Raw genomic sequence first — 56,922 nt, forward strand, 5'->3', positions numbered from 1 at the left:
AAGCCCTTGTAGCGGGTGAAAGGTCCAGTGTCCAACTTGCGCTCCCCTATTGATGGTGGATGGGTGGATGCGGCCTGCCGGCGCCGCGCTTCCACGATTTCGCCCCGCCCTGTTGCCGGGCGGTGTCGGCAATGACTTCAAACCGGTCAGCCAGCGTCAGTCCGCCTCGTCCGCGGGCTGCATCGACCAGCCTGGTCCCTTGCCGTTCTTGTCGCTCTCGTGGCGCCAGCGGCAGCCGCAGTCGGCACAGGTGTAAGTGGCAAAGGTGATCGCGGGCTGGCCGCGCGGCTTGATGCGCTGCGTATCGGTCAGCAGCAGCCGGGGATGCCCCGTGCCGCCAGTCGAGCCGGGCCGTATCTGCGCACAGGCCTCGCACATGCTCATCATCGCTCCCGCGCCTCGCGCATGCAGCCACCGCGTGGGCCGCTGCGCGCCGGCTGTGTCAATGCCGCGCGGCCCATGCCGCGCGTAGCGGCTATTTATCCGCCGCCATTGCCTTGAGCTGCGCGTCGCCAGCCACGCGCGCCGCGTCCGACGTGGTGAAGGTATCGTCCGAAACAATGGTGCGCTTGACCAGCTGCGCGGCGAAGTCGACCAGGGTGATCACCCATACGTAGCGCCCGGCCTGCGGCGCTGTCTGGACAATTGCCTGAAGATGCGGCGTGGAATCCTTAGCCATGATGCTCCTCCGGAGAATCGGATCGGGCCACTGTAGCACGAGTTGCGCAGGAGGCGGTCGCAACGCCGGTGCCCCGCGCGGGTCAGACCACCTGCAGCTCGCGCAGCGTTTCCAGGTCGGCCGGCGTCAGGCCAAGTTCGCCATAGAACGCCGCGTTGTGCTCGCCCACCGCGGGGCCGCTGCGGGGCGCAGGCGGCGCATGGCCGGAAAACCTCGGCACCATGCAGGGCGCGGGAATCGAGCCGAGATCGGGGTCAGGCAAGCGGACGACCGCGCCGCGCGCCAGAAAATGTGGATCCTCCAGGATATCGACAATGGTGAAGATCTTGCTGAACGGGATCTCGTGCACGCCCAGCGCCTGCGCCACGGCCGCATAGTCATGCGTGGCAAACCAGGCCTTGACGGCAGCGTCGAGCGCATCGAGATGGCGTACTCGCTCCGGGTTGCTGGCATAGCGCGGATCGTCGGCCATGGCCGGATCGCCGATGGCATGGCAAAGCCGGCGGAAGATCGGGTCCGACGAGGCCACCAGCGATACCCAGTGCCCGTCCGCCGTGGCGTACATATTGGACGGCGCAGTGTAGGTGGCACGATTGCCCGCGCGATTGCGCACCTGCCCCAGTTGCTCGTACTCCACCGCCAGCGGCTCCAGCAGGCGGAACAGTGCTTCGGTGGCCGACAAGTCGATCTCGCGCCCGCGCGCCTCGTTGCCATGCGCCTGCGCGCGGCGGCTGTCGGCCACCGCCGCCGCGATCGAGAACGCGCCGAACAGGCCGGCCACCATGTCGCCCATCGGATAGTTCATGTGCATGGGGGAACCCGACGGGTCGCCCGCCAGGTTGGTGAACCCGCTCATCGCCTCGAACACGCGTGCAAAGCCGGCGCGCCCGGCATACGGCCCGGTCTGGCCAAAACCGGTCAGGCGCAGGATCGTCAGGCGCGGATTGGCCGCGCGCAGGGTCTCGGCGTCGAGGCCCCAGCGGTCCAGCGTGCCGGTGCGGAAATTCTCCACCAGCACATCGAACTGCGGCAGCATCTTGAGGAACAGCGCGCGCCCTTGCGGCTTGCGCACGTCCAGCGTGATGCCGCGCTTGCCGCGGTTGGTGACCTTCCAGTACAGCGGCAACTTGCCCTTCACCGGCGCGAGCCCGCGCAGCGGATCGGTACCATTGGGCAACTCGAGCTTGACGACGTCCGCGCCCATGTCCGCGCACAGCGTGCTGGCAAATGGCGCGGCTACCACCGTAGCCATGTCGAGGATGCGCACACCGGCAAGCGGTCCGTTCTGCCGCGCGGCGGGCGCGTCTTGATTTGTGTGGTTCATGATGGTGCCGAGGAGATATTGTTGTGTGGTGGAAGATGGCTCAGGGCCGCATGCCGCTCTTGAAAATGCGCCGCGCCAGCGTGGCGCGATGCAGCTCCGATGCGCCGTCGTAAATGCGGAATGGCCGCAGCTCGCGCTGGATCATCGAGACCGGCGTATCGTCGGAAATCCCTTGCGCGCCCATGATTTGCACAGCACGGTCCGCCACGCGCCACACGGCTTCCGACACAAAGACCTTGGTCATGGCCGACTCGTGCTTGACCGATTCGCCTGCGTCCATGCGCATGGCGCAATCGCGCACCATCAGCCGGCTGGCGTGCAGGTCGATATGCGAATCCGCCACCATGGCCTGGATCTGCTGGAGCTCGCACAAACGCTGCCCGAACGAATCGCGCTGCGCGGCATAGCGCTGGGCGATTTCCATGGCGCGCGAGGCCCGGCCGATAAAGCGCATGCAGTGCGACAGCCTGGCGGGCTCCAGGCGCGCCTGCGCATAGTCGAAGCCCTTGCCCGGCTCGCCCAGCACGGCGTCGTCCGGCACCACGCATTGCGCCAGCAAGATCTCGCCGTGCCCACCGATCTGGTAGCCGTCCATGCCAGCGATATTGCGCACCAGCCGGTAACCCGGGTTATCGGCATCCACCAGGAACATCGTGGCGCCGTCTTCCGTGCGTGCGAGCACGATGGCGAAGGCCGCGCCCACCGCGCCGCTGATAAACCACTTGTGCCCGTTCAGCACCCAGTTGCCTTTCGCGCGCTCGGCAATGGTGCGCAGCATGCCGGGATCGGAGCCCGCGCCGGGCGCCGGCTCGGTCATGGCAAAGCAGGAACGGATCTCGCCGCCGATCAGCGGCATCAGGTACTTGCGCTGCTGCGCCGGCGTGCCTTGCTGCAGCAGGTTGATCATGTTGGGCTGGTCGGGCGGCGCGCAATTGAGCGCGGGCGCGCCGAGAAAGCTGCGCCCCGCTTCCTCCAGCACTTGCGCACGCTCGCTCCAGTTCAAGCCGAGGCCGCCGTATTCGCGCGGCAAGTGCGGGGCGTAGATGCCGGCCTCGCGTGCGCGCGCCTGCAAGCCGCGCGTGACCGCGTCAAGCCGCACTACGTCGTGGGCCAGCGCTGGGTCCTCGCTGGGGATGGCATGCGCCTCGACGAAGCGGCGCACCGCCTCGCGTAGTTCGGTGAGGCGCGTATCCGGGCTGTCCGGGTGCGATGGCATGGTCGGCATCGCGCTTAGTCCAGTGTGGTGCCGGTCGACTTCACCAGCGCGGCCCACCATGCCGTATCGCTGCGGATCAGCGCGGCGAACTGCTCGGGCGTGTTGCCGACCGGCTCCGCGCCGAGGTCCACCAGGCGCTTGCGAATCTGCGGCTTGGCCAGGATCTTCACGGTCGCGTCATGCAGCTTGGCGATGATCGGGCGCGGCGTGCCGGCCGGCGCCATCAGCCCCTTCCACGCCGTCACCACATAGCCCTTGAGCCCGGCCTCCTCGACCGTCGGCACATCGGGCAAGGCGCTGGCGCGCTTGTCGCTGGCTACCGCCAGGGCACGCAGGCGCCCCGATTGCACATACGGCAGCAACGCCGGCATGTTGTCGATCATCAGCGTGATATGCCCGGCGATGAGGTCGGCTACCGCGGGGCCGCTGCCCTTGTACGGTACGTGCTGCAGCTTGATGCCGGCGGACTGGTTCAGCAACTCGCCCGCGAGTTGCGCCGGGGAGCCGTTGCCCGGCGAGCCAAAGCTGAGCTGCTCGGGCTTGCTCTTGGCATAGGCGATGAACTCCTTGAGGTTGCGCGCCGGCACCGAAGGGTTGATCACCATCAGGTTGTGCTCGCGCGCCAGCATCGTGATCGGCGCGAGGTCGCGCAGCGGGTCATAGGACATGCGCGCGTAAAGGCTGGGATTGATCACGGTGGGACCGGCCGCGGCCAACAGCAGCGTATAGCCGTCCGGCGCCGCCTTGGCCACCGCATCGCCGCCGATATTGCCACCCGCGCCAGCCTTGTTCTCAACGACCACGGTCTGGCCGAGTTCGTCCTTCAATTGCTCGGCCAGCAAGCGCGCCAGCGTATCGGTGGACCCACCCGGCGGGAACGGCACGACCAGGCGGATCACTTTGGCGGGATAGGCTGCCTCGGCAAGCGCAGGTTGCGCAAGCCCGAGCAGAGTCAGCAGGACGGAGCCCGCGGCAAGCATGGTTTTCAACATGGTGTCTCCTTGACGGAATGACGCCACCTGGCATGATGGCCGGCGGCTGTTCTGTGTCGTTCTGATAGCCCGCTGGCCTCTACGCATTGCCGGCCGCGGCCTGCGCCAGCGTGCGCTTGGCGATGTTGAGCTGGTGGATCTGGCTGGTGCCTTCGTACAGGCGGAACAAGCGCACATCGCGATAGAAGCGCTCGATGCCGAAGTCCGCGATATAGCCGTAGCCGCCAAACATCTGCACGCAGCGATCCGCCACGCGCCCGCACATCTCGGAGGCGAAGTACTTGCACATCGAGGCCTGCATGGTCACGTCCTCACCGCGATCGCGCTGGCGCGCCGTCTCCATGATCAGCGCGCGCGCAGCAAAGATCTCGGTCTGGCAATCGGCGATCATCGCCTGCACCAGCTGGAATTCCGCCAGCGGCTGGCCGAACTGCTTGCGCTCGGTGACGAAGCGGATCGCTTCATCCAGCATGCGGATGGCCGGCCCGGTGCACAGCGCGGCCAAGTGGATGCGCTGCTTGTTGAGCACCTTCATCGCGGTGCGAAAGCCCTGCCCTTCCTCGCCCCCGATCAGGTTGGCGGCGGGCACGCGGCAATCGTTGAAGTGCACCTCCGAGACCGGCGAGCCCTCTTGCCCCATCTTGCGATACGGCTGCCCGGTGGTCAGGCCCGGCGTGCCGCGCTCCACGATAAATGCCGAGATGCCGGCGGCCCCGCTGCGCGCGGGATCGGTGCGCGCCATGACCGTGAACAAACCAGCGATGGGGGCGTTGGTGATGAAGCACTTGGTGCCGTTGAGCACGTAGTGGTCGCCGTCGCGCCGCGCGCAAGTCGTCAACGCCGTGGCATCCGAGCCGGCCTCCGGCTCGGTCAGCGCGAACGAGCCGGTCAGCTCGCCACTGGCGAGCAAGGGCAGGTAGCGGCGCTTCTGCTCGGGCGTGCCATCCGCCACCAGCGCTTCCGAGCCAATGCCGGTATTGGTGCCCACCCGCGCGCGGAAGGCTACCGAGCACTGGGACAACTCCAGCGCCGCCAACACGAGTTCCTCGGTTGTCATGCCGGCGCCGCCGTACGCCTCGGGAATCGAAAAACCGAACAAGCCCAGCTCGGCCATTTCCTTTACCAGCGCTTCGGGTATTGCATCGAGCGCGGCCACCTCGGCCTCGCGCGGCACCAGCCGCTCGCGCACGAAACGCCGCAATTCGGCCAGGAAGGCCTGAAAGGCGTCCGGTTCCCTGATCATCTGTCTTGCTCCATCCGGTAAGTGCCGCCGGGATCGGCTGCGTGGAAACCAGCGTAGCAAGCAGGGCCTGAAAAGCGGATCGATGTTTCGCTATCTTGAACGCGAGGCGTGCCCGGAATGCCCGGCAATGGCTATGATGGATGCGTATCCCGGCCCTGCGGTGCAGCCCATGCTTCGCCTTTGAACTGTCTTCCTCTCACGCCCGATGCCGCCCCGCCCCCATCATCCGGACCCCGCCTTCGCCACCACGCTGGCGCACGGCCTGGCGCTGCTGCAGTGCTTTCGCGTGGGCGAGCCCGTCATGAGCAACAAGCAGCTGGTTGCGCGCACCGGGCTGTCCAAGGCCACCATCAGCCGCCTGACGTACACGCTGGCGGCGCGCGGGCTGTTGCTCTACGACACCGAGCTGCGCCGCTACCGGCTGGGCTCCACCGCGCTCTCGCTTGGCTACCCGCTGTTGGCCAGCCTCAAGGTCAGGCAGCTCGCGCGCCCGCTGATGAAGCAGCTCGCCGACGAAGTGGGCGGCTCGGTCTCGCTGGGCCTGCGCGACCGGCTGCAGATGGTCTACGTGGAAACCAGCCGCGGGCACGACGCCATCGCCTTCCGGCCCGATATCGGCGCCTCGCTGCCCATGCTCCCCACCGCCATTGGACGCGCCTGGCTCTGCCAGGCGCCGCCCGGCGAGCGCGAGCCGGTGCTGGCTGCGCTGCGCGCCAGCGATGCCGGGCAATGGCACGCGCACGCCGCCGCGCTGGAAGCCGCGGCGCACGATTTCGCCACGCTCGGCTTCTGCCTGTCGCGCGGGGAATGGCAGCGCGACGTGCATGCCGTGGCCGTGCCGATGCGTGCCGAGATCGACGGCGAGATACTGGTCTTCAATTGCGGGGCGCCAAGCGCCCGGATGACGCCGCGAAAGCTCGAACGCGAAATGGGTCCCAGGCTGCTGCGGATGGTGCGGCGCGTGGAGACCGCGTTGGGGATCGCGTGATGGCATCGACGCCTTCGCGCGGCACGCCCGTGGCCGACGAGCGCGACACCGGCGACCGCCAGTTCGCCACCACGCTCGCGCACGGCATCGATATCCTGCTGGCCTACCGTCCTGGCGAGTCCCTGCTTGGCAACAAGGAATTTGCACAACGCACCGGCCAGTCCCGGTCGGCCGTGGCCAGGCTCACGCACACGCTGACCGTGCTCGGCTACCTGCGCCGCGACGCCACACAGGCCAAGTACCGGCTTGGCGCGCCCGTACTCTCGCTCGGCTATCCGCTGCTGGCCAGCATGCATATCCGCCAGATTGCCCGGCCATTGATGAAAGAACTCGCCGATCGCGTCGGCGGCGCGGTGTCGCTAGGCATGCGCGACCGCACGCAGATGATCTATGTGGAGACCGCCCGCTCCACCGACAGCCTCGTGGTCACACCGGACATCGGCGCCGCGCTGCCCATGCTCACCACCGCCATCGGCAAGGCCTGGCTATGCAAGGCGCCCGCCGAAGAACGCGACAGCGTGCTCAATCGCCTGCGCCTGCAGGACCCGGATGCCTTCCTGCGCTTCCAGCCGCAGTTCCCCCGCCTGCGGCAGGATTTCGAGGCCAAGGGCTACTGCGTGAACCGTGGCGAATGGCGCAGCGATGTCTATGGCTTTGCCGTGCCGCTGTTCCGGCCAGTGGACTCGCAATGGATGATATTCAACTGCGGGGTATCGGCACCGGCCGGGCCATTCGCCGCGCGCGAGCGGGAAGTCGCCCCGCAGTTGCTGGACCTGGCGCGGAACGTGGAAAGACTGCTGGGGATGCGGTGAAAACGCCGGAACGGCTCAATGCTCGAAATCCAGCCCGCCAAGCAGCACGGTAGGGTCCGCCTGCGAGCGCGTCCCGAAATCGATCTGCCGGGGCGTTTGCCACGCGCGCATCTTGCCCGGAAGGGCAGCGAGATAGTGCTCGAATTTTTCCGCGCCACCGGCAGCAAACAGCCCTTCCACCTCAAGCCCGTCCCACGACAGGTAGACGTTCAACTGCTGCGCGAACCGCCGCGGCTCATCGAACGGTTCGCCGCAAAGGTGGACGCGCGCCGCCCGGCCAGGCCTCTCGTCCGGCACCACCGCGACCTGAATGCGGCCCCTGAACAAATCCGTGATCGTCTGGGCGATGCGCGGGGCCAACTCCGCATTGAAGCGCGCTGCAATGTCTTGGCTCACTGAATGTCTCATCCCGATTTTTTATCGATCGTAGCACGGCGCGTTCGCCGCGACGGCCTCGGGAATGCTCGCGGATCGCCACGTGCGCCAGAACTCACAAGCACGATGGCCCGCCATCAAACTCAGGTTGACCCCGCCGTGCGCCGACCTATACTGAAGATCTGCCGACTGAGACACGCAGTAGCAAAGCGAAGGTAAGCGGCAGATGATCCTCTGGCCAACATGGCAGTGAGATCAAGCAAGCCGATTAGGCTTGCAAGTCCGAACCGGATCCCAATGAGTTTGCCGACCCGGTTCGGTCCCCTCCCCTCTTCAACTGCGGGAGATTAAAAAAGCACCTGCTACAGGTGCTTTTTCTATGATGGGGAGCCCACCTGATGCCAGGACTCCAGATGCACGTGGTGCCCCTGAAACCTGCCCCGGAAATAGAAAAAGCCCTTGAGTATCAAGGGCTTTTTCCGTTGTTCTGGCGGAGAGACGGGGATTCGAACCCCGGATAGGCTATTAACCTATACACGCTTTCCAGGCGTGCGACTTAAACCGCTCATCCATCTCTCCAGCAAGTCCGCGAGTATATCAGAGTGTTGTTTCGCAAATCTAGTGTTTCGTGCTCGAAGGCCCTATCCGCGTCGCAAGTACGTCACGAGACGGTCGATCACCGGCGCGTTGCGTGGCGTCAGCAGGCTGGCCAGGATGGCCACGGCAAAGCCGGCGGGCACGCCGAATGCACCGGAAGCGATCGGGTCCACGCCGAACCAGCGATTGCCGAAAATGCCGGTCATGCGGGTAAAGAACGGGTAGTTGACGAAGATATAGTAGACCGCCACCCCGAGTCCGGCCACCATGCCCGCCACCGCGCCTGCGGCTGTAGTGCGGCGCCAGAAGATCGCCAGCACCAGCACCGGGAAGAAACTGGACGCGGCCAGCGAGAACGCCGCGCCGACCAGGAAGAGAATATTGCCGGGACGCAGCGAGGTGACGTAAGAGGCAAACAGCGCCACGCCAAGCAGCACGATCTTGGCGGTGGTGACGCGCCGCTGGTGGCTCGCGGTGCGGTCGACCATGTGATAGAAAACGTCGTGCGACAGCGCGTTGGCAATGGTGAGCAGCAGGCCGTCGGCGGTGGATAGCGCGGCCGCCAGCGCGCCCGCGGCAACCAGGCCCGAGATCACGTAGGGCAAGCCGGCGATTTCCGGCGCGGCGAGCACGATCATGTCGGGCTGGATGAGGATCTCCGCCCATTGCACGATGCCGTCGCCGTTCACATCGCGAATGCCGAACACCGGCGGGTCGACCTTGCGCCATTGCACCACCCATTGCGGCAGTTCCGCGTATGGCGTGCCGACCAGGTGCTGGAGGAATTCGTACTTGACCAGCGCCGCGAGTGCGGGCGCGGAGACGTAGAGCAGCGCGATGAAGAACACCGCCCACGCCACCGAGTTGCGCGACTCCTTCACCGACGGCGTGGTGTAGAGCCGCGTCAGGATGTGCGGCAGGCTGGCGGTGCCCAGCATCAGGCAGAACACCAGCAACACAAAGTTCAGGCGCTTGGTCTTTCGCTCCTCCTCGGAGGGCGACGGATAGGGTTCGGTCGACGGCGTGGAGGGCTGGCTGCGCGCCAGGGCATCTTCACGCTGCTGGTTCCATTGCTGCTGGGCCGCGGCTACGTCGCGCGGAAACTCCACCCGCTCGCGCTCCACCGTCTTGATCTCGCGCAGCGGCGCGTTGCGCAAGCGCAGCTCCTGCAAGCGCGCGGCCAGCGCATTGCGCTCCTCGTCGAACGACCGCGGCAGCCGCGAGATGCGATCCTGCATCTGGATGGCCTGCTGGCGGTAGAACTCGCGCACTGCCTGTTCGGCCGGGTCACGCTCGATGCTGCGCTCGCGCGTGTCGATCTGCTGCAGCAGCGTGCCGTAGCTCAGTTGCGGCAGCGCTTCATGGTGATGCTTCCACGCGATCATCGAGACCGTAACCAGGAAGGCCACGATCAGCATGATGTATTGCGCGACCTGGGTCCACGTCACCGCGCGCATGCCGCCGAGGAACGAGCACACCAGGATGCCGGCCAGGCCGAAGAACACGCCGACGGCGAACTCCACGCCGATAAAGCGGGTGACGATCAGCCCTACCCCTGGATCTGCGCCACCAGGTAGACGAAGGAACATAGCGAAGCCGCCAGCACGGCAATGGCGCGCACCGGCATGTTGCCGCCGGGCTTGCCATTGCCATAGCGCGCGGCGAGGAAGTCGGGGATGGTGTAGCCGCCGTACTTGCGCAGGTAGGGCGCGAGCAGGAACGCGACCAGGCAATAGCCGCCGGTCCAGCCCATCACGTAGGCAAGGCCTTCGTAGCCCGACGCGAACAGGATGCCGGCCAGGCCAATGAAGGATGCCGCGCTCATCCAGTCGGCGGCGATTGCCATGCCGTTGAACAGCGCGGGCACGCGCCGGCCGGCTACATAGTATTCATTGAGGTCGGAGGTGCGGCAGATCAGCCCGATGCAGGCATAGATGGCGATGGTGACGAACAGGAAGACGTAGCCAAGCCAGAGGGCATCGCCGCTGGAATGCTCCAGCAGGCCCATCATGCCGATGAAGACAAACAGGCCTATCGTGAACAAGCCGTAGTACAGCAGCAGCCGTCGGCGAAAGCGCGACTGTTCGTCAGGCATGGGAGCAGTGGTTGGACAGGCGGGGTGGGCGAGCAAGGAAACCGCCGGCACGCGCAAGGCGCGCCGGCAGAGGCGGATGACCGCGTTATTGTGCCTGCTTCAACTGGTCCAGGATGGCGGGGTTTTCCAGGGTGGACGTATCCTGGGTGATTTCTTCGTTCTTGGCCAGCGAGCGCAACAGGCGCCGCATGATCTTGCCTGAACGCGTCTTGGGCAGGTTGTCGCCAAAGCGGATGTCCTTTGGCTTGGCGATCGGGCCGATCTCCTTGCCCACCCAGTTGCGCAGCTCGGCGGCGATTTTCTTGGCCTCTTCCTCGTCCGGGCGGGAGCGCTTGAGCACCACGAATGCGCAGATGGCCTCGCCGGTCATGTCGTCAGGGCGGCCTACCACCGCGGCTTCGGCCACCATCGGGTTGGAGACCAGCGCGGACTCGATTTCCATCGTGCCCATGCGGTGTCCCGAGACGTTGAGCACGTCGTCGATGCGGCCCATGATGGTGAAGTAGCCGGTGTCCTTGTCGCGGATCGAGCCGTCGCCGGCGAGATACAGCTTGCCGCCGAGTTCTTCCGGGAAGTAGCTCTTCTTGAAGCGCTCCGGGTCGCCCCAGATGGTGCGGATCATCGACGGCCACGGACGCTTGACCACCAGGATGCCACCGCTGCCGTTCGGCACGTCCTGCCCCGTCTCGTCGACGATGGCCGCGATGATGCCCGGCAGCGGCAAGGTGCACGAGCCCGGCACCAGCGGCGTGGCGCCAGGCAGCGGCGTGATCATGTGGCCGCCGGTCTCGGTCTGCCAGAAGGTGTCCACCACCGGGCAGCGCTCGCCGCCGATATTGCGGTGGTACCACATCCACGCTTCAGGGTTGATCGGCTCGCCCACCGTGCCCAGCAGGCGCAGGCTGGACAGGTCGTATTGCTTGGGATGGATCTTCTCGTCGGCCTCGGCCGCCTTGATCAGCGAGCGGATCGCGGTCGGCGCGGTGTAGAAGATGCTGACCTTGTGGCGCGCGATCATGTCCCAGAAGCGGCCGGCGTTGGGATAGGTGGGCACGCCCTCGAACACCACCTGCGTGGCGCCGGCGGCCAGCGGGCCGTAGGCGATGTAGGTGTGCCCGGTGACCCAGCCGATGTCGGCGGTGCACCAGAACATGTCGTCGGGCTTGATGTCGAAGCTCCACTTCATCGTCATCAGCGCCCACAGCAGGTAGCCGCCGGTGCTGTGCTGCACGCCCTTGGGCTTGCCGGTGGAGCCCGACGTATAGAGCACGAACAGCGGATGCTCGGCGCTGACAGGTTCGGCTTCGCACGTCGGCGGCTGGCCGGCGGCGACGTCGTCCATCCAGCGGTCGCGGCCTTCGGCCCAGTTAACCTTGCCGCCGGTGCGGCGGTACACGATCACGCTCTTCACGGCTTCGCAGCCGCCCAGCGCCAGCGCTTCATCGGCGATGGCCTTGAGCGGCAGCGCCTTGCCGCCGCGCATCTGTTCGTCGGCGGTGATCAGCGCCACCGCGCCCACGTCGACCAGCCGCTCCTGCAGCGACTTGGCGGAGAAGCCGCCGAACACCACCGAGTGCGTGGCGCCAAGGCGCGCGCAGGCTTGCATCGCCACGACGCCCTCGACGGACATGGGCATGTAGATGACGACGCGGTCGCCCTTCTTGATGCCCAGTGCCTTGAGGCCGTTGGCGAACTGGCAGACCTTGGCATGCAGCTGGCGATAGGTGACCTTGGTGACGGTGCCGTCGTCGGCCTCGAAGACAATGGCCACCTTCTCGGCATTGCCGTTGTCCAGGTTGCGGTCCAGGCAGTTATAGGAGGCATTGAGCTCGCCGTCCTCGAACCACTTGTAGAACGGGGCATTGCTCTCGTCCAGCACCTTGGTGAAGGGCTTGGTCCAGTGCAGTTGCTCGCGGGCGTGGCGTGCCCAGAAACCCTCGTAGTCGCGCTCGGCTTCGTCGCACAAGGCCTGGTAAGCCTCCATGCTGGGAATCGCAGCTTGCTTGGCGAACGACTCCGGGGGATTGAAAATGCGATGCTCCTGCATCACGGACTCGATGGCGGACATTTGCTTGTCTCCTGATATAGCGTGGCTGCCTGGCTGCGAACTTACGCTCGACGGCTTACTTAAACCTGACGCTGCCAAACCCAACCCGCACGCATGCCGGCACCCGTGCGCCGCCTGCTGCAGCGCACCATGAATAACGGCCGGGCGCGGGTAAGGATGTGCAGCCTTCTCCATTAGGCTAGCACAGCTATAATGCCGCGAGCCCTATCCCGAACGCGGCGCTGCGGCATTGCGGGACTTCGCGGGCAGATATGGTCAGCGCCACGCGCCACCGCGACCCACCGGCCGGCGCTCGCCAGATCCCGGCCAGATCCCCGCCAGATCCCGACCAAACAGCGCCGCCACCCAGACCCCGTGCCCATCCACGCCCTCTTCGTGATTGCCGCAATGGCCCTTGTCGGCAGCAATGTCGGGCTGGGCAAGGCCATCGTCGCCTACGTACCGATCCTGCTGTTCGCGCTGCTGCGCTTCGCCATCGCCATTGCGTGCCTGGCGCCCTGGTACCGCCCCGCGCGCATGCGCGCCGTCTCGCGCGGCGAATGGCTCAACCTCTTCCTGCAGGCCTTCTTCGGCACGTTCCTGTTTACGCTGCTGATGCTGGGCGGCGTGCGGCTGACCAGCGCCATGGCCGCAGGCGTGATCACCAGCACCATCCCGGCCACGGTGGCCCTGCTCTCGTGGCTGATCCTGCGCGAACGGCTGTCCCGGCGCACGGTGTTCTCGGTCTTGCTGGCGGTGGCGGGCATCGCGGTGCTGAACGTGGCGCGGGGCACGGAACATGGCGGCGGCAGCGCCGGTGACAGCGGCGGCGAGCATGCGCTGCTCGGCAACCTGATGATCATGGGCGCGGTGATCTGCGAATCGATCTACGTGATCCTCTCGCGGCGCCTGGCGCAGACCCTGGCGGCTATCGAGATCTGCGCCTATACGCACTTGATCGGCGGGCTGCTGATGCTGCCGCTGGGCCTGATGCCGCTGCTGAGTTTCGACATGGCATCGGTTCCCGTGAGCATATGGTGGATGCTGCTCTGGTATGCGCTGTCGGCCAGCATCTTCTCGTTCTGGCTGTGGATGAAAGGCGTGCGCCATGTGCCGGCACAGATGGCGGGCGTGTTCACGGCGGTGCTGCCGATCGCGGCCGCCACCTACGGCATCGTGTTCCTCGGGGAGACGCCAGGCTGGCCGCACGGCGTGGCACTGGGCTGCGTGCTGGCCGGCATCGCACTGGCGAGCTGGCCCGGGCCGCTGGCCCGCCGGGCATGGCGCGCCAGCAGGGAAGAGGCGCGCAACGCCGACTAGCCGCGCACTGACAATGCCTCAGATTTGTCAGCAGTCTGACCGCAGCCAAGGCTGCGGCTTTTCTTAGCCAGCGGCCAGCACCTCATGCCACCGGATGCTCTGGTGGTTGCGCCACGGGCAGCACAAGGCAGACTTGAAAACCGCCCCCGGGCGCATTGCGAGCAAGGCATTTGCCACCCATGCGCTCCACCAGGCGGCTGACGATCGCCAGCCCCAGGCCACAATGGCCATCACCGCCGCGCGATGTGTCTAGCCGCACGAAAGGACGCATCGCCACCTCGACCTGCGCGTCCGGCATGCCCTCGCCATGGTCGCGTATCACGACATGCCAGTGATCGCCTTCCAGCCTGGTCTCGATCTGGATCGGCGGCATGCCGTACTCCAGCGCGTTGTCCACCAGGTTGGTGACCATCCGGTCCACCAGCGTGCGCGGCAGGACGAACCGTGGCCCCGCATCCAGGCGCAACTGGAACAACGCACCGGAAAACTGCTGGCGCAGGAAGGCATCGACTTCGATGGCCGGGCCGGGATCGGGATTCTCGTTCGCGTATTCCAGGAACTGGTTGACGATATGCGTGATCGAGTCGATGTCCTGCACAAAGCCACCGCGCTCCGCGGTGTCCGCCAGCACGTCGGCGCGCAGGCGCAGCCGGGTCAGCGGCGACTTCAGGTCATGCGCCACGCCGGCGAGCATCACCGCCTGGTTCTCCCGGCTCTCTGCCTGCCTGCGCATCATGTCATTGAAGGACTCGGCCAGATAGCGCAACTCGGACGGGCCCGTCACCGGAATCAGCGCCGCGCTCCCGCCATTGCCGAGCTCGCGCGCGGCACCGGCCACGCGGGCGATGGGACGCTGCATCTGCCATGCCACGAACAAGGACAGCAGGATCGCCGCGACCAGCATGCCAGTGGTTTCAAAGACGAACGGCGGCAATGGCGGCGGCCGCATGTCCAGCGCCATGACCGCCCAGTGAGACTGCCCGGGAAGCCGCGCCCACAGGTGTGGCGGCCACGCCTGGTCCACACGCAGCTCCGCCCCCGCGGGGAGCCCTTGCCGAAGGTCGCGCAGCAGATGGCGCAACGGCCCATGCTCCGGCAGCGGGCCGGCGGCGGGCTCGGTGCCAAGCGCGGCAAGCCGGATGGCAGCGCCCGGCTTCTGCCCCGCGCCGGCGCCTGGCCGCCCGTCGAGCGTGCCCAGCGCAAGCACGATGCCCCGTGCCATGCTGTCCGCCTGGCCATGCGGGCGCAGGTGAAACATGAGCGCGGTCCAGCCCAGATGGACAATGACGAGCACGGAGACGGATAGCACCGCCATGCGCCCAAACAGCGTATTGAACGGATTCTTCATGCGTCCGGCGCTTCGTCGACGTCATCGGCTTCGTCGGCGCAGAACGCGTCGAGCCCGGGAACAAAGACGTAGCCGCGGCCCCGCACGGTCTGGATATAACGGGGTACCGATGGATCATCCTCGATCACGCGGCGCAAGCGCCAGACCGGCACGTCCAGGCTGCGGTCGCGGAAATGCATGTCCGAGCCATAGAGACGGTCGTGCGGCCGGGCGCGCGAAAGCACCTTCATGGGGTGGCCGGTGAAGACCTTGAGCATGGCGAATTCGGTATCGCGCAATGCCAGGCGCTCTCCGTCCCGCGTCAGGATGCGGGCGGAAAAATCGACGTCGAACGGACCAAAGCGGTAAGACAGACGCCGCTCCGGCGCACTCCCCGGGGCTTGCGGGCGGCGGCGCAGCACCGCGTGGATCCGCGCCAGCAGTTCGCGCGAGCAGAATGGCTTGGGCAGGTAGTCGTCGGCACCAAGCTCCAGGCCCGCGGCGCGGTCGGCGGCCTCGCCGCGCGCCGACAGGAAAATCATGGGCACATCGTCACCGGCCGCGCGCACCTCCTGCAACGCGCTCAGCCCGTCCTTGCGCGGCATCATGATATCGAGCAGCACCACCGATGGCCTCTCTTGCGTGAGGCGGCGCGACAAGTCGTAGCCGTCATGCAGCACCGACACCGTCATGCCGCTGGACAGCAGGAGGCGTGACAGCAGGTCACAGGCGACGGGGTCGTCGTCGACGAGAAGCACGTGAGGAGTCATGTACATGGTTTGGCGAGCCAGGTGCCTGCACGAAATGAAACGGCTGGCCTGCCTGTCCATCGCCATAGGGGTCCGCATGTGAAGGCGCGTGCACGCCGCCCGGGAGCGGCGTGCACGGCGCGGTGGCCGGCAATGCACCGGCCTTCCAAGCGTTTTTTATGCCTGCGTGGTGACGAAGTTACCGACGATGCTCATCGTACCCTTGCCGCTGCTCAGGTTGGCCGACAGCGTCTGCAGGAACGACTGCAAGGATACATTCGATCCCGAGCTACCGGATTGCAGTAGCGCGGAAAAATCCGTCTCGAGTGTCGACAAGGCCGAGCTGCCGGCGCTGTCCGTGCTGGTCCCGGTGGACGAAGTGGTGCTGGCGCCAGCCTCTTGCGCGAGGCTGGACAGATCCGAGCTGAGGCTCTGGTACTGGTGGTGATGGTGGTGATGCCCGGTTGCGGCAGCCGGCGCCTGGGTGGTCTGCGTAGCGTCGGTCCCGCTCGCGCTGGCCACGGTGCTGGCCGTCGTGCTGGCGGCGCTGGTCGCAGCGCTCGTGCCCTGGCTCGCGGAGGTGCTGGCAGCCTGGGCAGCGAGTGCCTGGAACAGCGCGCCGACAAAAGCCTGTACCGCGTTGCCGGACGCATCGGCGCTAGACGCGGTGCTGCTGGCGCTGCTGGTGCTGCTAGTGGTGCTGGCGGCAGCGTCAGAAGCGGTGCTGGCGGAGGTTGAGGTAGTGGCGGACGCGGCAGTCGTCGAGCCGTCCGTGCTGGATGACGAGGTCGTGATGCCCAACTGCGCCAGCGTTTGCTGAAGTGCCTGGATCAGCGCATCGGCAGGATTGCTTACCGAATTGCTGGTGTCGCTGCTACTGGACGCATCCTGGCCACCGCAGCTTTTGTGGGTCGACTGCGTCTGGAAAAGGCTGGACAGCGACGTGTTGCTGCCGATTGCGCTCAAGGTCATGGTCACATCTCCGTTATTGAGGAGATGCCAAGATAACCGCCGGCCCACGGGGAACATTCTCCAAGGAGAAAACGGAATCGGGGTCATTTCGCCGCCCCGTAAGGCCCTGTAAGGCAAGCGTGCCGGGGAGGGGGAGGAACTTCGCGGCAGGGGATGCGCATCGGCCAGCCATGCGTAGCGAAGGGCACCCGCAGCACTGTCGACAGGCGCATGCAATCCGGCATCCCCCTCGCTAGGTGTATGATTTCGGGCTGAATTTCCCCTCGACTGTCCTCCCCACAAAAATGACTGTCATCAAACAAGAAGACCTCATCCAGAGCGTCGCCGACTCCCTGCAATACATCAGCTATTACCACCCGACGGACTACATCACCAGCCTGGGCCGTGCCTATGAGCTGGAGCAGAGTCCCGCGGCCAAGGATGCGATCGCGCAAATCCTGACCAACAGCCGTATGTGCGCTGAAGGCAAGCGCCCGATCTGCCAGGACACCGGCATCGTCACGATCTTCGTCAAGGTCGGCATGGATGTGCGCTGGGATGGCGCCACCATGGGCCTGTCGGACATGATCAACGAAGGCGTGCGCCGCGGCTACACCAACCCGGACAACGTGCTGCGCGCGTCCATCGTGAACCCGCCCGAAGGCGGCCGCAAGAATACCAAGGACAACACCCCTGCCGTGATCCACTATGAAGTGGTGCCGGGCAATACGGTGGACATCCAGGTGGCAGCCAAGGGCGGCGGCTCGGAGAACAAGTCGAAGTTCGTCATGCTTAACCCTTCCGACTCCATCGTCGACTGGGTGCTCAAGACCGTGCCGACCATGGGCGCTGGCTGGTGCCCGCCGGGCATGCTGGGCATCGGCATCGGCGGCACCGCCGAGAAGGCCATGGTCATGGCCAAGGAATCGCTGATGGACCCGATCGACATCCAGGACGTGATCGCTCGCGGCCCGCAGGACTGGATCGAGGAAATGCGCGTCGAGCTGTACGAGAAGGTCAATGCGCTGGGCATCGGCGCGCAAGGCCTGGGCGGCCTGGCCACCGTGCTGGACGTCAAGATCATGGGCTATCCGACCCACGCGGCCTCCAAGCCGGTGGCGATGATCCCGAACTGCGCGGCCACCCGCCACGTGCACTTCACGCTGGACGGCAGCGGCCCGGCCAAGCTCGAAGCGCCTGACCTGTCGGCCTGGCCGAAGGTCGAGTGGGCACCGAACACCGAGACCTCCAAGCGCGTCGACCTGAACACGCTGACGCCGGCAGAAGTCGCCTCGTGGAAGCCGGGCCAGACCCTGCTGCTCAACGGCAAGATGCTGACCGGCCGCGACGCCGCGCACAAGCGCATCGCCGACATGCTGGCCAAGGGCGAGAAGCTGCCGGTGGACTTCACCAACCGCGTGATCTACTACGTGGGCCCGGTCGATCCGGTGCGCGACGAAGCCGTCGGCCCGGCAGGCCCCACCACGGCTACCCGCATGGACAAGTTCACCGAGATGATGCTGGCCCAGACCGGCCTGATCTCGATGATCGGCAAGGCCGAGCGCGGCCCGGTGGCGATCGAGGCCATCAAGAAGCACAAGTCGGCCTACCTGATGGCGGTCGGCGGCGCGGCTTACCTGGTGGCCAAGGCCATCAAGCACGCCAAGGTGGTCGGCTTCGAAGACCTCGGCATGGAAGCCATCTACGAGTTCGACGTCAAGGACATGCCCGTGACGGTGGCCGTGGACAGCGAAGGCACCTCGGTGCACAAGACCGGACCCGCAGAATGGCAAGCCAGGATCGGCAAGATCCCGGTCGCTGCGCTGTAACGCGAGCCACGCCGTGACAGCGATGCTGTCTGCAGAAGCCGGGTCCTCCGACCCGGCTTTTGCTACCTAACCTCTTGATTGCCTCGATCCTCCCTGTGAACAACGCTCCCATCGGCATCTTCGATTCCGGCCTCGGCGGCCTGTCCGTATTGCGCGAGATCCGTGCCCTGCTGCCGCAGGAATCGTTGATCTACGTGGCCGACTCGAAGTACGCGCCCTATGGCGAGAAGCCCGAGCACTTTGTCGAGGCGCGCACGCTGCAGGTCTGCGAATGGCTGGTGGCGCAGGGCTGCAAGGCCCTGGTGATCGCCTGCAACACCGCGACCATGCATGCGATCCACACGCTGCGTGAACGCCTGGCGCTGCCGATCATCGGCGTCGAGCCCGGCCTGAAACCCGCCGCCGCCGCCAGCCGCAGCAAGGTGGTAGGCGTGCTGGCCACGGGCAACACGCTCAAGAGCGCAAAGTTCGGCCGCCTGCTTGCCTCGCTGGAAGGCGAGAGCCACTTCCTCTGCGAGGCTGGCGTCGGGCTGGTCCCGTTGATCGAGCAAGGCGATGTGGACGGCCCGGCCGTGCGCGAGAAACTCACCGCCTACCTGTCGCCCATGCTCGAGGCCGGCGCCGATACGCTGGTGCTTGGTTGCACCCACTACCCCTTCCTCTCCGGCACCGTGCGTGAACTGGTCGGCGACCGCCTCACGCTGGTCGATACCGGCGACGCCATTGCGCGGCAACTGCGGCGCAAGCTGGCCGAGCACGGCATGGCCGCCGGCGCCGATGCGGTGCCCAACGACCGCTACGCCTCGACCAAGGACGCCGCCCACCTGCGCGCCATGGCCGCGGCGCTGCTGCATGTGGATGCGCCCGCGCAAACCCTGGTGATCGAGCCGGCGCCGGCATTCGACTGAGGCATCGGCATTCCCGCTTCCGGCTATTGCAGGAACCCCAGCGGCCGGTGCTGCCGCACATCTGGCTTGACGGCATGCTCCTGGCGCAACTGCGCCAGGAATTCGTCTGGCGTCAGCGTTTCGCCGAGCAGCACGCACTGACGCTTGACCGTGGCAAAGTCGCCCGGCGTCAGGCAATCCATCTTCGCCAGTTCGTCGCGCATGGCAGCGTCCATGCGCTGCGGATCGGCATCCAGCGCTTCCTCGATGAACATCGCCATACGTTGCTCTGCCTTGAGCGGCAGGAAACGGATCTTGAACGAGAATCGGCGCAGCGCAGCCTCGTCGATCCGCTCGAACAGGTTGGTGGTGCAGACGAAGATGCCGTTGAAGCGCTCCATGCCCTGCAGCATCTCGTTGACCTCGGACACCTCGTAATTGCGCACGGCGTTCTGCCGGCTTTGCATGAAGCTGTCGGCTTCGTCGAGCAGCAGGATGGCGCCGTCTTCCTCCGCGCGCGCGAACATCGCGGCGATCTGCTGCTCGGTTTCCCCACGTACTTGCTCATCAGGTCGGAGGCGCGCCGGATCATCAGCGGCTGCTCCAGCGCCGCCGCGATGTGCTCGGCCAGCGCGGTTTTGCCGGTGCCCGGCGGCCCGTAGAAGCATAAGGTGCCGCGCTGCCGCGCCTTGAGCGCCTGCACGATCTTGCCGACTTCGTAGCGCGTTTCCAGGTTGAGGTAGTCAAGCCGGTAGTGCGTCACCACCGGGCGCCCCTCCACTTCCGGGCGCAATCCCATGGCGCGGTCGGCATGGTCAAGCTGCCGCACGATCAGCGCCTCCACCGGCTCCGCCACGCCCGGGCCCGCCAGTTGCACGAAGCGCGCGGCCGATTGCACCTGTGCCGGCGTCAACGTCTTGCGCGCGGCCAGCGACGCGATAAAGGCGTCGCTCACGTCCAGCGCGCCCAGGTGCTTGCGGATGATGTTCTCGCGCACCAGCGGCGGCGGGATCTTCAGCTCCAGGTGAAACTGGAATCGGCGCAGGTAGGCGGGGTCGATCTGGCGAATCGAGTTGGAAATCCAGATCACGGGCACCGGGTTCTGTTCCAGCGTCTGGTTGACCCAGGCCTTGCCGTTCACCGAGCCACGCGGGTCTTCCTGGCCGAACAGGCTGGTGAGCTCGCGCGCGCTGCCCGGGAACACATCCTCGACTTCATCGAACAGCAGGGCCGTGCGCGGACGGCCGCGCAGGAACGCCTGCGACACCTGCAGCGAGCGATAGCGATCCTTGCCCGACAAGCTGTTGCCGTCGCGGTCCAGACAGTCCACTTCGTACAGCTCGCAGCCGGCCTCACGCGCCAGCAGCCGCGCGAACTCGGTCTTGCCGGTACCGGGCGGCCCGTAGATCAGCACATTGACGCCGCAGGCATGCTGCTGCGTGGCGTTGGCCAGCAACGCCGACAGGTAGCGCGCATCGGTCTCGACGTGCGGATAGTCGCCGGTGCCAAGCGTGGGTGCCGCCGCCGGACGCGTGAACACCGCCATCATCTCGGCTTCGTTCGCATAGTTGCCAAGCAGGACATGCAGCAGCCGATCCGACAGGCGCATCAGGTCGCCCAGATCGGTCACGCTGTTCTCGGGCAGGGGCTGCTCGATCAGGTTGAGCGTCTCCAGGCGCGAGCCCGGCCGCAGCGAGGCCGCCACGGCGGCCGGACTCGCGCCGGTCAAGCCGGCCAGGATCTGGAAGGCTTCCTGGCTGTGCGCCACCTTGCAATCCACCATCACCGCGCGCAGGTCGCGCTTGTATTTGGCGAGCGCCGCGTACAGCAGCAGCTTGCGCTCATGCTCGGGCAAGTCCAGCACATGGCTGAGCATGTCGATGTTGCGTACCAGCAGCACGCGCTCGCCGTCGAGACGCGCTGCCAGCGCAGCCGCCGACGCGTCGAACACGGCAAACATATCCTTGGCGTGATGCTTGACGTACTCATCCAGGTAGTAGAACAGCGCGCTCTCATCGAACGCGCTGTTCCATTGCCCATGCCGCTCCAGGAATTCTTCGGGCGTGAGGCGCGCGGCGCCCTTCCAGGCCGGCATATCGGCGCAGCGCGCGGCAAGGAAGCGCTGGACGCGCAGCACCACGCCGTACGGCCACACCATTTCCTGGGCGCTGACCGTCAGGATGTCGTTAATATTGCTGCGCAGGTTGAACCTGGGCCCCAGCGAGCACACGACCCGCAGGGCGAACTGGGCGCACATCCAGTCAAGCGCGGAGGTGCATGGCGCGCCGGTAGCGGCGCGCAGGAGGGTCGAGCGGTCGTCTTCGGCGAAACGGGTGAAGTCCATGGCCTGGTCCTCTCGCACGGGGGAGCGCCGTGGCCGGCGCGGCGAAATGCTCGAATGGCTCGTCTTTTTCCTATGCTAGCGCGCTTTGTGGCAGATCGGGCATTGCCGGCAACCCTGTGCCGTGCGAGAGCGCGCATTTTGTCTCAGTCGCGGGAAGACATCGCCAAATCGACGTATAAAGACGGCTGCGCGGCAGCGATTCAATGCATTGCACAAAATTCCACCAAATAAGAATCATTATCGTTTATACTGGGCACCTGACACGCTGCCTCGAGAGCGGCGCTCCCACCGGCATCACTGTTGAAGGAGCGTTTATCATGGAATTGTTGCTTAGCTTGCTGGTCGGTTGTGGCATCTCGCTGATCCTGTTCTATCGCAAATAGGCCCTATCGCTAATAAAGCCGGCGCCGCGCCAATTCGCCGACATCTGCTGTTTTCTCATGTTCGATCAACGTTTTTTCAAGATCACGCTCGCCGTCCTGCTGTTCCACGCCGGCCTGCTTTACCTGATCCAGAGCGGGCTGGGGCGCAAGATCACGGAGGCCGTGATCTCCCCTGAAATCGTCGCCCGCATCATCCCGCTCGAGCCGCCTCAAAAGCCCGCCGTCGAGACGCCCAAGCCAAAACCGGAAGCCCCGCCCAAGCAGGTGAAGGTAACCACACCAAAGCCTGCCCCGCCGCAACCGCGCCCCACGCCGACGCCGGTGGCATCGCTGCCGCCTACGCCCAATGCCGTGGAAGCGCCGCCCGCGCCGCCTGCACCACCGGCGCCGCCTGCGCCCGCCCCCGAGCCGCCCGCCGCTGTATCGGCAGCGCCACGCGCGGTTGGCATCGGCGAGATCCAGTGCAGCCCGCCGCAACCTGCCTATCCGTCGCAATCGCGCCGCATGGGTGAAACTGGCAAGGCCGTGGTGCGTCTGACTACAGACGAGACCGGCAAGGTAGTCAAAACCGCGGTCGTGACCTCAAGCGGGTCCTCCAGGCTGGACCAGGCTGCCGTGGACGCGGTGCAACGCATGCGCTGCAAGCCCTATCTGGACAACGGTCGTGCCGTGGCGGTTACCGCCCAGCAGCCGATCGGGTTCGAACTCAACTGATTTCAATACCGACCTTACCAGGAACCCAACATGCAGGACCTCGGACTTTCTCACCTCTGGACGCAAGGCGATTTCGTCATGCGCACCACCGCCATCATTCTGCTCATCATGTCGCTGGCTTCGTGGATCGTGATTCTCACGAAGGCGTGGGATCTCTTCCGGCTCAAGAAGATGGCGAATGGCGCTGAAAAGCAGTTCTGGCACTCCGACGATTTCGACCACGCCCTCGAAACCCTCGGCAGCAGCGAAGCCAACCCGTTCCGCACGCTCGCCATGACCGGCAAGGAAGCCGCGCAGCACCATCGCGCCAGCCAGCCGCAACTGCACGACGTGATGGACATCTCTGACTGGATCACCCGCTCGCTCAAGAGCGCCATCGACGAGGCCGTTGCACGCATGCAATCGGGCCTGGCCGTGCTGGCTTCCGTCGGTTCCACGGCGCCGTTCGTTGGCCTGTTCGGCACCGTGTGGGGCATCTATCACGCGCTGATCAACATTGGCGCCTCCGGCGTGCCAACCATCGACAAGGTGGCAGGCCCGGTGGGCGAGGCACTGATCATGACCGCTTTCGGCCTGGCCGTTGCGATCCCCGCCGTGCTCGGCTATAACGCACTGACCCGCGGCAACAAGGGCGTGATCTCCAAGCTCAATCGCTTCGCCCACGACCTGCACGCCTACTTCGTCACCGGCGCCCGCGTACGCCCGACCAGCGCCGGTGCGCGCGCCGCTGATGACAACAATGTGCGCCTCGCAGTCAAGAATCAGTAAGGCCGCAAGCAAGGCAATAAGGAAGTCATCATGGCATTCGGCACCCTCGACTCGGACGAAAACGAAGTAATGAGCGAAATCAACATGACGCCGCTGGTCGACGTCATGCTGGTGCTGCTGATCATCTTCATCATCACCATCCCCGTGATCAACCACGCGGTCAAGATCGACCTTCCGCGTGCCACCAACACGCCCAACGATCCCAAGCCGCAGAATATCAACCTGTCGATCGACGCCAGCGGCAAGGTCTTCTGGAACCAGGCCGAGATCGATGAGCCCACGCTCGAGGCCAACATCGCGCAGGCCGCGCAGCAGCAGCCGCAACCCGAACTGCACCTGCGGGCCGATCGCGACGTGCGCTATGAGCGGGTGGCAGAAGTCATGGCAGCCGCGCAGCACGGCGGATTGGGCAAGATCGGTTTCATTACGGAACCCAAGCACTAGTCGCGCCGCGCCCTCCGGGCCGGCAGCGAACATCGACAAAAAGGGCACTCCATGGAGTGCCCTTTTTGTTTGCGTCGCCCGCTAGCGCGATTAAAGATCCCTATTGTAATGATAACAATTCTCATTTAAGATTGGACCAACTGAACCCGGTCGTGACAGCACGCAGTCCCGCGTTGCCGCCACAGACCACCGGACCGGAGCCCACCCATGAGCACCCTGACCCTGCCGCTGTCGCAACCGCATGAAGTCACCCGCCGCCGCCTTTCCCTGCGCCGGGTCGAAGTCAATTCCAACAAGGCTGCGCAGGCGCGGCGCGAAAACCCGCCAGCGCGGCTATCGAATCGATGAAATCTGCCGTAGCTGCCCTGCCCGCCCGGCTCGAAGCCCTGGTCCGCGATAGCCTTCCCGCGGCGCCCGCCGGCGATGCAGTGCCCCTGGATTCGTTGATGCGCGGCACCAACCTGCTGCCGATTCTGCATAACGGCGAGGTCTACACGCTGCGCATCACGCGCTATGGCAAGCTGATCCTGACGAAGTAACCGCGCACAGGCGTACGCCCGCGCCAGCGCAAGCCATGCCGCGGGAAACCATGTAACGCTGTACGGATTTCTATGGATGCAGGAAGGGCTACCGGAACCGGCAGCCCGGCGCTAATGCCCCTCGACAGGCTTCGGCATCAGGGAGCAACAGCAATTTGTTCCGCAATAAGCAGGAGGTGCCTGGACAGTGAGCCGCGCTCACTGTCGGCACTACGCCCGCCTCTGCTTGCAGACGAGTATCAGACGCCCAGGGCGGCAATGCCCGCGCGCGCGATCTGTGCGTCTTCGGTCGACTTCACGCCCGACACGCCAACCGCACCCACTACCTGGTCATTGACCACGATAGGCACACCACCCTCCAGCATGCCTTGCAACACCGGCGCGGTCATGAACGAGTGACGGCCGTTGTTGATCATGTCTTCGTAGACCTTGGACTCGCGACGGCCCAGCGACGACGTACGTGCCTTCTCGGTGGCGATATAGCTCGAGATCGGTGCGGCGCCATCCAGGCGTTGCAGTGCCAGCAGGTGACCACCATCGTCAACGATGGCAATCGAAACCGCCCATTGGTGATTCTTGGCTTCCAGCTCGGCTGCGGCCAGTACCTTCTTCACATCATCTGCCGTCAGCACGGTTTTTGCTGCATACCACTCTCCTCGAAGATCATTTCAGTGAGCCGGAAGTATAGCGCCACGGCCCTTGGCATGACCATGCCACCACCGTCCTGGCACCTGCCCGCAAAAGCAAAAGACCCGCTCGACGCGGGTCTTTCGATGATTCACGGCGTTGCTGGATGCGGACTGCCGAAGCCCTCAGGGCTGCGGGCTTGTGTCCTGCAAACTCAGGCTCCGTCGCTGAACTGGTCGCGGCGATCGCCAACCTTGGCGCCGTCGGTGAACGGATCAACCTTGCGTGCGCCGTCGGTGTACGGGTCAACCTTGCCAAGCTTGGCGCCATCGGTGTAGGGATCGACCTTGCCGATCTTGGCGCCATCGGTGTAAGGGTCTGCCTTGGCAATACCGGCTGCGAAGGCGGAGGCGGAGAGTGCGGAGAGGGCGGTCAGGGCTGCGATCGCCACCAGGCTGTTTTTGATCTTCATGGGCGGATCCTCTTGGGAATTAGGTCGTGCTGGAGGGCGCTGGATGATGAAGCATTGCGGAGTCTTGTCATCACGGCGTCACAGCAGCAGTATAGGGGAAACCCTAATAACGATATGAGCGCCGGTTTGACTTGTCTCTTCAAATTTTTTGAACCTGCTGATAACTATGGAACCTTGTCCCGATTGCCGCCTACAGTTTGTCTCCCAGGGCTGCACCTGAAAAACGAAAGGGCCCCGCAGGGCCGCTTTTCACCAGCCTGCGCGAGGCAGGTCGTTCATGCTTATCGCCAGTGGCGTCCATGTCCCGGGCCATAATGGCCCCGGCCGTAGTAGCCCCGCTCGTAATAGCCGCGGCCGTAGTAACGCGGGCCATAGTAGCCCGGGCCGTAGTAGCCCGGGCCCGGACCGTAATAGACCGGAGGCGGACCATAGTAGACAGGAGCAGGCGCCACGATCACGGGCGGCGCGGCAATATAGGCTGGGGGCGGATAGTACGCCGGGCCGCCGACAACAACGCCAGGCACACCAATCGCCACGCCAACGCTCACATGGGCCATTGCCGCACCGGATGCCAGCGCCCCAAGCAAAGCGAGTCCTGCGAGCCCCCAACGTTTCATGATCCTTGCCTCTTGCAATGCGATATTCGATACAAGGTATTGTAGGTTCTTGAAAAAAAGCAGGTGAAACCGAGAACGTTACATTGTTACCAGGAGTAACAATCGACACATAAACACGCTGCCCCCGCCCACTTGGCTGCCTGCGGCGCAAATCCCGCGCGGAGCTTGCATCACCGCGCCCAACCGACCACAATATCGGGCTTGCCGTGCGGCCGTGGAGAAATTGGTAGACTCAGCAGACTTAAAATCTGCCGCCTTTACGGGCTTACGGGTTCGACCCCCGTCGGCCGCACCAGCATCCACCCTTCCCTCGGCTTCGCGTGCTCAGGCCACCGCCGCGCACAACAGCGCGCCACCGCACACCAGGAACACAAACAACAGACCGGCCAGAACCAGGGGCTTGCGCCCGGCGCGCAGCAAGGTGCCAATGCGGGTGTGCAAGCCAATTGCCAGCATCGCGCAGGCAAGCAGCCAGTTATCGAAGTCAAGCAGGGCAGGCTTCCAGTCCTGGGGCACGAGTCCCGCGGAATGCACGGCCATCACCGCCACAAACCCCACCGCGAACCACGGAATCGCCTTCAGGATAGCGCCCCAAGGACGCCCGCCTGCCGCCTTCGCGCCTTTGCCCTCTTCCTCGAGCCCGATGCCGGCCTTCGGCAACAGCGCCAGCACCAGCAACAGGGGGCCCAGCGCCAGCACGCGCACCATCTTGGTCACCACGGCGGCATCCGCGGTGGCATCGCTGACCATCTTGCCCGATGCGATGACCTGTGCCACTTCGTGCAGCGTGGCGCCGGTGTAGATGCCAAACGTGCGCTCGCTGATGGCCAGGTGCCAGTGCTGCGTGGCCAGCTCGAACAGATAGGGATACAGCAGCATGCCGGCCGTGCCGAATAGCACCACCGTAGCCACGGCCACGGCCGTCTGGCGGTCGTCGGTGCGCACTACCGAAGCCACCGCGATGGCTGCCGCGGCGCCACATACCGCGCTGCCCGCGCTGACGAGGATGGCTTCCCGGCGGCTCAGCCCCAGCAGCGAAGAACCGATCCAGATCCCCAGCAGCATGGTCGACACCAGCATGGCCAGCGGCACCAGCACGCCTGCCAGGCCCAGGTCGGCGATAGCGCCAAAGGTGAGGCGCAGGCCATACAGCGCCACGCCGAGGCGCAACAGTTGCTGGCGCGCCAGCTGCATGCCCGGCGCAAGCGGGGTGAGCCAGCGTTGCGGGAGCGTGTTGCCCGCCACCATGCCGGCGAACATGGCCAGCGTCAGCGCGCTCATGCCGAGGTGGGAGACCGCCGGGTGTGCCGAGAACACCATGGCCAGCCAGGCGATGAAACCCAGCGGCACCAGCGTCAGGATCCGGGTCGGCCACGAGGGGGTTCGGCGCCGAGATTGGCAACTGCGGACGAAGGAGTGGAAGACATGGCGGGGGTCCTGCCCGTAACGCCGGAGGGCTTCGGGGCGCATATTGAGTATGTCCGAAGCGTACTTAGCTGGCCTAAATCTGTAAAACAGGTAATATCGCTATATGTTACCTGTTTTGCAGATATGAACCATCGCCCGCTTCGCCTGACCCTTCGCCAGCTCTCCGTTTTCGTCGCGGTGGCGCAGCACGGCAGCACCGTGGCTGCGGCCGATGCGCTGGCCATGTCGCAATCCGCGGTCAGCGCCGCGCTGGCGGATCTGGAGGCCGCACTGGGCGGCGCACTCTTTGACCGGGTCGCGCGCCGCCTGAGCATCAATGAGACCGGCCGGCTGTTTTTCCCGCGTGCGCTGTCGCTGCTGGACCAGGCACAGGAACTCGAGCGCTTCACCGTGCAACCCGGGGTACAACTGCGCATTGCCGCCAGCAACACCATCGGCAGCTATATCCTGCCGGGCCTGCTCGCGGGCTTTCGACATGCGCAGAGCGGGCCCTGCGCGCTCGACATGCGCATCGGCAATACGCGCGAGGTCCTGCAGGCGCTGCTGCATTTCGAGGCAGATATCGGGTTGATCGAGGGCACATGCCACGAGCGCGACCTGCGCAGCGCCCACTGGCGGGACGATGTGATGGTGGTGGTGGTCAGCCCGTCACACCCGCTCGCAAGCTACCCTGGCAATCTGGCCGCCTTGCGCGACGCCGACTGGGTCGTGCGCGAACCCGGCTCGGGCACGCGCGAGATCATCGAGCAGCGGCTGGCACCAATGCTGGGCGAGTTGCGCTTCGCGCTGGAGCTGGGCAACTCCGAAGCGATCAAGCGCGCCGTGATGAGCGGCTACGGGGTGAGCTGCCTGTCGCTGCAGGTGGTGGAAGACGAATTGCGGCACGGCACCCTGGTGGCGCTGCGCGACGGCCTGCCCGACGTGGTGAGGCCGCTGCATCTCGTGGTCCACCAGGACAAATACCCTACGCAGGGCCTGCTGGCCTTTACGGAGTATCTCCGCCGCGATGCCGCGGCAACCAGCCAGTGAGCCGCACAATCCGCGGCATGCCCACGATCAGGCGGGCTGGGGATCCGCTTCGCCTTCCTGCTTGGCGGTATAGCGATCGAGCAGGTGGAACAGCAGCGGGTTGAGCACGATGGACAGCAGCGCGCCGGCCAGGATCAGGGCGTGGCCCCGCTCGGGGAGGATCTTCAGGTAGACGCCGAGGCCCGCGAGGATAAAGGAGAACTCGCCGATCTGGGCCAGGCTGACCGCAATGGTCATGCCGGTACGGGTGGAATGCCCGAACACCCGAACGATGCAAAGCGCGGCGAGCGATTTGCCCACCACGATGATGAACAGCGTGGCCAGCACGCCCCAAGGGTCATTGATCAGCACCTTGGGGTTGAACAGCATGCCGACCGATACAAAGAACAGCACCGCGAACGCGTCACGCAGGGGCAGCGACTCTTCTGCCGCGCGGTGACTGAACTCCGATTCCGCCAGCACCATGCCGGCAAAGAATGCACCTAGCGCAAACGACACGCCGAACAGCGAGTACGCGCCAAAGGCCACGCCAAGCGCCGTTGCCAGCACCGCCAGACGGAACAGTTCGCGGCTCCCGGTCCAGACGATGCGCTCCAGCATCCAGGGAATAAAGCGACGGCCGATTACCAGCATCACCGCGACGAAGGCGGCCACCTTGCCCAGGGTAGCGAACACGGCGAACACGATGTCACCTGACTCCGGTGCGGCCGCGCCTGAAGCCGTGGCGTCTGCGGACGGCGTGAGCAGGCCGGCCAGCGCCGGCAGCAGCACCAGCGTCAGCACCATGGCCAGGTCCTCCACGATCAGCCAGCCCACCGCGATCCGGCCCTGCGGCGACTCCACCAGCTCGCGCTCCTGCAAAGCCTTGAGCAACACCACGGTACTCGCCACGGAAAGCGCCAGCCCGAAGACCAGGCCTGCCCCCATTCCCAGCCAAAGCCCCAGGCCGCGCCCATCCCGAGCAAAGTGGCAATGCCGATCTGCACCACCGCACCCGGAATGGCGATCGTTTTCACCGCCATCAGGTCCTTGAGCGAGAAATGCAAGCCAACCCCGAACATCAGCAGAATCACGCCAAGCTCCGCCAGCTCCGGCGCCAGCGCCTGATCCGCAGTGTAGCCCGGCGTATACGGGCCGACCACGATGCCCGCGCACAAGTATCCGATCAGAGGCGGAAGCTTTAGCCGGTTGGCCAGCGCGCCCAATATAAACGCCAGGACGAGACCGCCGACGATGGTGCTGATGAGCGGGGTAGCGTGATGCATGCGTTCTGGGTTCCTCGTGCTTGGCCATGGCGGCGGTGACTGGATGCCCCGCCCGCCCCCAGCGGCAGGACCACAAAGCGACCTCTGGGCTGCGTTACGGCGTTGAACGCCGGGCGCAGGCCGAGAGGTACCGCACTGATTGAGGGAAAACGGGAACGGGAGTTTTACAGCAGCCCGGGGGCGAAAAGCGCGGCATGGGTCCAAGCGGACGACGATGGCACGCTGTTCAGGTCGGATATCCCCTGAACGCCCCGTGAAGACTACACCATGGAATGTAACACGATCACCACAATGGCAAAGCGCGGAATCGGGGCAGGATGTACCCTCCATCACCGTAGAAACTCTCTGCCGCCCCCTACCACCCTGCCGCCTGCAGTCCTATCGCCCAGCCAGATGGAACGTCGCCACGGTATCGCGCAGCGTGTGGGACTGTTCCTCCAGCGAGTGCGCAGCCGCTGCCGCCTGCTCCACCAACGCCGCGTTCTGCTGCGTGACCCGGTCCATCTGCCCGACGGCCTGGTTGACCTGCTCGATCCCGGTGCTCTGCTCGCGCGAGGCCGCGGCAATCTCCCCGATGATGTCGGACACGCGCCGCACTGCCTGGCGAATCTCGCTCATGGTCTTGCCCGCATCCTCGGCCTGCGCCGAACCCTGGCGAATCGTGCCGACCGAGGTGTCGATCAAGTCCTTGATTTCCTTCGCCGCGCTGGACGAACGCTGGGCCAGGCTGCGCACCTCGCCGGCCACGACCGCAAAGCCACGGCCCTGCTCGCCGGCGCGAGCGGCTTCGACCGCCGCATTGAGCGCGAGGATATTGGTCTGGAAGGCGATGCCTTCGATCAGCGTGGTGATTTCAGCGATGCGGGTGGAACTGCTGCTGATTGCACCCATGGTTTCCACCATCTGCTGCACGGCCGTGCTGCCGTACTCCGCCACCTCGGCGGCATTGTCCGCCAGGCCGCTGGCCTGGCGCGCATTGTCGGCATTCTGGCGCACGGTCGCGGTCAACTCCTCCATGCTGGCGGCAGCTCCAGCGATGCCGCCTGCTGCTCGGTGCGCGTGGACAGGTCCTCGTTGCCCGCCGCAATCTGATGGGCGGCCGTACTCACCGAATCGGTCGCCAAGCGGACTGCACGCAGTGCCGACGCCACACGCTCGATCAACTGGTTGAAGGCAACCGCCGTGCGCCCGATCTCATCCTCGTGGTGCACCGAAGCGCGGCGATCGAGGTCCAGCGACTCGCTCACATAGCGCAGGGTCTGCTCGATCTCGGCCAGGCTGTTGTGGATGCGGCGGTAGAGCGAATAGCCCAGCGCACCGGTGACAAGGAAGGCGCAGGCAATGATCGCCGAGAAGACCGTCAAGGCCAGTCCGTACGCCTTGCCATTGCTCGTCACCACCTGCTCGCCCAGACCCGCGTTGTACGCGACGTGCTCGTTGATGGCCGTGCGCAGCGCGCTTGGTCGCGGCAAAGAGCGAGCCCCCGTCAGCATGCCCCGCGCGCCTTCGTCGTCGCTGGCGGCGAACCGTTCCAGGAAGCGCTCCGCTCCGCGCGATATTGCTTCACCGCGGCGCGGTCCACCTCCAGCAGCTTGCGGTCGGTCTCGTCGGAAAGATCGCTGCGCTCGTAGTTGGCGACCGCGCTATCGAAGGCCTCGTCCGCCTTCGCCAGAGCCGCCACGGCTTGCGCGCGGCTGCTTGCCTCCGGCGACAAGGCATAGCGGTAGAGCGACACGCGCATGGTGCTGACGGTATCGCGCAGGTCGCTCAGCGTGCGCACGCTGGCGAGCGTGTTGTCATTGAAGTAGGTAAAGCACTCCTGCGACTCGCGGAGCTGCCAGAGGCCGCCGACTCCGACGGCAAGCATGGCAAGCAAGGCCAGCGACAAGGTGGCCAACAGGCGTTGAGTAATGTTCATGGCACATGATCAGTGCGCGCGAGGGCGACACCGATTCTCCAGGAAAGGTGGACGATGACATGCCTCCCCGTGGGCAACGGGAACGGGGCCAGGCAACCTGCTTTCGAAGCGCGTTGCAACAATCTCGGGATCCGGCGGGCCGTCTTTTGAACGACTCTCACCTCCGCCTTTACGGCAGCCGCCGGAATAGCTGAAGCAGAATCATGAAATAAAACGAAAATAAGCGATGATCTTAGGAGTAATCCTATAAATCGAAGAGGATAATAGACAAAGAGAGGGAACGAGATGCCTGATCAGGCGGAAACTCGAAGAGGGAAGGTGAATCGCCGCAGCGGATGACGTCCGTGATCGGATCGCCAGAAAGCAAAAAGCGCCACCGGTGAGGGTAGCGCTCTGTGCTTGACAATCTTGGAGGCGGGGGTCGGAATCGAACCGGCGTACACGGCTTTGCAGGCCGCTGCATGACCACTCTGCCACCCCGCCGGGTGACGGCTGCTGGATTGTAACCGCATTCGCCAGACCCTGCCGGGCTGCGCTTGCGCATTACCATCACAAACAAAAAGGGAAGCGGTGCTTCCCTTTGGGATTGGAGCGGGAGACGAGGCTCGAACTCGCGACCTCAACCTTGGCAAGGTTGCGCTCTACCAACTGAGCTACTCCCGCATTGACTACTCTGCGTGCCAATCTGGAACCACACGACAAACACCGTGGGCTTCCACATCTAACCGAAACCTGGAGCGGGAGACGAGGCTCGAACTCGCGACCTCAACCTTGGCAAGGTTGCGCTCTACCAACTGAGCTACTCCCGCAGGATCCTGCTAACTTCCTACTTAAAACGCAGTTTCTGTGCTGATACCACTCACTTCACGCTACGTTCTTGCTGCTTTTCGCTTCGTTCGGCTTGTTTCGTCAGAAGCGAGAACAGGATTATTGCAAATCAGCGGCGTGGTCGTCAAGCATATTTTTCATCGGATCATCACTTTTGTGCGGTGGCCTCGCCACTCAGCCCACTGCGTTCGCGAATCTGCGGCCACGCCAGCTTCATGTAATAGAACATCGACCACAGGGTCAGCACTGCCGCCACATAGATCAGCCACGCGCCGAGCACGGAAGCATCGACGATGCCGAGCAGGCTGTCGTTGAAGAGCAGCAAAGGGATCGCGATCATCTGGAAGGTGGTCTTGAGCTTGCCGAGGAAATTCACCGCGACGCTCTTCGAAGCCCCGATCTGCGCCATCCACTCGCGCAGCGCGGAGATGGTGATCTCCCGGCCGATGATGACCAGCGCGATCAGGTCGGCCACCCGGCCCAGCGCCAGCAGCGACAGCAGCGCTGCCGCCACCATCAGCTTGTCGGCCACCGGATCGAGGAACGCGCCGAAGGAAGACGTCTGGTTCCAGCGCCTGGCCAGGAAGCCATCCAGCCAGTCCGTGACCGCGGCCACGATGAAGAAACCGGCTGCCGTCATGTTTTTGGCATGCATCGGCAGCCATGCTTCGGGCAGGTAGAACACGCCCACCACGAGGGGAATCATGGCGACACGGAGCCAGGTCAGCAGGATCGGTATATTCAGCGGCATGGGGGCTCGGAACGAGGCAACAGCAATGGGCAACGCCGAGATTGTCGCCTATTTCAACGATGGCCGAGCATTTCCTGCCACATGGGTGTCGGATTTGGCCGGATCAATGCAGCTGCCGATAGATTTCCTCGGCCAGCGCGTGCGAGATGCCATCGACGCTGGCCAGCTCATCGATGCTGGCCGCGACCACCCCGCGCAGGCCGCCAAAGCGCGTGAGCAGCTTCTGCCGGCGGCGGGCGCCGACGCCCTCGATCTCCTCCAGCCGCGAGGTATTGCGCACCTTGGCGCGGCGCGCGCGCATGCCGGTGATGGCAAAGCGGTGCGCCTCGTCGCGGATCTGGGCCACCAGCATCAAGGCCGCACTGCCCTGCCCCAGCTCGAGCGAAGGACGGCCATCGGCGAAGATCAGCGTCTCCAGCCCGACCTTGCGGCCCTCGCCCTTGGCCACGCCGACCAACAGGCCGATATCGAGGCCAAGCTCCTCGAACACCTGGCGCGCGACCTCCACCTGGCCCTTGCCACCGTCGATCAGCACCACGTTCGGGACCAGCGTCAGCGCGCTGGATGCACTGACTGCACTGGACGCACCCGCCTCGCCGCCTTGCCCGCCGCCCTCGGGGCCGGGTTCCTGCGCCTGCTCCAGCATCTCCACCAGCTTCTGGTAGCGGCGGGTCAGCACCTGGCGCATGGCGGCGTAGTCGTCGCCAGGCGTGATGTCCTGGATGTTGTAGCGGCGGTATTCCGCGTTCTGCATCTCGTGATGGTGGAAGACCACGCAGGACGCCTGCGTGGCCTCGCCAGCCGTGTGGCTGATGTCGAAGCATTCGGCCCGCAGCGACGCCAGGTCTTCCATGTCGATGCCGATCGTATCGGCCAGCGCCCGCGTGCGGGCCTGCTGGCTGCCCTGCTCCGCCAGGCGCCGCGACAACGCCAGCTCCGCGCCCTTCTGGGCCATCTCAAGCCAGGAGCGGCGTTGCCCTTGTGGCTGGCGCACCAGCGTGACCTTGCGCCCGGCCTGCATCGACAGCGCCTCCAGCAGGGCCTTGTCCGGCGGCACGTGGCTCACCACCAGGATCGGCGGCACGGCCTGGTCCAGATAGTGCTGCGCCATGAAGGCGGACAACACCTGCGCGGCGATCCGCTCGACCGGTATGCCGGCCGGGCCGCCGGGCACTGCCGCGCCTTCGCCACCCGCCTCGCCCGGCTCGATCACCGCGCTGGCGCCGACATCCTCGTCCTGGTGCTCGACAATCATCGCGCCTTCCTCGGCGTGCGCCGGGAAGTAAGCCTTGTCGCCAAGATGGCGCCCGCCGCGCACCATCGCCAGGTTGACGCACGCACGGCCACCCTCCACCGCCACCGCAAGCACGTCGATGTCGCTGGACTGCCCGACCTCCTCCACGGCCTGCCGCTTGAGCACGGTGGACAGCGCGCCGATCTGGTCGCGCACCGCCGCCGCCTGCTCGAACTCCAGCCGCCCGGCGTGCTCTTCCATTTTCGCCTGCAAGCCGTCGAGCACCTCGTTCTGACGGCCTTGCAGGAAGCGCGCCGCATTGCTGACGTCGCGCGCGTAATCCGCCTCGCTGATGGCGCCCACGCAAGGCCCGGTGCAGCGGTGGATCTGGTGCAGCAGGCATGGCCGCGTGCGGTTGGTGAAGACGGTGTCCTCGCAGGTGCGCAGCTGGAACACGCGCTGCAGGATCTGCATGCTTTCGCGCACGGCGCCTGCGCTGGGGAACGGCCCGAAGTACTGATGCTTGCGATCGGTGGCGCCGCGGTAATAGGCCATGCGCGGGAAGCGATGGCTGGTCAGCTTGACGAACGGATACGACTTGTCGTCGCGGAACAGGATGTTGTAGCGCGGCGCCAGCGCCTTGATCAGGTTGTTCTCCAGCAGCAGCGCCTCGGCCTCGGTGCGCACCACGGTGGTATCGATGCGCACGATCTTGGCCACCATCATGGCAATGCGCGGCGACAGCAGCGTCTTGTTGAAGTAGCTCGAGACGCGCTTCTTCAGGTCGCGCGCCTTGCCCACATAGAGGACATTGCCCTGCGCGTCGAAGTAGCGGTAGACCCCGGGCAGCCCGGGCAATTGCGCAATCACGGCCTTGGCGTCGAACGGCGCCTCCGGCACTGGCTCGGGAGGTGCCGCGCAAGGGGTCGCCAAGGACGCCTCGGCCGGCTGCTCGGACAGTCCTTCCGGCTGGGCGGCGGCGGACGCGCCCTGATCGTGGGTTTCAGGTTCCTGCTGGGACATCGGGAGCGAATTGACCGTGGGATGGCACGCGGCGCGCATGACCGGCAGGGCCATGGCGCAACAAGCTCTAAAATCGCAAGTTTAGAGCAAATCCTTGTGGAATCACGTCACCATGCCCACTCAACCCGATCGCGCCATCCGCTCCTGGGACATCTTCTGCACCGTGATCGACAACTATGGCGATATCGGCGTCTGCTGGCGGCTGGCGCGCCAGCTGGCCCAGGAACACGGCCACGCCGTGCGCCTGTGGGTGGACGACCTGGCCAGCTTCGCGCGCCTGGCGCCAGGTCTCGACATCGCCGCCCCGGAGCAAGCACTTGCCGGAGTGACGATTCGTCCGTGGCGGCACCCGGACCAGGAGAGCGCGCAGGAGAGCGCCGCGCGCTTCGCGGGTATCACGCCGCACGATGTGGTGATCGAATCCTTCGCCTGCGACCTGCCGGCCACATTCCTGGCCGCCATGGCCGCATGCGAGCCCAAGCCAGCCTGGATCAATCTCGAATACATGAGCGCCGAACCCTGGGTCAGGGAACACCACGGCATGGCCTCGCCCCACCCGCGCCTGCCGCTGGTCAAGCATTTCTTCTTCCCCGGCTTCGAGCCCGGCACGGGCGGCCTGCTGCGCGAAGCCATGCTGGGCTCGCAGCGCGAATACCTGCGCACCAGCCCCGCCGCCAAGGCAGCGCTCTGGCATCGCCTTGGCTTCCAGCCCGTCGACGGCGCCCTGAAAGTCAGCTTGTTCGCCTATCCCAATGCCGCGTTGCCCGCGCTGCTGGCCCAATGGCGCGATGGCCCCGAGCCCGTCCAGTGCCTGGTGCCGGCAGGCCTGGCCGCCCAGCAGGCAAGCGCATGGTTCGGGGGCGCCGGCTGCGCACCTGGCAGCGCCTTCGAGAGCGGCAACCTGGTCGTGCAGGTAGTGCCCTTTGTGCGCCAGGAGCACTACGATGAACTACTCTGGCTGTGCGACCTTAACTTCGTGCGCGGCGAAGATTCGTTCGTGCGCGCGCAATGGGCCGGCCGTCCCTTTATCTGGCATATCTACCCCCAGTCGGACGAGGCGCACATGGTCAAGCTCGATGCCTTCCTCGCTTTGTTCCTGCAGCGGCTGGAACAAAGCGGCAAAATCGAGGTTGCCAATGCACTTTCCACCTTCTGGCACAGCTGGAATAAGGACGATGAATCACCTGACTGGGCGCGCCTGCGCGCCCATCTGCCCGTGCTGGGCGCCGCCACGGAGCAATGGCAGCGCAGCCTGCAGCACCTTGGTGACCTGGCCGCAAATCTCGTGGCCTTTTGCGAAAATCGGGTAAAATAGTGGGTTATTTTGATGGTGACCAGGCCGGAAGACGGAAACGCCCCGCGCAAGCTCGCGCGCAGTGTGTCGGCAGAGCGCCTTCGCCATACCGAATTCCGAGACATTCTTTTTCAGGAAATAGTTCAGATGAAAACCGCACAAGAACTCCGCGTCGGCAACGTATTCATGATCGGCACCGACCCGATGGTCGTGCAGAAGGCTGAGTACAACAAGTCGGGCCGCAACTCCGCCGTGGTCAAGATGAAGTACAAGAACCTGCTGACGGAAGCCCCGGGTGAATCCGTCTTCAAGGCTGACGACAAGTTTGAAGTCGTGATGCTGGAACGCCGCGAATGCACCTACTCGTACTTCGCCGACCCGATGTACGTGTTCATGGACACCGACTTCAACCAGTACGAAGTCGAGCAGGACAGCATGGGCGACTCGCTGAACTACCTCGAAGACGGCATGACCGTCGAAGTGGTGTTCTACAACGACAAGGCCATCTCGGTGGACATGCCGACCACGCTGGTCCGCGAGATCACCTACACCGAACCGGCCGTCAAGGGCGACACCTCGTCGGGCAAGGTGCTCAAGGGCGCCAAGATCAACACCGGCTTCGAGCTGCAAGTGCCGCTGTTCTGCAGCATCGGCGACAAGATCGAAATCGACACCCGTACCGGCGAATACCGCAGCCGCGCAAACTAAGCGCAGTTGGTTCGCCGCCATCCGCGACGCGGGTGGCGCAACGGAAAAAGGGCAGCCTCGGCTGCCCTTTTCTTTTCCCTGCTGCTATCGGCATTCAGCAAATGCCTTCAGCGAATGAAGCCTCAGGCAATCAGGCCGTGGCTCTTGAGCACGCGCATGGCGGCGGCGTACTCCCCTCCTGCATCAGCTTGTTCCAGTCCAGCGGCTTGCGGCGCCCGAACAGGCGGCGGATGCGGCGTTGCGAGGTCTTGCCGATACGCACATCGAGCTCACCCAGCAACTGGTCGGCCCGCTCCGGATGGTTGCAGATCAGCACCATGTCGCATCCCGCGCCCAGGGCAGCGCGCGCGGCCTCGGTCACCGTGCCGGCCACGCTGGCGCCTTCCATGCTCAGGTCGTCGCTGAAGATCATGCCTTCGAAGCCAAGCTGGGTGCGCAGCACGTCCTGCAGCCAGTAGCGCGAGAAGCCCGCCGGATGCGGGTCGACCTTGGGGTAGATCACGTGCGCCGGCATCACCGAGGACAGCGCCATCCCCATCCACTCGTACGGACGCGCATCCTGCGAGAGGATCTCGTCGAGGCCGCGCTCATCGACCGGCACGGCCACGTGCGAATCCGCGGCGACAAAGCCGTGCCCCGGGAAATGCTTGCCGCAATTGGCCATGCCGGCCAACAGCAGGCCGTGGGTCAGGTGGTTGGCGAGCATCGTCACCACGCGCGGGTCGGCGTGGAAGGCGCGGTCGCCGATCACGGCGCTGAGCCCGTAGTCCAGGTCGAGCACCGGGGTGAAGCTCAGGTCGATATCGCAGGCGCGCAACTCCGCCGCCAGCACATAGCCGCAGGCCACGGCCGCCTTGGTTGCCGCCAGCACATCCTGGTCCCACAACGCGCCGAGCCGGGCCATGGCCGGCAGGTGCGTGAAGCCATCGGTCCTGGCGCGCTGCACCCGGCCACCCTCGTGATCGATGCAGATGAGCACATCGTCGCGCACGGCGCGGATGTCATGCGTCAGCGCCTGCAGCTGCGCGCGCGACTCGAAGTTGCGCGCGAACAGGATCACGCCGCCGGTCAGCGGATGAGAGATGCGGCGGACATCGTCCGCATCGAGCTGCTTGCCTTTGACATCGAGTACAACCGGGCCCGGCCGTTTGCCGGAAATCTTCTTGATCATTTGGAGTCTTCACTAGGCTGGGAGGCGAGCGGCAAGCCGGCGCTGACGCCAGCGCCACCCGGCTCGGCGATCGCAAAAGCGACCGCGTAATCGTGTTCGTCGCTGACACTGACCCGTACCACGAGGCCGCGTTCCCGCAGCCAGGCATCGAGCTCGCCGTGGCAATGCGGATACGGCTCGCCGGAGGGCAGGTTCAGCAGTTCCATCGCGCGCCAGGTCATCGGCCAGCGCATGCCCAGGCCGATCGCCTTGGAGAAGGCCTCCTTGGCGGCGAAGCGCGTGGCCAGGAAGGCGAGCCCGCGTTTTTCCGAGCGCGCCTTGCGGGCGTGGTACTTCTGGAGTTCCTGCGGGCCAAGCACCTTCTCGGCAAACCGGCCGCGCGTGCGCTCCATCACGCCCTGCACGCGATCGATCTGGATGATGTCGGTGCCGATGCCGTAGATCACGCTGCGGCGTCCGGACGCGGATAGGTGGTGCCGAGACGCGCAGCCACCATGATGGCCTTCATCTCGCGCACGGCGTTCTGCCAGCCGACAAAGACCGCATGCGCGACGATGGCGTGGCCGATGTTCAGTTCCTTGATGCCATGCAGCGCGGCAACCGGCTGCACATTGGTGTAATGCAGGCCGTGGCCGGCGTTGACCACCAGGCCAAGCCGCACGCCGGCATCGACGCCTTCGGCCACGCGGCGCAGCTCGGTGGCCTGCTCCTCGGCCGAATGCGCATCGGCATAGCGCCCGGTGTGCAGTTCCACCACCGGCGCGCCGCAAGCGGCGGCGGCTTCGATCTGCTCGACCTGCGCATCGATGAACAGCGAGACGCGAATGCCCGCGTCGGCCAGTTGGCGGCAGGCGGCCTTGACCTGCTCGAAGCGCCCGGCTACGTCCAGGCCGCCTTCGGTGGTGACTTCCTCGCGCCGCTCGGGCACCAGGCAGACATCCTGCGAGCGGATCCCGCAGGCGATATCGAGCATCTCCTGGGTGATCGCGCATTCCAGGTTCATGCGCGTGGCCAGCAGCGGACGCAGCGCGTGCACGTCGGCGTCGCGGATATGGCGTCGGTCTTCACGCAGGTGCAGCGTGATCAGGTCGGCGCCGGCCTGCTCGGCCTGCAGCGCTGCCTGAATCGGATCGGGATAGACCGTGCCGCGCGCATTGCGCAACGTGGCCACGTGGTCGATATTGACGCCAAGGTCGATGACGCCGGGATGCGCGTGGAAGATCATGCAGGTGGGCTCGAAGGGCTCAGAAGTAAATCAGAGATAGTGCAGATCGATCAGGATCTGGCGCGTCTTCAGCGGCGCGCCTTGCAAATAATAATGCAGCAGGAAGCGCATCAGGGCACGACTTTGCGTGACAGTTTGTGTCCGGCTATAGTCGTCCTGCGACATGTCGAGCAGCGTCTGCCCGGAAACCACCGGCCAGGATGACGGATCGCTGGCCTGCGCGCGGCGCACGCCACGCTCGGGCTGGTAGACATAGTCCAGCTCCGGCTCGACCGTCTCGCCGGAATTGGCGCATTCATCGAAGGCCACCGCAAAGCCTGTTTCCTGCAGCAGCACACGCTCGAAGCCGCGCAGCACCAAGCCAGCCGGCTCGCCCTGCGAGAGCTGGGTCAGCGTGGCCATGTACTGGCGGAACAGGGTAACGTGGGCGTCTTCGCGGGCGCAAAGCGCAGCAGCAATTCGTTGAGATAGAAGCCCGAGAGCAAGGCATCGCTTGCCAGCGGCAGCATGCCGCCAACCCACTCCGCGCGCGTCAGCGTCTTGACCTCGCCGCGGCCGCTCCATGACAGGGAGATCGGCTGGAAATGCTGAAGCACCGGGCGCAGCGCCGAATGCGGCCGCTTGGCGCCCTTGGCCACCATGGCCACGCGGCCGTGGTCGCGCGTGAACACATCGAGGATCAGGCTGGTTTCGCGGTAGGGCCAGGCATGCAGCACGAAACCGGGCTGGTTGGCGACGCGCAGCTCCGTGCGCGCCGGCACGATGCGCAACGCGCGATCCATCATCGCGCGTTGCTCCGCCACCGCCATGCCGGGCACGGCGTGGCTGTCCAGCAGTTCGGCGGCTTCTTCCACCACCGGGTCAATGCGGCGGGCCTTCAGGGCAGGCCCGCCCGCTCTCTCACTCATAGCCGTAGGCGCGCAATCCAGCTTCGTTGTCGGCCCAGCCGCTCTTGACCTTGATGAACATCTCCAGGTAGACCTTGCCGTCGAACAGCTTCTCCATGTCGATGCGGGCCTCCGTGGAGATGGTCTTGAGCTTGGCGCCCTTGTTGCCGATGATCATGGCCTTGTGCCCGTCGCGCTCGACCAGGATGGTGGCAAAGATGCGCCGCAGCCGGCCTTCGGTCTCGAACTTTTCGATGATGACCGTGCTGGTGTATGGCAACTCGTCGCCGGTCCAGCGGAACACCTTCTCGCGGATGATCTCGGAGGCCATGAAGCGCTCGCTGCGATCGGTCATGGAGTCGGCGTCGTACATCGGCTCGCCTTCCGGCAGGTAGGGCCGGATGATGGCGAGAAGGCGCTCGATGTGGTCGTGCGTCTTGGCCGACATCGGCACCACTTCCGCGAACTGGAACTGGTGCCCCATCTTTTCCAGGAAGGGCATCATCACCTCGGCCCGGTCCGCGCCAAGGCGATCCAGCTTGTTGGTGACCAGCAGCACCGGCACCTTCTTTGGCAGCAGCGACAGCACCTTCTCGTCATCGGCGCCGTAGTAGCCGGCCTCAACCACGAACAGCACCAGGTCCACCGACGACAGGGTCGAGGTGACGGCGCGGTTCAGCGAGCGGTTCAGCGCGCTGGCATGGCGGGTCTGGAAACCCGGCGTATCGACGAAGACGAACTGGGCGTCCTCGGTGGTCTGGATGCCAACGATGCGGTGGCGCGTGGTCTGCGCCTTGCGGGAGGTGATGCTGACCTTCTGGCCAACCAGCGCGTTCATCAGCGTGGACTTGCCGACGTTGGGACGCCCGACAATGGCCACGGTGCCGCAGCGGAACGCTGCGGTAGGGGTACCCGCGGCGTCTTGCTGCGGATCGGTAGATTCGGTCATTCCTTCAACCTGAGAGACAACTGGGGATCGGGTGGCACCGGTTGCTTGCGCGTCTTGCCGGTGCGCTCGGCCCGGCTGCGCTTGAGCAACTGGGGCACGAGCTTTTGCACCTCGTCGAGCGCCAGCTTGGCGGCGGCTTGTTCGGCGGCACGGCGCGACGCGCCGGTACCGAACACCCGCACTTCCAGTTTAGGCACGGTGCACTCGACTTCAAACTGCTGGTTATGCGCGGCGCCATGGGTGGCGATCACGTTATATTGCGGCAGGGCTATCTTGTGGCCTTGCAGGTACTCCTGCAACAGCGTCTTGGCATCCTTGCCCAGCGTGCGCGGATCCACTTGCTCGAGGATGGGGATGTAGAGCTTGCGGATCAGCGTGCGCGCGCCTTCGAAGCCGGCATCGAGGAAGACGGCGCCGACGATGGCTTCCAGCGCATCGGCAAGGATCGAAGGGCGGCGGAAACCGCCGCTCTTCAGTTCGCCCTCGCCCAGGCGCAGCGCCTCGGACAACTGCAGCATCTGGGCAATTTCATACAGCGCCTGCTGCTTGACCAGATTGGCGCGCACGCGGGAGAGATCGCCTTCGTCGAGCTTGCTGAACATGCCATACAGCATATCGGCCACGGCGCAGTTCAGCACCGAATCGCCCAGGAATTCCAGGCGTTCGTTGTGCAAGGCACTGTGGCTGCGGTGCGTCAGCGCCTGCTGCAGCAATTCTGGCTTGCTGAAGCGGTAGCCGAGGCGTTGCTGCAAGGCATCGAGGTTCATGTCAGTACTGCGTTCCCGAATAGGTAATCATAAGGCTCAGAGGGCCGTATAACGGCACCTCGTTACGGTAGGAAAAGCCCACCGAGCGGATCGTGCCATTGTCGTCTTCGTGAATATCCAGATCGTCGCTGCGCACAGCGGTAATACGGTCAATCTGTGCCTGCTTGGCGAAATAATCGGCCACTTCGCGCTTGTTGGATGCCTGTTGCTTGGCATAACTGACGGCGCGCTTGACCGAAAAGTACTCCAGCAAGCTTGGGATCGCCCTGACCGCCGGGATCACGATGCCCCCGACGACCAAGATGACGATCAGCAAGCTGCCAAGGGAGAATCCGCGCGCCTTGTACCGCCCCGCCAGACGCGCTTTCCCCCTCTTTGAACCAACCTCCCGACGCGATTGATCCACTTGTTCCGCTAGTGCCGTTTGACCAGCTTGACCCTTTTGACCCTTTTGACCCATGTTGCGCTTTCCCTCGCTTGACTGGAGTGATTTATTCGCGCCGCGGAAGGCTTACTTGAACGCCCCCACGCGTCCGATATTGCCGAGGTTCATCCAGATCAGGAATGCCCGGCCGACAATATTCTGATCGGGAACGAAGCCCCAATAACGTGAATCCAGGCTGTTGTCGCGGTTGTCGCCCATCACAAAATAGTGACCTTGCGGCACCTTGCAGGTCAGCCCTTGCTGATTGTAAGTGCAGTTTTCGTGAAACGGAAAATCGGGATCCGCGCCGGAGACAAACGACGGCCGGTCGGCGTCGTTGAGGATACCGTGCTCCGGGCCGTCGGGCAGCTTCTCGTGGAAGTGCTTCGAATACGAAAGCCGTTCTTCATCCAGGTAGTCGGGCAGCGGGCTGTAATCCGCGGCCTTGCCGTTGATGGTCAGGCGCTTGTTCTGGTAGCTCACCACATCGCCCGGTACCCCGATGACGCGCTTGATGTAGTCGAGGGACTGATCCTTCGGGTAGCGGAACACCATCACGTCGCCGCGCTTCGGGTCGCCGACCGAGAGGATCTTCTTGTTCACCACCGGCAGCCTGATGCCGTAATCGTACTTGTTGACCAGGATGAAGTCGCCGATCAGCAGCGTCGGGATCATCGAGCCGGACGGGATCTTGAACGGCTCGACCACGAAGGAGCGCAGCACGAACACGGCCAGGATCACCGGGAAGAAGCTTGCCGAATACTCCAGCCACCACGGCTGGCGCAGCTTTTCCTCGGCGAGGCGGCTACGCGACGTGTCGATCTCGCCGACGCCGTAGCGTCCCTGGAGATCGGATTTGCGCGCATCGAACTCGGCCAGCGCCGATTGGGCGGAAAGCCGCCGCTGCTTCTCGAACACCAGTTTGTCGGCCACCCAGGCAATGCCCGTAATAACCACCAGCACAAAAAGGATCAGTGCAAAATTCATGTCGGCTAGATCTTCGTGTTGTTTTGATAGAGTCCGCGTCAACCACTGCCGAAGAGCCTGCCGGCAGCGCCGGCGCGGCCCGGCCGGCTTACTTGTCGCCCACCTGCAGGATTGCGAGGAAGGCCTCCTGGGGAATCTCGACCGAGCCCACCTGCTTCATGCGCTTCTTGCCAGCCTTCTGCTTCTCCAGCAGTTTCTTCTTACGCGAGATATCGCCGCCGTAGCACTTGGCAAGCACGTTCTTGCGCAGCGCCTTGACGTTCTCGCGCGCGATGACGTTGACGCCGATGGTGGCCTGGATGGCTACGTCGTACATCTGGCGCGGGATGATCTCGCGCATCTTGGATACGACTTCGCGGCCACGGTATTGCGAGTTGGAGCGGTGCACGATCACGGACAAGGCATCGACCTTGTCGCCGTTGATCAGGATGTCGACCTTGACCACATCGGCGGCGCGATATTCCTTGAACTCATAGTCCATCGAGGCATAGCCGCGCGACACGGACTTCAGCCGGTCGAAGAAGTCCATGACGATTTCCGCCATCGGGATCTCGTACGTAAGCTGCACCTGCTTGCCGTGGTAGCTCATGTTGATCTGCGTGCCGCGCTTCTGCGTGCACAGCGTGATCACCGAGCCGACGTAGGCCTGCGGCATGTACAGGTTGACCGTGACGATCGGCTCGAGGATGTTCTCGATACGGCTCGGGTCCGGCATCTTGGCCGGGTTCTCCACGATCAGCTTGGTCTTGTCGCGCATGTCGACCTCGTACACCACCGTCGGTGCGGTGGTGATGAGGTCCATGTCGAACTCGCGCTCCAGGCGCTCCTGCACGATCTCCATGTGCAGCAGGCCCAGGAAGCCGCAGCGAAAGCCGAAGCCAAGCGCCTGCGACACCTCGGGCTCGTACTGCAGGGACGCGTCGTTGAGCTTGAGCTTTTCCAGGGATTCGCGCAGGGCTTCATACTGGTTGGCTTCCACCGGGTACAGGCCGGCGAACACCTGCGGCTTGACTTCCTTGAAGCCAGGCAGCGGTTCGGCCGCCTTGCGCGCCATGGTGGTGATGGTGTCGCCCACCTTGGCTGCCTTCAACTCCTTGATGCCGGCGATCACGAAGCCCACCTGCCCTGCCTGCAACGACTCGCGCGGCAGCGACTTGGGCGAGAATACTCCGACCTGCTCGACCAGGTGCTGCGAGCCCGTGGCCATCAGCAGGACCTTGTCCTTGGGCTTGAGGGTGCCGTTGACCACGCGCACCAGCATCACCACGCCTACGTAGTTGTCGAACCACGAGTCGATGATCAGGGCCTGCAGCGGGGCATCGGGATCGCCCTTGGGTGGCGGCACGCGGGCGATCATCGCCTCGATGACGTCCTCCACGCCAAGGCCGGTCTTGGCCGAGCAAGGCGTGGCGTCATGCGCGTCGATGCCGATCACTTCCTCGATCTCGCGGATCGCGTTTTCGGGATCGGCCGACGGCAGGTCGATCTTGTTCAATACCGGCACCACTTCCACGCCCAGCTCGATCGCGGTGTAGCAGTTGGCGACGGTCTGCGCCTCCACGCCCTGCGAGGCATCGACCACCAGCAGCGCGCCTTCGCAGGCGGACAGCGAGCGGCTCACTTCATAGCTGAAGTCGACGTGTCCCGGGGTGTCGATGAGGTTGAGGTTGTAGATCTTGCCGTCGCGCGCCTTGTAGCTCAGCGCCGCGGTCTGCGCCTTGATGGTGATGCCGCGCTCCTTCTCGATGTCCATCGAGTCAAGCACCTGCGCCTCCATCTCGCGATCGGACAGGCCTCCGCAGAGTTGGATGATGCGGTCGGCCAGGGTCGATTTACCGTGGTCGATGTGGGCGATGATCGAGAAATTGCGGATATGGTCCATCTGATGCTCAGGGGTGCGCCGTTTCAGGCCACGAAGTGCCCGCGTGGGCACGCCGGGCGGCGCAGCAATTATGAACGACCTGGAACTGGCGCCCTGCGGGGCGCGCGCCGATCCCGGTCGCAGGTTGGTGACGCAGACTTTACGCCAAAGTGCGATTTTACCGTATTTTCAAGGGCTTCCGTATTGCGAAATGGGCCGCGGCGCTAGCCCTGCGGCCAAACCAGGCTTCGCCGGGCGCACTTATGTGCCATCTACCGTCCCATTGCCCACCCGTTCGGCCGCCCGCGGCCCCACATGTGCGGCCAACCACGCCCTCACCCGCTTTTCATCGAGAAAGTAATGGCACAACTCCACGTCCGGGCCGGCCGGGGAACCGGCCATCAGCACGGGCACCAGCTCGTCGAAACGGGCTACGGCCGCCGGATCGGTATCCACGTCCACCTCATGCAGGACAAAGGAAAAATCGCGCCGGAGCGGCTCCAGCGCGATTTTCATGTCCTCGCACAGATGGCAGTAGCTTCTGCCATACAGTGTGAGATCGGCCATGATGGCTGCGCCGGTCAGCGCGAGGACATCGTGCCCGGCCGCAAGGTGAGCACCTGGGTGGCATCCCCACGGCGCACGAACACCGCGGCGATCTTGGCCTTGTCGAGTCCCTTGACCAGTTCGTTGAACTGCTTCGGGCTGGTCACATCGCTGTCGCCCAGGCGCAGGATGATGTCGCCCGGGCGAATGCCGGCGCGCATCGCCGGCCCATCCGCCTGCTCGACCTCGACCCCCGACTTGATCTTGAGCTCTTTGAGCTTAGCGTCGGGAATCTCGTTGACGATCAGGCCAAGCGCATTGGGCTTGGCCGCCGGCGGGCTGCTTTCGTCGCGCTGGCTGTTGCCGCGGGTTTTCACCTTCGCATCCGCATCCAGCTCGGCCACGGTGATGGACACCTCGCGCGTCGCGCCCTTGCGCCAGAGTTGCAGCGGAACGCGCGTGCCCGGCTTGATGTCGCCGACCATGCGCGGCAGGTCCGACGCCTTCTCGATGTCGCGGCCGTTGAACTTGAGGATGATGTCGCCAGCCTCGATCCCGGCCTTCTCGGCAGGGCCACCGGGCTCGACGCTGCCGACCAGCGCGCCCCGGGCACGGCCCAGTCCGAGCGAATCGGCAACTTCCTTGGTCACGTCCCCGATCGCCACCGCGATGCGTCCGCGCGTGACCTTACCGGTCGCCTTGAGCTGCTCCGTGACCCGCAAGGCTTCATCGATCGGGATGGCGAAGGAGATGCCCATATACCCGCCGCTACGGCTGTAGATCTGCGAGTTGATGCCGATCACTTCGCCGCGCAGGTTGATCAGCGGGCCGCCGGAATTGCCGGGGTTGACCGCCACATCGGTCTGGATGAACGGAAGGTAGTCACCGGTATCGCGCCCCTTGGCGGAGACAATGCCGGCAGTCACGGTGTTATCGAGGCCAAAGGGAGAACCGATGGCCAGCACCCACTCGCCAGCGCGGACCTTGTCCGAGTCGCCAAGCGGCAGCTTGGGCAGGCCAGTCGCGTCAACCTTGAGCAAGGCGACATCGGTGCGCTTGTCCGAGCCGATCAGCTTGGCCTTGAACTCGCGCTTGTCAGGCAGCGTGACGTAGATGGTTTCGGCATCCGCGACCACGTGAGCATTAGTCATCACATAGCCATCCTGACTGATGACGAACCCCGATCCCACCCCGCGGCTCTGCTCCTCGCCCTGCGGCGGCTGGCCGCGGCGCGGGGCGCCCGGCGGCGTGGGTGCGCCAGGCATGGGCACACCAAAGAAACGGCGGAAGAACTCTGCCATTTCGTCGTCTTCGGTCCCGGGAGTGCCGCGCGAGCGCACGCGCTCGGTGGTACGGATGTTCACGACCGCCGGACCGGCCTTTTCAACCAGATCGGTGAAATCGGGCAGGTTATAGGACGGCGCGGCGGCCTGTGCGTGGCTCAGCTCGGCGGCAAAGGGCGCAAAGGCGAGAATGGCAGCCATGAGCACGGTCCGAGCCAAGGCTGGAGATCTTGGTGACATCGTCGACTCCTGGGAAATCAGCGAAAAGAGGAAGAAAGCACAGGCAGCAGGGTTGCCGGCCGGCGGCGCCCCAGAGGCGATGTTCACGCCTCCGGCAACGCCGCGATCCGGCTTAATGGGCCTTCGGTGGTTTGTATTCTACCGCCGAGGCAAACTGCCTCACTGTGGCCGGCGGGACTTCGCCCACCACCGTGATCCAGAAATCGGCTACGCGGCGTACCACGACCTGCGTGGCACCCAGCGAGGCGACGCCCTCGCGGCGCACGCGCTGCTCGGAAACCGGCTCGATAAACACCGACAGGCCGGTCAAGCCATCGCTGTAGACAATCTGGAGCACTTCGAAGACATTGCCGCGCGGATTGGCCTGCGGCGCGCGCAGCTCTCCCAGTGGGCGGCGAACCTCGCGGATCTTCAGGAACCCCTTGACCGGAACCGCGATGCTCCAGCCTTCGTCAGCAATATTGGCCGGATGGTTGGTCACCTCATAGTGCGTCCAGGAGCCTGAGTTCTTGATGGCCGTGAGAATGCGCTGCTTTTCCGACGGCACGCCAATATCGACTTGCGAGAAAGCCACCTGTTCCAGCACCTTGCCGCCCTCGCCCAGGGTCTGGGCACGCATCAGCAAGCCGGAATTCTTCTCCGCCCAGAGCCGCACAGCGTAGCGCGCTGCGTCATGCGGCTCGAGCGAGAAGACCTCGCACTCGACGCCAGCCACGCGCTCGGCCGGGAGCTTGCGCATATCGTAGATATCGAGCACATCGCTCTTGTTGGTGGCCAGCAGCGCCGGGAAACGATCCTTGGCCTCCTGCTTCTCCACCACCACCAGCTTGGCCTCGGGAATCAGGCTGTGGACGATGTCATTCTGGCGCAGCACTTCGCGCGGCTTGCCGTCGAGCGTCTCAAGCCGTTCGTACTCGTTGTTGACGAGATCGCTGTAGTGCTGGATGCGCGATGCATGCATCACGCTGCCGCGCTGATAAATCAGCGTGCCGACATAATTCTCGCGCTGGGCCGCGCGATGGATCTTGTTGAGCCAGGCCGTTGCGTCGCGACGGGCCAGCGTATTGTCCGGCGGCTGCGCAGTTGCCGCAGCCGCAGTCAGACACAAGGCCAGAAAAAAGGACCTGCGAAGGGCCCCAATTCTGTGTGCGCCCGCTACGTTGGCGGGCGACCATCCTTTATGCATGTCCGGCATTATTCCTGCGAATTGTCCTGAGAGAAGTTTGCGCTGTTAGCCACTTGGCGCATGGTCGGCACTACCGCATCGGTGGCAACCGAGACGCGGTGGGCACGAAGATATTCGTCCAGACGGGGATCGCGGATCATCTGCGCGTTGTCGGCGGAGACGGTCACGATGCCGCCAGCCTTTGGCGCTGCAGGTTGTTCGACACGCGCCACTACCGCATCCGGCGTGCCGAGGTCGGCGGCGCCACGCATCTGCGGCACGGCCACCCAGCTGACGGCGGCCACTGCGGCGGCAATCGCGGTGCTCGGCATGACGCGCCGCACCCACGACGGCTTGAACAGCAGGCGATGGGCCGACGACGCCTTGGCGACGGCAGGCACCAGCACATGCGGTTCGCTGCCCAGACGAGCGGAAAACCGGGAAAGAAAATCATCGGTCGAGCCGGCATGCGTCAGTTCTTCCGAACGCAGGGCATCGCCAATCAATTGATAAGAGGCCCAGCTTGCCATGCCTGCCTCGCTTTTCGCCAGGTCCAGCACTGCGTTTACTTCGTGCGGCGCCAGCTCGCCATCCATCAGCACGGAGATTTGCTCCGCTGCTTCCACTTCATGAACCGACTGCTTATGAGCCTGACCCATTTCCCACCCCTAGAAAAACCATTGAACAACCGACAATCCCGTCTACCGCTTTGTCGTTTTTCGATGCAGGAATAGGCTGCAACGCTGGCCGCACGACATTTTATTTACTGCTCACCACTACGTATAACTACCTACTACCACCGCTTGCCCTCTGCCGTTCCCAGCAGCGGGCGCAATTTATCGGCAATCGCCTCGCGCGCCCGGAAGATGCGTGACCGGACCGTGCCGATCGGGCAACCCATGGCTTCCGCGATCTCCTCGTAGCTGAGGCCCTCGATCTCGCGAAGGGTGATGGCGGTGCGCAATTCCTCGGGCAGTGCTTCCATTGCGCGGTTGACCGTCTCGGCCACCTGGCGGGTATGGAGCATCGACTCCGGCGTATTGATATCTCTTAGTTGCTCACCGTCCGCAAAAGTTTCAGCCTCTTCGGCATCGATATCACTGGAGGCTTCCGGCCGGCGTCCCTGGGTCGCCAGGTAGTTCTTCGCCGTGTTCACCGCAATCCGGTACAACCAGGTGTAGAACGCCGACTCACCGCGAAACTGCGGCAAGGCACGATACGCCTTGATAAAGGCATCTTGTGCCACATCCTCCACTTCCGCGGAATCCCGCACCAAACGCGAAATGAGCCTGATGATCTTGCGGTGGTACTTCACCACCAACAATTCAAAGGCCCGCTTATCGCCCTGCTGGACGCGTTCAACGAGGAGCTGATCGGCTTCGCGTTCGCTCACGAATATTTCACCTGCAGTGTATCTCTTGGTATCGTCTTCACGACAAACGTTGTATTTTACCTACGTTGCGGGCCGCACGGTCAGTGCGTTGCAACGCATATTGTGAAGAATGGTTGAAATGGTCGCGCATCAACCGGCCTCGTCGGTCGCCGGGACTTCGCGGCGCGCAACCCGGATGGTGCGCCTCAAGGCGCGCAAAGCGCTGGCGCCGGCAAATGCACGATTGACCACCAGCACACGCGGCGGCCGTCCGGCCACCGGTTCCAGGGCCAGCACGAGCGCCAGCTCGCCCAGTTCCCAGCTGGATTCCACCCGCGCTATCGCGCGGCGGCCGTCCGGCATATCGACCAGGATGCCCGGCCGGCCGGTGCGGTCCCGCCCTTGCGCCAGGCCGCCATACGTACAGGCGGCACCGCGCCAGAGCGTGGGCCAATGCCAGGCCAGCCAGCCGCACAACCCGGCTAGCCCCCTACCAACAGCCACTGCGTTGAATCCCAGCCTTGCGCCGAGCGCCCCAGCTCCTGCACGCCTTGCCGGGCCAGCAACGCGAACGTTGCCAGCTCGCAGGCCAGGAACAGCGCCAAGGCCCACCGCAAGGGATGGGCCCTGACCGAACGCAAAGGGAAGCCACCCGGCGGCCGCCGGGTTCAGGCGCGACGGAAGACAAGCGTGCCGTTGGTGCCGCCGAAGCCGAAGTTGTTTTTCACCGCCACGTCGATCTTCAGGTCACGTGCCGTATTGGCCACGTAATCCAGGTCGCACTCGGGATCCTGGTTGAAGATGTTGATGGTCGGCGGCGACACCTGGTGGTGCAGCGCCAGCACGGTGAAGACCGACTCAAGCCCGCCCGCGCCGCCCAGCAAGTGGCCGGTCATCGACTTGGTCGAATTGACCGCCAGCTTGTAGGCGTGATCGCCAAAGGCCAGCTTGATAGCCTCGGTCTCATTCTTGTCGCCAAGCGGAGTCGAGGTGCCGTGCGCATTCAGGTAGCCGACTTCGTCCGCATTGATGCCAGCGTCCCTGAGGGCGTTGGCCATGCAGCGGCGGGGACCGTCCATATTGGGCGCGGTCATGTGGTAAGCGTCGCCGCTCATGCCGAAGCCAATCAGCTCCGCATAGATCTTGGCGCCGCGAGCCTTGGCCGACTCGTACTCCTCGAGCATGACCACACCGGCGCCCTCGCCCAGCACGAAGCCATCGCGATCCTTGTCCCAGGGGCGGGAGGCGGCAGCGGGGTCATCGTTACGGGTCGACAGCGCGCGCGCGGCGGCGAAACCGCCAATGCCCAGCGGCGAGACGGTGGATTCAGCGCCACCGGCCAGCATCACGTCGGCATCCCCCGCCTGGATCAGGCGGGCCGCCAGGCCAATGCTGTGCAGGCCGGTGGTGCAAGCCGTGACCGCGGCCAGGTTGGGGCCCTTGAGTCCATGGATGATGGACAGGTGGCCCGAGATCATGTTGATGATCGAGCCCGGCACGAAGAACGGGGAGATCCGACGCGGACCGCGATTGGTCAGCTCCGCGTGGGTATCCTCGATCATCGGCAGGCCGCCGATGCCCGATCCGACCAGCACGCCAATGCGGTCCGCATTGGCTTCGGTCACTTCGTAGCCGCTATCCTTCAGCGCTTGCGAACCCGCTGCGATGCCATAGTGGATAAAGGTATCCATATGGCGGGCTTCCTTGGCCGGGATGTAGTCCTCGGCATTGAACCCCTTGACTTCGCCGGCGAAGTGCACGGCAAGCGCGGAATGATCGAATTTGGTGACGGTGGCAATGCCAGACTTGCCGGCAACCAGGTTGGCCCAGCCTTCGGCAACCGTGTTTCCGACCGGAGACACAAGGCCAAGCCCAGTGACGACGACGCGACGACGGCTCACTATGATTTCCTACGGGTACGTGAAGCAAAACCGGATTGGGAATCGATGCCGGCCAACGGCCAGCAACTGGCTGCACCGATGCCGGCGCAACGCATCCAATTGTGCTTCTTCGAACAGACGAAAGCCACAGAAAACAGCGCGGCGGACCCATGGGTCCACGCGCCTGCCTTCTGTGGCTCGGAATTCAGATACGACAGGCTTAGGCCTTGACGTGTGCAGTGGCGTAATCGATTGCCTGTTGCACGGTCGTGATCTTCTCGGCTTCCTCATCAGGAATTTCCATGCCGAATTCATCTTCCAACGCCATCACCAGTTCAACCGTGTCGAGCGAGTCAGCGCCCAGATCGTTCACGAACGAGGATTCGGTCTTGATGTCTGCCTCGGCCACGCCGAGTTGCTCTGCCACGATTTTCTTGACGCGTTGTTCGATATTGTCCATGTAACCCTCCAGGGAAGTTCGACAAAAAGTGGGCGCATTTTAGCAGGTTTGGGCCATAAAAATGCCCCCTGCCTTCTCTTGCAAGAACAGCGCCCGATCAGTTTTAAAAATAACCACTTCACACAGCTTCTGCCGGCTTCTCCTCGAACCCGACGCTGCGCAAGGTGATCAATTCATGTACATGCCACCATTCACATGGAGCGTTGTACCAGTAATGTAGGCCGCCTGCGGACCTGCCAGGAAGGCCACCGCATGCGCGATGTCTTCCGGCTGGCCGAGCCGGCCCAACGGGATCTGCGTCTTCAGTGCCGCATGCTGCTCTTCCGACAGGACTTTGGTCATGTCGGTATCGATAAAGCCCGGCGCCACGCAATTGACGGTGACGTTGCGGCTGCCGATCTCACGCGCCAGCGCGCGGCTCATGCCTTCCACGCCGGCCTTGGCCGCCGCGTAATTCATCTGGCCCGGGTTGCCGGTCGAGCCGACCACTGAAGTGATGTTGATGATACGGCCACCGCGGGCCTTCATCATCGGGCGCAGCACGGCACGCGACAGGCGGAACACCGCCGTCATGTTGGTCTCGATCACCGCGCTCCAGTCCTCATCCTTCATGCGCATGGCGAGCTGGTCCTGGGTGATGCCGGCGTTGTTCACCAGCACGCCGAGGCTGCCATGCGTCTTGACCAGCTCGTCGATCAGCGCTTCGGAAGCCGCCCCATCATTGACGTTGAGCACGGCGCCGCGACCCTTGCCGCCGGCTGCCGCCAGGTACTCGCTGATCGCAGCGGCGCCCGCCTCGCTGGTGGCGGTACCTACCACAGTGGCGCCCTGGGCGGCCAGTTCCAGTGCGATGGCGCGGCCAATGCCGCGCGATGCGCCGGTCACCAGCGCGACCTGGTCTTCCAGAAATTTTGTCATTGCGTTGGTCCTTATTTACTTCAGCAGCGCCAGCGTTTCCTGCAGGGAGGCCGGATCGAAGATCGCCCCGCCCACCAGGTTGCCGTCGATACGCTTGGTCATGCCGGCCAGCACCTTGCCGGGGCCGCACTCGATCACATGGGTCACGCCTTGCGCAGCGATCTTCTGCACGCATTCGACCCAGCGCACCGGGGCTGCGGCCTGGCGGACCAGTGCGTCCTTGATGGCTTGCGGGTCGTTGACGATGGCGACATCGACGTTGTTCACCAGCGGAATCGACGGTGCGGCAAACGCCATGCCGGCCATGCGCTCACGCAGGCGGTCCGATGCGGGCTTGAGCAGCGATGAGTGGAACGGCGCCGACACCGGCAGCGGCAGCGCGCGCTTGGCGCCACGTGCCTTGGCCAGTTCGCAGGCCTTCTCCACGGCAGCCTTGTTGCCGGCGATCACCACCTGCGACGGGGCGTTGAAGTTCACGGCTTCCACCACGCCGGCACCGGTCGCGGACGCTTCAGCGCAAGCGGCGCGCACGTCATCGTCGGACAGGCCCAGGATGGCCGCCATGCCGCCCTCGCCCACCGGCACGGCTTCCTGCATGGCTTGTGCGCGAAAGCGCACCAACGGCACCGCGTCAGCGAAGGGGATCACCCCGGCCGCCACCAGCGCGGAATACTCACCCAGGCTGTGCCCCGCCACCACGGCCGGAGCCGGGCCGCCGGCGTCGAGCCAGGCACGGTAGATGGCCACCGCAGCGGTCAGCATCACCGGTTGCGTGTTGGTGGTGAGGCTCAGGTCCTCGGCCGGGCCTTCGGTGATCAGTCGGCCCAGGTCCTGCCCGAGCGCGGCGGATGCCTCGTCCAGCGTGGCGCGGACTACCGCATTGTCGGCAAAAGCATTGAGCATGCCGACTGCCTGCGAGCCTTGCCCTGGGAATACAAAGGAAAATTTCATCGCAATCGAATCGTAAAGATGAATAGCGCCAGGTCGGCGCAGCGGCATGACACCGCGGCGCCGGCCCGAATATTACATGCGTAGCAGTACCGCGCCCCAGGTGAAGCCGCCGCCGACGCCTTCCATCAGCACGTGATGCCCGGCGCCGATGCGGCCATCGCGCACCGCCACGTCAAGCGCCAGCGGGATCGAGGCAGCCGAGGTGTTGCCGTGCTCATGCACCGTAGCCACCATGCGCTCCGCAGGCAGGCCAAGCTTCCTGGCCGTGCTTTGCATGATGCGGATATTGGCCTGGTGCGGGATCAGCCAGTCGACCTTGTCCGCCGGGAACTGCGCGCCGGCGAGTGCTTCGCGCGCGACCTTGTCGAGCACGGTGACCGCCAGCTTGAACACCGCCTGGCCGTCCATGTGCAGGAATGGGTTGCCGGTGATATTGCCGCCGGAGACATTGCCCGGCACGCACAGGATATCCACATGGCTGCCGTCGGAGTGCATCGCCGACGACAGGATGCCGGGCTCCTCCGAGGCCGACAGCACGACCGCGCCGGCACCGTCGCCGAACAGCACGCAGGTGGTGCGGTCGTTGAAATCCAGGATGCGAGAGAACACTTCCGAGCCGATGACCAGCGCGTTGCGATGCGAGCCGCTGCGGATGAATTTCTCGGCCGTGGCCAGCGCGTAGACAAAGCCGGAACACACCGCCTGCAGGTCGAACGCCGCGCAGTGGTTGGTGATGCCAAGCTTTTGCTGCACCAGGCAGGCGGCGCTCGGGAAGACGAAATCGGGCGTGGACGTAGCGACGATGATCAGGTCGATGCTCTGGCGATCGATGCCGGCCGCCTCCAGCGCGCGCTCCGCTGCCTTGACCGCGAGGTCGCTGCTGGTGACATCCGGCTCTGCCCAATGGCGGGCAGAGATGCCACTGCGCGAAAAGATCCATTCGTCGCTGGTCTCGATGCCCTTCTCAGCCAGTTGCGCCGCGAGATCGTGGTTAGTGACACGCCGCGGAGGCAAATAGCTCCCGGTACCGATGATTTTTGCGTAGCTTGTCATGTAATGTCGGATCGATCGTGTGGCCACGGGTCGTTGCCCGTAGCATCTACATCAGGACCTCAGGCGGCGTGCGGGCTTGGACTGGAATCCTGGGCGCCTGACTGCGGGCCGGTAGCCGGGGTGCTGTTACCTGACTTGTTGGCGAAAGCCTGGATGGTGCGTTCGATCACACCATTCCTGGCCGCATCATACCCGCGTTTGATAGCCCACTCAAAAGCGTGGGCATCGGCGGAGCCGTGGCTCTTGATGACCAGTCCACGCAGCCCGAGCAGGGACGCGCCGTTGTAGCGCGCCGGGTCCAGGCGCCTGGACAGCCGCTTGAGCACCGGCAAGGCCAGCACTGCCAGCAATTTGGTGAACCACGAACGCGTGAATTCTTCCTTGATCATGTTGGCGATCATCTTGGCCAGCCCTTCGCTGCTCTTTAGCGCGACGTTGCCGACGAAGCCATCGCAAACCACGATATCGGTAGTGCCTTTGAAGATATCATTGCCCTCCACGTTGCCGTAGAAGTTGAGCTCCGATGCGCGCAGCAGTTCACCCGCGCGCTTCACCACGTCGTTGCCCTTGATCACTTCCTCGCCGATGTTCAGCAGGCCGACGCTGGGTCGCTCCTTGTGGTCCACCACCGCCACCATGGCCTCGGCCATGCGCGCGAACTGCAGCAGGTGCTCGGGCTCGCAGTCGGCATTGGCGCCGAGGTCGAGCACCGTGGTGCCCCAGCCCTGCTCGTTGGGAATGGTGGTGGCGATTGCCGGCCGCTCGATGCCTTCGAGCGTCTTGAGCACATAGCGCGACACCGCCATCAGGGCCCCGGTATTGCCAGCCGAGATGCACGCGCCAGCCAGCCCTTCCTTCACCTGGGTCACCGCCACGCGCATCGAGGAATCCTTCTTCCTGCGCAGTGCCACCTCAACGGGGTCATCCATGGTGATGACTTCGGACGCGGTCACAATGCGCACGCGC

At 64.7% G+C, this 56,922-nt stretch carries 52 protein-coding genes, 5 tRNA genes and 6 pseudogenes (2 of these 63 running past the window's edge); 14 read left to right on the forward strand and 49 right to left on the reverse strand.

Features of this window, described 5'->3' with window-relative positions; genetic code table 11:
* From OMK73_RS20675 to OMK73_RS20705, 7 genes are all read right to left on the reverse strand, one after another.
* On the reverse strand, positions 1–35 hold the 5' end (the start) of the coding sequence (locus tag OMK73_RS20675; protein WP_267603750.1) for a hypothetical protein. It extends 250 nt beyond the left edge of the window; 35 of the gene's 285 nt are visible here — the first part of the coding sequence; its start codon is at positions 33–35; the stop codon falls past the left edge of the window.
* A 121-nt stretch (positions 36–156) separates the two neighbouring features.
* Positions 157–387, reverse strand: coding sequence for a hypothetical protein (locus OMK73_RS20680; RefSeq protein WP_267603751.1), 231 nt, complete (start codon positions 385–387; stop codon positions 157–159).
* An 88-nt stretch (positions 388–475) separates the two neighbouring features.
* Positions 476–679: a hypothetical protein gene (locus OMK73_RS20685; RefSeq protein WP_006163545.1), complete on the reverse strand. Its 204-nt coding sequence runs from the start codon at positions 677–679 to the stop codon at positions 476–478.
* An 82-nt stretch (positions 680–761) separates the two neighbouring features.
* On the reverse strand, positions 762–2,003 hold the full coding sequence (locus OMK73_RS20690) for a CaiB/BaiF CoA transferase family protein (RefSeq protein ID WP_267603752.1): 1,242 nt from the start codon (positions 2,001–2,003) through the stop codon (positions 762–764).
* Between the two features lie 40 nt (positions 2,004–2,043).
* A complete protein-coding gene (locus tag OMK73_RS20695; RefSeq protein WP_420715552.1) occupies positions 2,044–3,228 on the reverse strand; it encodes an acyl-CoA dehydrogenase family protein in 1,185 nt (394 codons plus the stop codon).
* Positions 3,229–3,233: 5 nt separating this feature from the next.
* Positions 3,234–4,211: a Bug family tripartite tricarboxylate transporter substrate binding protein gene (locus OMK73_RS20700; protein WP_267603753.1), complete on the reverse strand. Its 978-nt coding sequence runs from the start codon at positions 4,209–4,211 to the stop codon at positions 3,234–3,236.
* A gap of 79 nt (positions 4,212–4,290) precedes the next feature.
* Positions 4,291–5,454: an acyl-CoA dehydrogenase family protein gene (locus tag OMK73_RS20705; RefSeq protein ID WP_267603754.1), complete on the reverse strand. Its 1,164-nt coding sequence runs from the start codon at positions 5,452–5,454 to the stop codon at positions 4,291–4,293.
* Positions 5,455–5,659: 205 nt separating this feature from the next.
* Here OMK73_RS20705 and OMK73_RS20710 point away from each other — a divergent pair, with 205 nt between their 5' ends.
* Together OMK73_RS20710 and OMK73_RS20715 are read left to right on the forward strand one after the other, a co-directional pair.
* Positions 5,660–6,442: an IclR family transcriptional regulator gene (locus OMK73_RS20710; RefSeq protein ID WP_267603755.1), complete on the forward strand. Its 783-nt coding sequence runs from the start codon at positions 5,660–5,662 to the stop codon at positions 6,440–6,442.
* Complete coding sequence (locus OMK73_RS20715) at positions 6,442–7,254, forward strand: IclR family transcriptional regulator (protein WP_267603756.1); 813 nt, start codon at positions 6,442–6,444, stop codon at positions 7,252–7,254. The genes OMK73_RS20710 and OMK73_RS20715 overlap by 1 nt, the downstream gene beginning before the upstream one ends.
* Positions 7,255–7,269: 15 nt before the next feature.
* On the opposite strand, the gene OMK73_RS20720 is transcribed toward OMK73_RS20715, so the two are convergent.
* The 4 genes and pseudogenes from OMK73_RS20720 to acs all read right to left on the reverse strand — a co-directional run bounded on the left by OMK73_RS20720 (position 7,270) and on the right by acs (position 12,389).
* A complete protein-coding gene (locus OMK73_RS20720) occupies positions 7,270–7,650 on the reverse strand; it encodes a DUF5594 family protein (RefSeq protein WP_267603757.1) in 381 nt (126 codons plus the stop codon).
* Between the two features lie 467 nt (positions 7,651–8,117).
* A tRNA-Ser gene (locus OMK73_RS20725) sits at positions 8,118–8,208 on the reverse strand.
* A gap of 62 nt (positions 8,209–8,270) precedes the next feature.
* A pseudogene (locus tag OMK73_RS20730) lies at positions 8,271–10,321 on the reverse strand (VC_2705 family sodium/solute symporter).
* Between the two features lie 85 nt (positions 10,322–10,406).
* Positions 10,407–12,389, reverse strand: a complete 1,983-nt coding sequence (gene acs / locus OMK73_RS20735; protein ID WP_267603758.1) for an acetate--CoA ligase — start codon at positions 12,387–12,389, stop codon at positions 10,407–10,409.
* A gap of 354 nt (positions 12,390–12,743) precedes the next feature.
* Here acs and OMK73_RS20740 point away from each other — a divergent pair, with 354 nt between their 5' ends.
* Complete coding sequence (locus tag OMK73_RS20740; RefSeq protein ID WP_267603759.1) at positions 12,744–13,688, forward strand: DMT family transporter; 945 nt, start codon at positions 12,744–12,746, stop codon at positions 13,686–13,688.
* A gap of 82 nt (positions 13,689–13,770) precedes the next feature.
* Here the strand turns inward: OMK73_RS20740 and OMK73_RS20745 are convergent, their stop codons facing one another.
* The 3 genes from OMK73_RS20745 to OMK73_RS20755 all read right to left on the reverse strand — a co-directional run bounded on the left by OMK73_RS20745 (position 13,771) and on the right by OMK73_RS20755 (position 16,736).
* Entirely contained in the window at positions 13,771–15,036 is a 1,266-nt protein-coding gene (locus tag OMK73_RS20745; RefSeq protein ID WP_267603760.1) for a HAMP domain-containing sensor histidine kinase, read from the reverse strand.
* Entirely contained in the window at positions 15,033–15,785 is a 753-nt protein-coding gene (locus OMK73_RS20750; protein WP_267606451.1) for a response regulator, read from the reverse strand. Before OMK73_RS20750 ends, OMK73_RS20745 begins: the two co-directional genes overlap by 4 nt.
* 156 nt (positions 15,786–15,941) lie before the next feature.
* Positions 15,942–16,736 (reverse strand): hypothetical protein, encoded by a 795-nt coding sequence (locus OMK73_RS20755; RefSeq protein WP_267603761.1) that lies wholly within the window; start codon positions 16,734–16,736, stop codon positions 15,942–15,944.
* A 284-nt stretch (positions 16,737–17,020) separates the two neighbouring features.
* Between OMK73_RS20755 and OMK73_RS20760 the strand changes: the two genes are divergently transcribed.
* On the forward strand, positions 17,021–18,544 hold the full coding sequence (locus tag OMK73_RS20760) for a fumarate hydratase (protein ID WP_267603762.1): 1,524 nt from the start codon (positions 17,021–17,023) through the stop codon (positions 18,542–18,544).
* Between the two features lie 95 nt (positions 18,545–18,639).
* Positions 18,640–19,452, forward strand: coding sequence for a glutamate racemase (murI, locus tag OMK73_RS20765; protein WP_267603763.1), 813 nt, complete (start codon positions 18,640–18,642; stop codon positions 19,450–19,452).
* A gap of 23 nt (positions 19,453–19,475) precedes the next feature.
* Here murI and OMK73_RS39315 read toward each other — a convergent pair whose 3' ends face one another.
* Both OMK73_RS39315 and OMK73_RS20770 read right to left on the reverse strand, forming a co-directional pair.
* Positions 19,476–19,655 carry a hypothetical protein gene (locus OMK73_RS39315; RefSeq protein ID WP_420715697.1) on the reverse strand — a complete coding sequence of 60 codons (180 nt, stop codon included), beginning with the start codon at positions 19,653–19,655 and terminating at the stop codon, positions 19,476–19,478.
* A gap of 141 nt (positions 19,656–19,796) precedes the next feature.
* Positions 19,797–21,775 (reverse strand): annotated as a pseudogene (locus OMK73_RS20770) (AAA family ATPase); the annotation flags it as partial.
* 440 nt (positions 21,776–22,215) lie between these two features.
* Here OMK73_RS20770 and OMK73_RS20775 point away from each other — a divergent pair.
* The 5 genes from OMK73_RS20775 (at position 22,216) to OMK73_RS39325 (ending at position 24,623) form a co-directional block, all read left to right on the forward strand.
* Complete coding sequence (locus tag OMK73_RS20775) at positions 22,216–22,872, forward strand: energy transducer TonB (protein WP_267603764.1); 657 nt, start codon at positions 22,216–22,218, stop codon at positions 22,870–22,872.
* 30 nt (positions 22,873–22,902) lie between these two features.
* Positions 22,903–23,640, forward strand: a complete 738-nt coding sequence (locus OMK73_RS20780) for a MotA/TolQ/ExbB proton channel family protein (RefSeq protein ID WP_267603765.1) — start codon at positions 22,903–22,905, stop codon at positions 23,638–23,640.
* Positions 23,641–23,670: 30 nt separating this feature from the next.
* Positions 23,671–24,084: an ExbD/TolR family protein gene (locus OMK73_RS20785; RefSeq protein ID WP_267603766.1), complete on the forward strand. Its 414-nt coding sequence runs from the start codon at positions 23,671–23,673 to the stop codon at positions 24,082–24,084.
* Between the two features lie 207 nt (positions 24,085–24,291).
* A complete protein-coding gene (locus OMK73_RS39320) occupies positions 24,292–24,432 on the forward strand; it encodes a hypothetical protein (RefSeq protein WP_420715553.1) in 141 nt (46 codons plus the stop codon).
* Positions 24,429–24,623, forward strand: coding sequence for a hemin uptake protein HemP (locus OMK73_RS39325; protein ID WP_420715554.1), 195 nt, complete (start codon positions 24,429–24,431; stop codon positions 24,621–24,623). The genes OMK73_RS39320 and OMK73_RS39325 overlap by 4 nt, the downstream gene beginning before the upstream one ends.
* Before the next feature lie 239 nt (positions 24,624–24,862).
* On the opposite strand, the gene OMK73_RS20795 is transcribed toward OMK73_RS39325, so the two are convergent.
* The 3 genes from OMK73_RS20795 to OMK73_RS20805 form a co-directional block, all read right to left on the reverse strand.
* A complete protein-coding gene (locus OMK73_RS20795; RefSeq protein ID WP_267603767.1) occupies positions 24,863–25,255 on the reverse strand; it encodes a heme-binding protein in 393 nt (130 codons plus the stop codon).
* 209 nt (positions 25,256–25,464) lie between these two features.
* Positions 25,465–25,722 carry a hypothetical protein gene (locus OMK73_RS20800; RefSeq protein WP_006158643.1) on the reverse strand — a complete coding sequence of 86 codons (258 nt, stop codon included), beginning with the start codon at positions 25,720–25,722 and terminating at the stop codon, positions 25,465–25,467.
* A gap of 281 nt (positions 25,723–26,003) precedes the next feature.
* A complete protein-coding gene (locus tag OMK73_RS20805; RefSeq protein WP_267603768.1) occupies positions 26,004–26,339 on the reverse strand; it encodes a hypothetical protein in 336 nt (111 codons plus the stop codon).
* 208 nt (positions 26,340–26,547) lie between these two features.
* Between OMK73_RS20805 and OMK73_RS20810 the strand changes: the two genes are divergently transcribed.
* Positions 26,548–26,634: transfer RNA gene (locus OMK73_RS20810), tRNA-Leu, on the forward strand.
* A 29-nt stretch (positions 26,635–26,663) separates the two neighbouring features.
* On the opposite strand, the gene OMK73_RS20815 is transcribed toward OMK73_RS20810, so the two are convergent.
* Positions 26,664–27,659, reverse strand: a complete 996-nt coding sequence (locus OMK73_RS20815; RefSeq protein ID WP_420715665.1) for a YeiH family protein — start codon at positions 27,657–27,659, stop codon at positions 26,664–26,666.
* A gap of 231 nt (positions 27,660–27,890) precedes the next feature.
* Here OMK73_RS20815 and OMK73_RS20820 point away from each other — a divergent pair, with 231 nt between their 5' ends.
* A complete protein-coding gene (locus tag OMK73_RS20820) occupies positions 27,891–28,796 on the forward strand; it encodes a LysR family transcriptional regulator (RefSeq protein WP_267603769.1) in 906 nt (301 codons plus the stop codon).
* Positions 28,797–28,823: 27 nt separating this feature from the next.
* Here the strand turns inward: OMK73_RS20820 and ybaL are convergent.
* The 7 genes and pseudogenes from ybaL to uvrC all read right to left on the reverse strand — a co-directional run bounded on the left by ybaL (position 28,824) and on the right by uvrC (position 35,815).
* Positions 28,824–30,061: pseudogene (ybaL, locus tag OMK73_RS20825) on the reverse strand (YbaL family putative K(+) efflux transporter).
* Positions 30,062–30,439: 378 nt separating this feature from the next.
* A pseudogene (locus tag OMK73_RS38390) lies at positions 30,440–31,979 on the reverse strand (methyl-accepting chemotaxis protein).
* 409 nt (positions 31,980–32,388) lie between these two features.
* Positions 32,389–32,462 (reverse strand) — tRNA-Cys (locus OMK73_RS20845).
* A gap of 104 nt (positions 32,463–32,566) precedes the next feature.
* Positions 32,567–32,642: transfer RNA gene (locus OMK73_RS20850), tRNA-Gly, on the reverse strand.
* A 70-nt stretch (positions 32,643–32,712) separates the two neighbouring features.
* Positions 32,713–32,788, reverse strand: a tRNA-Gly gene (locus OMK73_RS20855).
* 167 nt (positions 32,789–32,955) lie between these two features.
* The gene (gene pgsA, locus OMK73_RS20860) at positions 32,956–33,558 is read right to left on the reverse strand and encodes a CDP-diacylglycerol--glycerol-3-phosphate 3-phosphatidyltransferase (RefSeq protein ID WP_267603771.1); all 603 of its coding nucleotides are present in this window, start codon (positions 33,556–33,558) and stop codon (positions 32,956–32,958) included.
* A 103-nt stretch (positions 33,559–33,661) separates the two neighbouring features.
* Positions 33,662–35,815, reverse strand: coding sequence for an excinuclease ABC subunit UvrC (gene uvrC / locus OMK73_RS20865; protein WP_420715666.1), 2,154 nt, complete (start codon positions 35,813–35,815; stop codon positions 33,662–33,664).
* Between the two features lie 112 nt (positions 35,816–35,927).
* Between uvrC and earP the strand changes: the two genes are divergently transcribed.
* Together earP and efp are read left to right on the forward strand one after the other, a co-directional pair.
* Positions 35,928–37,130: an elongation factor P maturation arginine rhamnosyltransferase EarP gene (gene earP / locus OMK73_RS20870; protein WP_267603773.1), complete on the forward strand. Its 1,203-nt coding sequence runs from the start codon at positions 35,928–35,930 to the stop codon at positions 37,128–37,130.
* Between the two features lie 126 nt (positions 37,131–37,256).
* Positions 37,257–37,817, forward strand: a complete 561-nt coding sequence (gene efp / locus OMK73_RS20875; RefSeq protein ID WP_043347839.1) for an elongation factor P — start codon at positions 37,257–37,259, stop codon at positions 37,815–37,817.
* A gap of 122 nt (positions 37,818–37,939) precedes the next feature.
* On the opposite strand, the pseudogene nagZ reads toward efp, so the two are convergent.
* The 22 genes and pseudogenes from nagZ to plsX form a co-directional block, all read right to left on the reverse strand.
* Positions 37,940–38,988 (reverse strand): annotated as a pseudogene (gene nagZ, locus OMK73_RS20880) (beta-N-acetylhexosaminidase).
* Positions 38,985–39,434 carry a holo-ACP synthase gene (acpS, locus tag OMK73_RS20885; protein ID WP_267603774.1) on the reverse strand — a complete coding sequence of 150 codons (450 nt, stop codon included), beginning with the start codon at positions 39,432–39,434 and terminating at the stop codon, positions 38,985–38,987. Before acpS ends, nagZ begins: the two are co-directional and overlap by 4 nt.
* Positions 39,431–40,213 (reverse strand): pyridoxine 5'-phosphate synthase, encoded by a 783-nt coding sequence (pdxJ, locus tag OMK73_RS20890; RefSeq protein ID WP_267603775.1) that lies wholly within the window; start codon positions 40,211–40,213, stop codon positions 39,431–39,433. The genes acpS and pdxJ overlap by 4 nt, the downstream gene beginning before the upstream one ends.
* A gap of 30 nt (positions 40,214–40,243) precedes the next feature.
* Positions 40,244–41,121, reverse strand: a pseudogene (recO, locus tag OMK73_RS20895) (DNA repair protein RecO).
* Positions 41,114–42,049 (reverse strand): GTPase Era, encoded by a 936-nt coding sequence (gene era / locus OMK73_RS20900; protein ID WP_267603776.1) that lies wholly within the window; start codon positions 42,047–42,049, stop codon positions 41,114–41,116. Before era ends, recO begins: the two are co-directional and overlap by 8 nt.
* Entirely contained in the window at positions 42,046–42,816 is a 771-nt protein-coding gene (gene rnc / locus OMK73_RS20905) for a ribonuclease III (RefSeq protein WP_020205117.1), read from the reverse strand. Before rnc ends, era begins: the two co-directional genes overlap by 4 nt.
* A gap of 1 nt (position 42,817) precedes the next feature.
* Positions 42,818–43,132: a DUF4845 domain-containing protein gene (locus tag OMK73_RS20910; RefSeq protein ID WP_267606453.1), complete on the reverse strand. Its 315-nt coding sequence runs from the start codon at positions 43,130–43,132 to the stop codon at positions 42,818–42,820.
* Between the two features lie 195 nt (positions 43,133–43,327).
* Complete coding sequence (gene lepB / locus OMK73_RS20915) at positions 43,328–44,227, reverse strand: signal peptidase I (protein ID WP_267606454.1); 900 nt, start codon at positions 44,225–44,227, stop codon at positions 43,328–43,330.
* Positions 44,228–44,315: 88 nt separating this feature from the next.
* Positions 44,316–46,109, reverse strand: coding sequence for a translation elongation factor 4 (gene lepA / locus OMK73_RS20920; RefSeq protein ID WP_267603777.1), 1,794 nt, complete (start codon positions 46,107–46,109; stop codon positions 44,316–44,318).
* A gap of 240 nt (positions 46,110–46,349) precedes the next feature.
* Positions 46,350–46,655, reverse strand: coding sequence for a glutaredoxin family protein (locus OMK73_RS20925; RefSeq protein WP_267603778.1), 306 nt, complete (start codon positions 46,653–46,655; stop codon positions 46,350–46,352).
* Positions 46,656–46,669: 14 nt separating this feature from the next.
* A complete protein-coding gene (locus OMK73_RS20930) occupies positions 46,670–48,118 on the reverse strand; it encodes a DegQ family serine endoprotease (protein ID WP_420715555.1) in 1,449 nt (482 codons plus the stop codon).
* Between the two features lie 151 nt (positions 48,119–48,269).
* Positions 48,270–49,343 (reverse strand): MucB/RseB C-terminal domain-containing protein, encoded by a 1,074-nt coding sequence (locus tag OMK73_RS20935; RefSeq protein WP_267603780.1) that lies wholly within the window; start codon positions 49,341–49,343, stop codon positions 48,270–48,272.
* An 8-nt stretch (positions 49,344–49,351) separates the two neighbouring features.
* On the reverse strand, positions 49,352–49,981 hold the full coding sequence (locus tag OMK73_RS20940; RefSeq protein ID WP_267603781.1) for a sigma-E factor negative regulatory protein: 630 nt from the start codon (positions 49,979–49,981) through the stop codon (positions 49,352–49,354).
* 134 nt (positions 49,982–50,115) lie between these two features.
* Positions 50,116–50,715 carry an RNA polymerase sigma factor RpoE gene (gene rpoE / locus OMK73_RS20945; protein ID WP_006158605.1) on the reverse strand — a complete coding sequence of 200 codons (600 nt, stop codon included), beginning with the start codon at positions 50,713–50,715 and terminating at the stop codon, positions 50,116–50,118.
* Positions 50,716–50,844: 129 nt separating this feature from the next.
* Positions 50,845–51,198 (reverse strand): hypothetical protein, encoded by a 354-nt coding sequence (locus OMK73_RS20950; protein ID WP_267603782.1) that lies wholly within the window; start codon positions 51,196–51,198, stop codon positions 50,845–50,847.
* Positions 51,177–51,311 (reverse strand): hypothetical protein, encoded by a 135-nt coding sequence (locus OMK73_RS20955; protein ID WP_267603783.1) that lies wholly within the window; start codon positions 51,309–51,311, stop codon positions 51,177–51,179. The genes OMK73_RS20950 and OMK73_RS20955 overlap by 22 nt, the downstream gene beginning before the upstream one ends.
* Before the next feature lie 51 nt (positions 51,312–51,362).
* A complete protein-coding gene (gene fabF, locus OMK73_RS20960) occupies positions 51,363–52,595 on the reverse strand; it encodes a beta-ketoacyl-ACP synthase II (RefSeq protein WP_267603784.1) in 1,233 nt (410 codons plus the stop codon).
* A gap of 199 nt (positions 52,596–52,794) precedes the next feature.
* The gene (acpP, locus tag OMK73_RS20965; protein ID WP_009522116.1) at positions 52,795–53,034 is read right to left on the reverse strand and encodes an acyl carrier protein; all 240 of its coding nucleotides are present in this window, start codon (positions 53,032–53,034) and stop codon (positions 52,795–52,797) included.
* 168 nt (positions 53,035–53,202) lie between these two features.
* Entirely contained in the window at positions 53,203–53,952 is a 750-nt protein-coding gene (fabG, locus tag OMK73_RS20970; protein WP_267603785.1) for a 3-oxoacyl-ACP reductase FabG, read from the reverse strand.
* Positions 53,953–53,967: 15 nt separating this feature from the next.
* Positions 53,968–54,903, reverse strand: a complete 936-nt coding sequence (gene fabD, locus OMK73_RS20975; protein WP_267603786.1) for an ACP S-malonyltransferase — start codon at positions 54,901–54,903, stop codon at positions 53,968–53,970.
* 72 nt (positions 54,904–54,975) lie between these two features.
* On the reverse strand, positions 54,976–55,956 hold the full coding sequence (locus OMK73_RS20980; protein WP_267603787.1) for a beta-ketoacyl-ACP synthase III: 981 nt from the start codon (positions 55,954–55,956) through the stop codon (positions 54,976–54,978).
* A gap of 59 nt (positions 55,957–56,015) precedes the next feature.
* On the reverse strand, positions 56,016–56,922 hold the 3' portion of the coding sequence (gene plsX, locus OMK73_RS20985) for a phosphate acyltransferase PlsX (RefSeq protein ID WP_267603788.1). It continues 170 nt past the right edge of the window; the window shows 907 of its 1,077 coding nt (coding positions 171–1,077); the start codon falls outside the window, past its right edge — the gene reads right to left on this strand; the stop codon is at positions 56,016–56,018.

The organism is Cupriavidus sp. D39, from assembly GCF_026627925.1.
Lineage (GTDB): Bacteria > Pseudomonadota > Gammaproteobacteria > Burkholderiales > Burkholderiaceae > Cupriavidus > Cupriavidus ulmosensis.

Coding starts and splice junctions, on each gene's coding strand:
- OMK73_RS20680 (WP_267603751.1), bottom strand. CDS start 387: ATGATGAGCATGTGCGAGGCCTGTGCGCAGATACGGCCCGGCTCGACT.
- OMK73_RS20685 (WP_006163545.1), bottom strand. CDS start 679: ATGGCTAAGGATTCCACGCCGCATCTTCAGGCAATTGTCCAGACAGCG.
- OMK73_RS20690 (WP_267603752.1), bottom strand. CDS start 2,003: ATGAACCACACAAATCAAGACGCGCCCGCCGCGCGGCAGAACGGACCG.
- OMK73_RS20695 (WP_420715552.1), bottom strand. CDS start 3,228: ATGCCGACCATGCCATCGCACCCGGACAGCCCGGATACGCGCCTCACC.
- OMK73_RS20700 (WP_267603753.1), bottom strand. CDS start 4,211: ATGTTGAAAACCATGCTTGCCGCGGGCTCCGTCCTGCTGACTCTGCTC.
- OMK73_RS20705 (WP_267603754.1), bottom strand. CDS start 5,454: ATGATCAGGGAACCGGACGCCTTTCAGGCCTTCCTGGCCGAATTGCGG.
- OMK73_RS20710 (WP_267603755.1), top strand. CDS start 5,660: ATGCCGCCCCGCCCCCATCATCCGGACCCCGCCTTCGCCACCACGCTG.
- OMK73_RS20715 (WP_267603756.1), top strand. CDS start 6,442: ATGGCATCGACGCCTTCGCGCGGCACGCCCGTGGCCGACGAGCGCGAC.
- acs (WP_267603758.1), bottom strand. CDS start 12,389: ATGTCCGCCATCGAGTCCGTGATGCAGGAGCATCGCATTTTCAATCCC.
- OMK73_RS20745 (WP_267603760.1), bottom strand. CDS start 15,036: ATGAAGAATCCGTTCAATACGCTGTTTGGGCGCATGGCGGTGCTATCC.
- OMK73_RS20750 (WP_267606451.1), bottom strand. CDS start 15,785: ATGACTCCTCACGTGCTTCTCGTCGACGACGACCCCGTCGCCTGTGAC.
- OMK73_RS20755 (WP_267603761.1), bottom strand. CDS start 16,736: ATGACCTTGAGCGCAATCGGCAGCAACACGTCGCTGTCCAGCCTTTTC.
- OMK73_RS20760 (WP_267603762.1), top strand. CDS start 17,021: ATGACTGTCATCAAACAAGAAGACCTCATCCAGAGCGTCGCCGACTCC.
- OMK73_RS39315 (WP_420715697.1), bottom strand. CDS start 19,655: ATGCGCGACGAACTGGCGAAGATGGATTGCCTGACGCCGGGCGACTTT.
- OMK73_RS20775 (WP_267603764.1), top strand. CDS start 22,216: ATGTTCGATCAACGTTTTTTCAAGATCACGCTCGCCGTCCTGCTGTTC.
- OMK73_RS20780 (WP_267603765.1), top strand. CDS start 22,903: ATGCAGGACCTCGGACTTTCTCACCTCTGGACGCAAGGCGATTTCGTC.
- OMK73_RS20785 (WP_267603766.1), top strand. CDS start 23,671: ATGGCATTCGGCACCCTCGACTCGGACGAAAACGAAGTAATGAGCGAA.
- OMK73_RS39320 (WP_420715553.1), top strand. CDS start 24,292: ATGAGCACCCTGACCCTGCCGCTGTCGCAACCGCATGAAGTCACCCGC.
- OMK73_RS39325 (WP_420715554.1), top strand. CDS start 24,429: ATGAAATCTGCCGTAGCTGCCCTGCCCGCCCGGCTCGAAGCCCTGGTC.
- OMK73_RS20800 (WP_006158643.1), bottom strand. CDS start 25,722: ATGAAGATCAAAAACAGCCTGGTGGCGATCGCAGCCCTGACCGCCCTC.
- OMK73_RS20805 (WP_267603768.1), bottom strand. CDS start 26,339: ATGAAACGTTGGGGGCTCGCAGGACTCGCTTTGCTTGGGGCGCTGGCA.
- OMK73_RS20815 (WP_420715665.1), bottom strand. CDS start 27,659: ATGGTGTTCTCGGCACACCCGGCGGTCTCCCACCTCGGCATGAGCGCG.
- OMK73_RS20820 (WP_267603769.1), top strand. CDS start 27,891: ATGAACCATCGCCCGCTTCGCCTGACCCTTCGCCAGCTCTCCGTTTTC.
- pgsA (WP_267603771.1), bottom strand. CDS start 33,558: ATGCCGCTGAATATACCGATCCTGCTGACCTGGCTCCGTGTCGCCATG.
- uvrC (WP_420715666.1), bottom strand. CDS start 35,815: ATGTCCCAGCAGGAACCTGAAACCCACGATCAGGGCGCGTCCGCCGCC.
- earP (WP_267603773.1), top strand. CDS start 35,928: ATGCCCACTCAACCCGATCGCGCCATCCGCTCCTGGGACATCTTCTGC.
- efp (WP_043347839.1), top strand. CDS start 37,257: ATGAAAACCGCACAAGAACTCCGCGTCGGCAACGTATTCATGATCGGC.
- pdxJ (WP_267603775.1), bottom strand. CDS start 40,213: ATGATCTTCCACGCGCATCCCGGCGTCATCGACCTTGGCGTCAATATC.
- era (WP_267603776.1), bottom strand. CDS start 42,049: ATGACCGAATCTACCGATCCGCAGCAAGACGCCGCGGGTACCCCTACC.
- rnc (WP_020205117.1), bottom strand. CDS start 42,816: ATGAACCTCGATGCCTTGCAGCAACGCCTCGGCTACCGCTTCAGCAAG.
- lepB (WP_267606454.1), bottom strand. CDS start 44,227: ATGAATTTTGCACTGATCCTTTTTGTGCTGGTGGTTATTACGGGCATT.
- lepA (WP_267603777.1), bottom strand. CDS start 46,109: ATGGACCATATCCGCAATTTCTCGATCATCGCCCACATCGACCACGGT.
- OMK73_RS20925 (WP_267603778.1), bottom strand. CDS start 46,655: ATGGCCGATCTCACACTGTATGGCAGAAGCTACTGCCATCTGTGCGAG.
- OMK73_RS20930 (WP_420715555.1), bottom strand. CDS start 48,118: ATGGCTGCCATTCTCGCCTTTGCGCCCTTTGCCGCCGAGCTGAGCCAC.
- OMK73_RS20935 (WP_267603780.1), bottom strand. CDS start 49,343: ATGCATAAAGGATGGTCGCCCGCCAACGTAGCGGGCGCACACAGAATT.
- OMK73_RS20940 (WP_267603781.1), bottom strand. CDS start 49,981: ATGGGTCAGGCTCATAAGCAGTCGGTTCATGAAGTGGAAGCAGCGGAG.
- acpP (WP_009522116.1), bottom strand. CDS start 53,034: ATGGACAATATCGAACAACGCGTCAAGAAAATCGTGGCAGAGCAACTC.
- fabG (WP_267603785.1), bottom strand. CDS start 53,952: ATGACAAAATTTCTGGAAGACCAGGTCGCGCTGGTGACCGGCGCATCG.
- fabD (WP_267603786.1), bottom strand. CDS start 54,903: ATGAAATTTTCCTTTGTATTCCCAGGGCAAGGCTCGCAGGCAGTCGGC.
- OMK73_RS20980 (WP_267603787.1), bottom strand. CDS start 55,956: ATGACAAGCTACGCAAAAATCATCGGTACCGGGAGCTATTTGCCTCCG.